The sequence below is a fragment of the Olleya sp. AS48 genome (genome assembly GCF_038900355.1).
Taxonomy (GTDB): domain Bacteria; phylum Bacteroidota; class Bacteroidia; order Flavobacteriales; family Flavobacteriaceae; genus Olleya.
This window is the reverse complement of record NZ_JBBMRD010000010.1, coordinates 1-57,671: the sequence shown is the minus strand read 5'-3', so window position 1 is coordinate 57,671 and position 57,671 is coordinate 1. Positions and strand designations below refer to the sequence as shown.

The 57,671-nt window shown below is 32.3% G+C and carries 51 protein-coding genes and 1 tRNA gene (1 of these 52 running past the window's edge); 30 read left to right on the top strand and 22 right to left on the bottom strand.

Annotated features, from left to right (window positions below):
- On the top strand, positions 1-405 hold the 3' portion of the coding sequence (coaD, locus tag WNY60_RS12420; protein ID WP_145000963.1) for a pantetheine-phosphate adenylyltransferase. The gene continues 51 nt to the left of window position 1, outside the view; the window shows 405 of its 456 coding nt (coding positions 52-456); the start codon falls outside the window, past its left edge; its stop codon occupies positions 403-405.
- A 46-nt stretch (positions 406-451) separates the two neighbouring features.
- On the opposite strand, the gene WNY60_RS12415 is transcribed toward coaD, so the two are convergent.
- Positions 452-2,113, bottom strand: coding sequence for a SulP family inorganic anion transporter (locus tag WNY60_RS12415; RefSeq protein ID WP_145000965.1), 1,662 nt, complete (start codon positions 2,111-2,113; stop codon positions 452-454).
- 96 nt (positions 2,114-2,209) lie between these two features.
- Here WNY60_RS12415 and WNY60_RS12410 point away from each other — a divergent pair, with 96 nt between their 5' ends.
- The 5 genes from WNY60_RS12410 to WNY60_RS12390 all read left to right on the top strand — a co-directional run bounded on the left by WNY60_RS12410 (position 2,210) and on the right by WNY60_RS12390 (position 9,010).
- Positions 2,210-3,940: a M14 family metallopeptidase gene (locus tag WNY60_RS12410; protein WP_342862558.1), complete on the top strand. Its 1,731-nt coding sequence runs from the start codon at positions 2,210-2,212 to the stop codon at positions 3,938-3,940.
- 79 nt (positions 3,941-4,019) lie between these two features.
- On the top strand, positions 4,020-5,546 hold the full coding sequence (locus WNY60_RS12405; RefSeq protein WP_145000968.1) for a bifunctional GNAT family N-acetyltransferase/carbon-nitrogen hydrolase family protein: 1,527 nt from the start codon (positions 4,020-4,022) through the stop codon (positions 5,544-5,546).
- Between the two features lie 107 nt (positions 5,547-5,653).
- Complete coding sequence (locus WNY60_RS12400; RefSeq protein ID WP_339808476.1) at positions 5,654-7,099, top strand: RimK family protein; 1,446 nt, start codon at positions 5,654-5,656, stop codon at positions 7,097-7,099.
- 2 nt (positions 7,100-7,101) lie between these two features.
- Positions 7,102-8,334, top strand: a complete 1,233-nt coding sequence (locus WNY60_RS12395) for a glutamate-cysteine ligase family protein (protein ID WP_342862557.1) — start codon at positions 7,102-7,104, stop codon at positions 8,332-8,334.
- Position 8,335: 1 nt separating this feature from the next.
- Positions 8,336-9,010: an N-formylglutamate amidohydrolase gene (locus WNY60_RS12390; RefSeq protein ID WP_339808479.1), complete on the top strand. Its 675-nt coding sequence runs from the start codon at positions 8,336-8,338 to the stop codon at positions 9,008-9,010.
- Between the two features lie 55 nt (positions 9,011-9,065).
- On the opposite strand, the gene WNY60_RS12385 is transcribed toward WNY60_RS12390, so the two are convergent.
- Together WNY60_RS12385 and WNY60_RS12380 are read right to left on the bottom strand one after the other, a co-directional pair.
- Complete coding sequence (locus WNY60_RS12385; RefSeq protein ID WP_342862556.1) at positions 9,066-11,237, bottom strand: T9SS type A sorting domain-containing protein; 2,172 nt, start codon at positions 11,235-11,237, stop codon at positions 9,066-9,068.
- 168 nt (positions 11,238-11,405) lie between these two features.
- Complete coding sequence (locus WNY60_RS12380) at positions 11,406-11,987, bottom strand: NUDIX domain-containing protein (protein WP_145000978.1); 582 nt, start codon at positions 11,985-11,987, stop codon at positions 11,406-11,408.
- A gap of 120 nt (positions 11,988-12,107) precedes the next feature.
- Here WNY60_RS12380 and pyrE point away from each other — a divergent pair, with 120 nt between their 5' ends.
- Together pyrE and WNY60_RS12370 are read left to right on the top strand one after the other, a co-directional pair.
- Positions 12,108-12,752, top strand: coding sequence for an orotate phosphoribosyltransferase (pyrE, locus tag WNY60_RS12375; RefSeq protein ID WP_145000980.1), 645 nt, complete (start codon positions 12,108-12,110; stop codon positions 12,750-12,752).
- Positions 12,753-12,811: 59 nt separating this feature from the next.
- A complete protein-coding gene (locus tag WNY60_RS12370; protein WP_145000982.1) occupies positions 12,812-13,219 on the top strand; it encodes an SRPBCC family protein in 408 nt (135 codons plus the stop codon).
- On the opposite strand, the gene WNY60_RS12365 is transcribed toward WNY60_RS12370, so the two are convergent.
- Positions 13,203-13,928 (bottom strand): biotin--[acetyl-CoA-carboxylase] ligase, encoded by a 726-nt coding sequence (locus tag WNY60_RS12365; RefSeq protein WP_342862555.1) that lies wholly within the window; start codon positions 13,926-13,928, stop codon positions 13,203-13,205. The two genes, WNY60_RS12370 and WNY60_RS12365, sit on opposite strands and share 17 nt — an antisense overlap.
- A gap of 95 nt (positions 13,929-14,023) precedes the next feature.
- Here WNY60_RS12365 and rsfS point away from each other — a divergent pair, with 95 nt between their 5' ends.
- The 7 genes from rsfS (at position 14,024) to WNY60_RS12330 (ending at position 19,181) form a co-directional block, all read left to right on the top strand.
- Positions 14,024-14,395: a ribosome silencing factor gene (gene rsfS, locus WNY60_RS12360; protein WP_028283834.1), complete on the top strand. Its 372-nt coding sequence runs from the start codon at positions 14,024-14,026 to the stop codon at positions 14,393-14,395.
- Positions 14,396-14,404: 9 nt separating this feature from the next.
- Entirely contained in the window at positions 14,405-16,369 is a 1,965-nt protein-coding gene (ftsH, locus tag WNY60_RS12355) for an ATP-dependent zinc metalloprotease FtsH (RefSeq protein ID WP_145000986.1), read from the top strand.
- Between the two features lie 111 nt (positions 16,370-16,480).
- A complete protein-coding gene (locus WNY60_RS12350; RefSeq protein WP_145000988.1) occupies positions 16,481-17,089 on the top strand; it encodes an LUD domain-containing protein in 609 nt (202 codons plus the stop codon).
- A gap of 4 nt (positions 17,090-17,093) precedes the next feature.
- Positions 17,094-17,915: a phosphatidate cytidylyltransferase gene (locus WNY60_RS12345; protein ID WP_145000989.1), complete on the top strand. Its 822-nt coding sequence runs from the start codon at positions 17,094-17,096 to the stop codon at positions 17,913-17,915.
- Positions 17,905-18,555: a phosphatidylserine decarboxylase family protein gene (locus tag WNY60_RS12340; protein ID WP_145000990.1), complete on the top strand. Its 651-nt coding sequence runs from the start codon at positions 17,905-17,907 to the stop codon at positions 18,553-18,555. Before WNY60_RS12345 ends, WNY60_RS12340 begins: the two co-directional genes overlap by 11 nt.
- 4 nt (positions 18,556-18,559) lie before the next feature.
- Complete coding sequence (locus tag WNY60_RS12335; protein ID WP_145000992.1) at positions 18,560-18,826, top strand: acyl-CoA-binding protein; 267 nt, start codon at positions 18,560-18,562, stop codon at positions 18,824-18,826.
- Positions 18,827-18,833: 7 nt separating this feature from the next.
- Entirely contained in the window at positions 18,834-19,181 is a 348-nt protein-coding gene (locus WNY60_RS12330; protein ID WP_145000994.1) for an SdpI family protein, read from the top strand.
- Here the strand turns inward: WNY60_RS12330 and pafA are convergent.
- Complete coding sequence (pafA, locus tag WNY60_RS12325) at positions 19,178-20,833, bottom strand: alkaline phosphatase PafA (RefSeq protein ID WP_342862553.1); 1,656 nt, start codon at positions 20,831-20,833, stop codon at positions 19,178-19,180. The genes WNY60_RS12330 and pafA overlap by 4 nt on opposite strands.
- A gap of 110 nt (positions 20,834-20,943) precedes the next feature.
- On the opposite strand from pafA, the gene WNY60_RS12320 reads away from it, so the two are divergent.
- Positions 20,944-21,684, top strand: a complete 741-nt coding sequence (locus tag WNY60_RS12320) for an ABC transporter permease (protein WP_028283826.1) — start codon at positions 20,944-20,946, stop codon at positions 21,682-21,684.
- Positions 21,681-22,448 carry an ATP-binding cassette domain-containing protein gene (locus WNY60_RS12315; RefSeq protein ID WP_292942382.1) on the top strand — a complete coding sequence of 256 codons (768 nt, stop codon included), beginning with the start codon at positions 21,681-21,683 and terminating at the stop codon, positions 22,446-22,448. Before WNY60_RS12320 ends, WNY60_RS12315 begins: the two co-directional genes overlap by 4 nt.
- 88 nt (positions 22,449-22,536) lie before the next feature.
- On the opposite strand, the gene WNY60_RS12310 is transcribed toward WNY60_RS12315, so the two are convergent.
- From WNY60_RS12310 to WNY60_RS12300, 3 genes are read right to left on the bottom strand one after another with little or no spacing between them, the layout of a single operon-like run.
- Complete coding sequence (locus WNY60_RS12310) at positions 22,537-24,018, bottom strand: DUF389 domain-containing protein (protein ID WP_145001000.1); 1,482 nt, start codon at positions 24,016-24,018, stop codon at positions 22,537-22,539.
- 9 nt (positions 24,019-24,027) lie between these two features.
- Positions 24,028-25,110 (bottom strand): mannose-1-phosphate guanylyltransferase, encoded by a 1,083-nt coding sequence (locus tag WNY60_RS12305; protein WP_339808484.1) that lies wholly within the window; start codon positions 25,108-25,110, stop codon positions 24,028-24,030.
- Between the two features lie 26 nt (positions 25,111-25,136).
- Positions 25,137-25,736: a SprT-like domain-containing protein gene (locus WNY60_RS12300; protein WP_145001004.1), complete on the bottom strand. Its 600-nt coding sequence runs from the start codon at positions 25,734-25,736 to the stop codon at positions 25,137-25,139.
- A gap of 125 nt (positions 25,737-25,861) precedes the next feature.
- Here WNY60_RS12300 and WNY60_RS12295 point away from each other — a divergent pair, with 125 nt between their 5' ends.
- Positions 25,862-26,407 carry a CIA30 family protein gene (locus WNY60_RS12295; protein WP_145001006.1) on the top strand — a complete coding sequence of 182 codons (546 nt, stop codon included), beginning with the start codon at positions 25,862-25,864 and terminating at the stop codon, positions 26,405-26,407.
- 109 nt (positions 26,408-26,516) lie between these two features.
- On the opposite strand, the gene WNY60_RS12290 is transcribed toward WNY60_RS12295, so the two are convergent.
- The 4 genes from WNY60_RS12290 to WNY60_RS12275 form a co-directional block, all read right to left on the bottom strand.
- Positions 26,517-27,116 carry a fasciclin domain-containing protein gene (locus WNY60_RS12290; RefSeq protein ID WP_342862552.1) on the bottom strand — a complete coding sequence of 200 codons (600 nt, stop codon included), beginning with the start codon at positions 27,114-27,116 and terminating at the stop codon, positions 26,517-26,519.
- Positions 27,117-27,277: 161 nt separating this feature from the next.
- A complete protein-coding gene (locus WNY60_RS12285) occupies positions 27,278-27,868 on the bottom strand; it encodes a porin family protein (RefSeq protein ID WP_342862551.1) in 591 nt (196 codons plus the stop codon).
- A 37-nt stretch (positions 27,869-27,905) separates the two neighbouring features.
- On the bottom strand, positions 27,906-28,664 hold the full coding sequence (locus WNY60_RS12280; protein ID WP_342862550.1) for a membrane metalloprotease: 759 nt from the start codon (positions 28,662-28,664) through the stop codon (positions 27,906-27,908).
- Positions 28,665-28,752: 88 nt separating this feature from the next.
- Entirely contained in the window at positions 28,753-29,811 is a 1,059-nt protein-coding gene (locus tag WNY60_RS12275) for a hypothetical protein (protein WP_342862549.1), read from the bottom strand.
- 333 nt (positions 29,812-30,144) lie between these two features.
- Between WNY60_RS12275 and WNY60_RS12270 the strand changes: the two genes are divergently transcribed.
- The 7 genes from WNY60_RS12270 to WNY60_RS12240 all read left to right on the top strand — a co-directional run bounded on the left by WNY60_RS12270 (position 30,145) and on the right by WNY60_RS12240 (position 37,364).
- Positions 30,145-30,660 carry a sigma-70 family RNA polymerase sigma factor gene (locus tag WNY60_RS12270; protein ID WP_342862548.1) on the top strand — a complete coding sequence of 172 codons (516 nt, stop codon included), beginning with the start codon at positions 30,145-30,147 and terminating at the stop codon, positions 30,658-30,660.
- A gap of 52 nt (positions 30,661-30,712) precedes the next feature.
- Positions 30,713-31,624 carry a FecR domain-containing protein gene (locus WNY60_RS12265; protein WP_342862547.1) on the top strand — a complete coding sequence of 304 codons (912 nt, stop codon included), beginning with the start codon at positions 30,713-30,715 and terminating at the stop codon, positions 31,622-31,624.
- Positions 31,584-34,151: a TonB-dependent receptor gene (locus WNY60_RS12260; protein ID WP_342862546.1), complete on the top strand. Its 2,568-nt coding sequence runs from the start codon at positions 31,584-31,586 to the stop codon at positions 34,149-34,151. Before WNY60_RS12265 ends, WNY60_RS12260 begins: the two co-directional genes overlap by 41 nt.
- Positions 34,152-34,228: 77 nt before the next feature.
- Positions 34,229-35,158, top strand: coding sequence for a hypothetical protein (locus tag WNY60_RS12255; protein WP_342862545.1), 930 nt, complete (start codon positions 34,229-34,231; stop codon positions 35,156-35,158).
- Between the two features lie 90 nt (positions 35,159-35,248).
- The gene (ribB, locus tag WNY60_RS12250) at positions 35,249-35,911 is read left to right on the top strand and encodes a 3,4-dihydroxy-2-butanone-4-phosphate synthase (protein WP_145001023.1); all 663 of its coding nucleotides are present in this window, start codon (positions 35,249-35,251) and stop codon (positions 35,909-35,911) included.
- Positions 35,912-36,487, top strand: coding sequence for a Crp/Fnr family transcriptional regulator (locus WNY60_RS12245; protein ID WP_145001025.1), 576 nt, complete (start codon positions 35,912-35,914; stop codon positions 36,485-36,487). It begins immediately after the preceding gene.
- Between the two features lie 109 nt (positions 36,488-36,596).
- Positions 36,597-37,364 (top strand): hypothetical protein, encoded by a 768-nt coding sequence (locus WNY60_RS12240; RefSeq protein ID WP_342862544.1) that lies wholly within the window; start codon positions 36,597-36,599, stop codon positions 37,362-37,364.
- A gap of 98 nt (positions 37,365-37,462) precedes the next feature.
- On the opposite strand, the gene argS is transcribed toward WNY60_RS12240, so the two are convergent.
- Entirely contained in the window at positions 37,463-39,247 is a 1,785-nt protein-coding gene (argS, locus tag WNY60_RS12235; protein ID WP_342862543.1) for an arginine--tRNA ligase, read from the bottom strand.
- Positions 39,248-39,603: 356 nt separating this feature from the next.
- Between argS and WNY60_RS12230 the strand changes: the two genes are divergently transcribed.
- Complete coding sequence (locus WNY60_RS12230) at positions 39,604-41,736, top strand: tetratricopeptide repeat-containing sensor histidine kinase (protein ID WP_342862542.1); 2,133 nt, start codon at positions 39,604-39,606, stop codon at positions 41,734-41,736.
- Here the strand turns inward: WNY60_RS12230 and WNY60_RS12225 are convergent.
- On the bottom strand, positions 41,669-42,601 hold the full coding sequence (locus WNY60_RS12225) for an arginine deiminase-related protein (protein WP_292942343.1): 933 nt from the start codon (positions 42,599-42,601) through the stop codon (positions 41,669-41,671). The genes WNY60_RS12230 and WNY60_RS12225 overlap by 68 nt on opposite strands.
- Positions 42,602-42,684: 83 nt before the next feature.
- On the opposite strand from WNY60_RS12225, the gene WNY60_RS12220 reads away from it, so the two are divergent.
- Both WNY60_RS12220 and WNY60_RS12215 read left to right on the top strand, forming a co-directional pair.
- Positions 42,685-43,179: a hypothetical protein gene (locus WNY60_RS12220; protein WP_342862541.1), complete on the top strand. Its 495-nt coding sequence runs from the start codon at positions 42,685-42,687 to the stop codon at positions 43,177-43,179.
- A 241-nt stretch (positions 43,180-43,420) separates the two neighbouring features.
- Positions 43,421-43,858, top strand: a complete 438-nt coding sequence (locus WNY60_RS12215) for a hypothetical protein (RefSeq protein ID WP_339808500.1) — start codon at positions 43,421-43,423, stop codon at positions 43,856-43,858.
- A gap of 69 nt (positions 43,859-43,927) precedes the next feature.
- Here WNY60_RS12215 and WNY60_RS12210 read toward each other — a convergent pair whose 3' ends face one another.
- From WNY60_RS12210 to porU, 7 genes are all read right to left on the bottom strand, one after another.
- The gene (locus WNY60_RS12210) at positions 43,928-44,614 is read right to left on the bottom strand and encodes an SDR family oxidoreductase (RefSeq protein ID WP_342862540.1); all 687 of its coding nucleotides are present in this window, start codon (positions 44,612-44,614) and stop codon (positions 43,928-43,930) included.
- Positions 44,604-45,566 (bottom strand): M28 family peptidase, encoded by a 963-nt coding sequence (locus tag WNY60_RS12205; protein ID WP_145001041.1) that lies wholly within the window; start codon positions 45,564-45,566, stop codon positions 44,604-44,606. Before WNY60_RS12205 ends, WNY60_RS12210 begins: the two co-directional genes overlap by 11 nt.
- Before the next feature lie 95 nt (positions 45,567-45,661).
- Complete coding sequence (locus WNY60_RS12200) at positions 45,662-47,305, bottom strand: pyruvate dehydrogenase complex dihydrolipoamide acetyltransferase (protein WP_145001043.1); 1,644 nt, start codon at positions 47,303-47,305, stop codon at positions 45,662-45,664.
- A 3-nt stretch (positions 47,306-47,308) separates the two neighbouring features.
- On the bottom strand, positions 47,309-48,310 hold the full coding sequence (gene pdhA / locus WNY60_RS12195; RefSeq protein WP_292942325.1) for a pyruvate dehydrogenase (acetyl-transferring) E1 component subunit alpha: 1,002 nt from the start codon (positions 48,308-48,310) through the stop codon (positions 47,309-47,311).
- 98 nt (positions 48,311-48,408) lie between these two features.
- Positions 48,409-48,891 carry a cytidine deaminase gene (gene cdd / locus WNY60_RS12190; RefSeq protein ID WP_342862539.1) on the bottom strand — a complete coding sequence of 161 codons (483 nt, stop codon included), beginning with the start codon at positions 48,889-48,891 and terminating at the stop codon, positions 48,409-48,411.
- Positions 48,892-48,971: 80 nt separating this feature from the next.
- Complete coding sequence (gene porV, locus WNY60_RS12185) at positions 48,972-50,171, bottom strand: type IX secretion system outer membrane channel protein PorV (RefSeq protein ID WP_292942320.1); 1,200 nt, start codon at positions 50,169-50,171, stop codon at positions 48,972-48,974.
- A 33-nt stretch (positions 50,172-50,204) separates the two neighbouring features.
- Positions 50,205-54,098, bottom strand: coding sequence for a type IX secretion system sortase PorU (porU, locus tag WNY60_RS12180; RefSeq protein WP_342862538.1), 3,894 nt, complete (start codon positions 54,096-54,098; stop codon positions 50,205-50,207).
- Positions 54,099-54,364: 266 nt separating this feature from the next.
- On the opposite strand from porU, the gene gldJ reads away from it, so the two are divergent.
- A complete protein-coding gene (gene gldJ, locus WNY60_RS12175; RefSeq protein WP_186439169.1) occupies positions 54,365-56,047 on the top strand; it encodes a gliding motility lipoprotein GldJ in 1,683 nt (560 codons plus the stop codon).
- Between the two features lie 66 nt (positions 56,048-56,113).
- Positions 56,114-57,391, top strand: a complete 1,278-nt coding sequence (murF, locus tag WNY60_RS12170; protein WP_342862537.1) for a UDP-N-acetylmuramoyl-tripeptide--D-alanyl-D-alanine ligase — start codon at positions 56,114-56,116, stop codon at positions 57,389-57,391.
- Between the two features lie 37 nt (positions 57,392-57,428).
- Here the strand turns inward: murF and WNY60_RS12165 are convergent.
- Positions 57,429-57,503 (bottom strand) — tRNA-Val (locus WNY60_RS12165).
- Positions 57,504-57,671: the final 168 nt, after the last annotated feature.

The following is a 57,671-nucleotide window of genomic DNA, read 5'->3' as shown; positions in this document are numbered from 1 at the left end:
TTGGATATAATAAAACGTGGCGTAAAACTTTTTGATGAAGTAGTTGTGGCTATAGGTGTTAACTCTGAAAAAAAATATATGTTTTCTTTAGAAGACCGAAAACGTTTTTTAGAAGACACCTTTAAAGATGAACCTAAAGTAAAAATAATGACCTATAAAGGTCTGACTATTGATTTTTGTAAAGAGATTAATGCTCAATTTATTTTACGTGGCTTACGTAATCCTGCTGATTTTGAGTTTGAAAAAGCAATTGCACATACTAACAGAAAACTATCAAAAATAGAAACTGTATTTTTATTAACTGCTGCCAGAACATCTTATATAAGTTCTAGCATTGTTAGAGAAGTAATAAGAAACAATGGTGATTACACTGTCTTAGTTCCAGATAGTGTTAGGGTTAAATAACCTCACAATAAAAAAAGGCGAGCATCAAATGCTCGCCTTTTTTTATTTAAAATTTATACTCTGATAGTGGTTTAGGGAAATCTTCTGGATTAGCTGCTAAATGATACCTAGGATCATCAATAGCCTCTACAACAACCTCTCTAAACTTAGGACTAGATTTATATAGTAATACTTTACAATCTTCGCTTAAATGCTTTAAACGTATCTGCTTTCCTTCTTTCTCATACTTTTCAACTAAATTAAAAATAGCCTCTAATGCAGAATGATCACTCACACGAGATTCAACAAAATCTATTTCTATTTTCTCGGGATCGTTTTTAGCGTCAAACTTATCATTAAACGCTTGAATGCTTCCAAAAAATAATGGTCCCCAAATTTCGTAAACTTTAGTACCATCTTCTTTAATACGCTTTCTAGCTCTAATTTTTGTTGCGTTTTCCCAAGCAAATACTAAAGCCGAAATTATTACACCAATAAACACTGCTACTGCTAAATCAACAAATACTGTAACTAAGGATACCGTTATTAGTACCACTGCATCAGACATTGGTATTTTCTTTAATATTCTAAAACTAGACCATGCAAAAGTTTCGATTACCATCATAAACATTACACCTACTAAAGCTGCAATTGGCACCATTTCTATTAACTTATCTGCAAACAAAATAAAGGACAATAAAGTCACAGCCATCATAATTCCTGATAATCTACCACGTCCACCTGCATTAATGTTAATAACCGTTTGACCAATCATACCACAGCCACCTGTACCACCAAACAATCCTGACACAATGTTTCCTGCACCTTGCGCAACACATTCTCGGTTTCCGTTTCCTCTGGTTTCTGTTAATTCATCAACTAAATTCATAGTCATTAAGGACTCAATTAATCCAACAGATGCTGCTAAAAATGCAGGTAAAGCAATAAATTTTAAAGTATCTAAATTAAATGGTAATTTTTCCCAAAGCTCCATATTTGGTGTTGGAAATTCTCCTTTTAATCCTGTTCCTCCTCCTTCAATAATATAAGATCCTACAGTAGACACGTCCATATTAAAGCCAATAACAATTAAGCTGGTTACTAAAATAGCAGTTAATGCTGCAGGCAACTTTTTGGTTATTTTAGGTAATCCCCAAATAATTCCCATAGTTAATAATACCAATCCAATCATGGTATATAACTCAGAGCCTTGCATGTAGGTACTAACATATTCGTTTACTCCTGCATCAGATACTTTTAAGGATTTATGAGAAAACATTTTTACTTGAGCCATAAAAATAACGATAGACAAACCGTTTACAAATCCCATCATTACAGGATGCGGAATCAATCTAACAAATCTTCCTAATTTAAAAACACCTGCAAAAATTTGTATAATTCCCATTAAGACCACACAAGCCATCAGATAGAAAAACCCCATGTTTTCAATAGGTGTATCCATTAACATCCCTTTGGTATGACCATCCGCAATCATAGTTACAAAAATAACTGCTACAGCTCCTGCTGCTCCAGATATCAAACCTGGTCTACCACCAAAAATAGCTGTTATCAATCCAATAATAAAGGCACCTGATAATGCCATTAAAGGATCTATTTGCGCTACAAAAGCAAAAGCCACTACTTCTGGGATCATTGCTAAAGACACGGTTATTCCTGCTAATACATCATCTTTTGCGTTCGGAACTATTTTTCTAATAAACTCTGTCATTTCTTCAATTTTTCAAGCTGCAAAAGTACGTTTAATTACAACAATCACAAGTCTATAGTATTATATTTGTGTAACCGTTATTTAAAATTACAATTGATGAAAAAAATATTAGTCTTATTAATTTTAGTGGTTTCGTGTAAATCTACAACTAAAAAGGATTTTGATTTTGAAACTGTTTTTGAAAAATCTCAAGGATTAGAAACTGCCACTTACCAACAAACGATTCAGTATTACAAAGATTTAGCAACAGCTTATAATTCAATATCTATCGACTCTATTGGCAGCACGGATTCCGGAAAACCATTGCATTTAATCACATTAAATCCTGATGGAAATTTTGATTTTAAAACGATTAGAAACGATAAGCGTATTTTACTAATTAATAACGGAATACATCCAGGAGAATCTGATGGCATTGATGCCACTATGATGCTATTTAGAGATATTGCTTCCGGTAAAATTGAAGCACCTAAACATACTGTATTAGTCACAATTCCTGTTTATAATGTTGGAGGTAGTTTAAATCGAAACACTTCTACAAGAACAAACCAAAATGGCCCTAAAGCTTATGGGTTTAGAGGTAACGCTAGAAACTTTGATTTAAACAGAGATTTTATTAAAAGTGATACCAAAAATGCTAAGACTTTTGCTCAAATTTTTCACTTGGTAAAGCCTGATGTTTTTATAGACAATCACGTAAGTAATGGCGCAGATTACCAATATACTTTAACGCATTTATTTACGCAACACAATAAGCTTGGTGGTACTTTAGGTAATTATTTACACACCAAAATGCAACCTAACTTAGAAGCTAAGTTAGCAACTAAACAATGGGACATTACTCCATATGTTAACGTATTTAATAAAGTTCCAGAAGCTGGATTTAGTCAATTTATGGATAGTCCAAGATATTCTACGGGTTACACTACTTTGTTTAACACCTTAGGTATGATGGTTGAAACACACATGCTTAAACCATACAAACAACGTGTAGAAGGCACCTTTGAGTTAATGAAATCCATGATTGAAATTATAGAAGAAGACCATGAACAAATTAAATCTTTACGTCAAAACTACAACCAACAACTTATTGCAAAAAAGACTTACCCATTGCAATGGGAAATAGATACCACACAAACCACATCCTTAAATTTTAAAGGTTTTGAAGGTAATATTGTACCTAGTAACATTACAGATGCAGACCGTTTAAAGTTTGACAGAAGCAAGCCTTTTACAAAGCAAATTACCTATCAAAATTATTTTAAACCTAGTTTAGAAATCAACATACCACAAGCCTATATCATTCCACAAGGATGGTGGAATGTCATTGAGCTTTTAAAATTAAATGAGGTGGAGATGACACCACTAACCGCAGACTCTACTTTAACGGTTCAATCTTATAAAATTGACAACTACCAAACAAGGTCTCAAGCTTATGAAGGACATTACCAGCATTTTAATACAAGTATAAAAGTTTCGGAAGACGCCATTACATTTAATAAAGGCGATTATATTATTAAAACTAATCAAGAGGCTTTTAGATACCTAATTGAAACTTTAGAACCGCAAGCTCCTGATTCATTTTTTAACTGGAATTTTTTCGATACAATACTGCAACAAAAGGAAGGATTCTCGCCTTATGTTTGGGAAGATAAAGCCGAATTAATTTTAAGACAAGACCCAAAATTAAGAATCAATTTTAACCTTAAAAAATCTTACGACAAAGACTTTGCCTCAAATTGGTATGCTCAGCTTGACTGGCTTCACAAACAGAGTGTTAATTACGAAAAATCACATTTACAATACCCTGTTTATAGACTAAAATAATGTCTGAAAAATAATTTTTATTGTTGATTATTGGATAAATTTTTATATTACATTTACTTAAAATTTCAAGTAAATAAAAATGAATCCACAAGACATTGAAAATATAGAATTAGCATATCTAACTTTAGATGATTATCAAGAGTTAAAAGAAGCAATGCAAGAAGCATATAAATCTATGCCTAATCTATATTGGAGAGAAAATCAAATTAAAACTTTAATTGACAAGTTTCCGGAAGGACAAGTTGTTATTAAAATTAACAATCAAATCGCTGGTTGTGCTTTGTCTATAATAGTTGATTATGACAGGATTGAAGCAGAGCATACCTACGAGGATATTACTGGTAACTATACTTTTAATACACACACAAAATCTGGTGATGTATTATATGGAATTGATGTATTTATTAAACCTAAATTTAGAGGTTTACGCTTAGGTAGACGTTTATATGATTACAGAAAAGAGTTATGTGAAAAACTTAACTTAAGAGGTATTGTTTTTGGCGGTCGTATTCCTAATTTTCATAATTACCAAAACGAAATGACACCTAAGGAGTACATGGATAAGGTAAAAAGAAAAGAAATTCATGACTCAGTTTTAAATTTTCAAATCTCAAACGACTTTCACCCATTAAGAGTTTTGAAAGGCTATTTAGAAGGTGACAAAGATTCTGGGGAGTTTGCTGTACTATTAGAGTGGGATAATATTTATTATCAAAAACCATCTAAAAAAGCTGCTACCAAGAAAAAAGTGGTACGATTAGGTCTTATACAGTGGCAAATGCGCTTGTATAAAGATTTAGAAGAATTAATGCAACAAGCCGAATACTTTGTTGACGCAGTATCTGGATATAGATCTGACTTTGCATTATTTCCAGAGTTTTTTAATGCGCCTTTAATGGCAGATAATAACCATTTACCAGAGTCTGAAGCAATTAGAGAACTAGCAAAACACACAGAAGAAATCGTTCAGAAATTTTCAGAATTAGCCATATCATACAACATCAACATCATTACAGGAAGTTTTCCAGAAATGAAAGGGGATTTACTATATAACGTAGGCTATTTATGTAGACGTGATGGTACTTTGGAGCGTTATGAAAAACTTCATGTCACTCCTGACGAAGCTAAAGTTTGGGGAATGCAAGGTGGTACTAAATTAGAGGCTTTTGATACCGACTGTGGTAAAATAGGAATTTTGATATGTTACGATTCTGAGTTTCCAGAGTTAAGTAGACTTTTAGCAGACGAAGGTATGGACATCCTATTTGTTCCGTTTTTAACAGACACACAAAATGGATACTCTAGAGTACGCAATTGTGCACAAGCAAGAGCGATTGAAAACGAATGCTATGTAGCTATCGCAGGAAGCGTAGGTAATTTACCTAAAGTGCATAACATGGACATCCAATATGCGCAATCCATGGTATTTACACCATGTGATTTTGCCTTTCCAGCAAATGGAATAAAAGCAGAAGCAACAACCAACACAGAGATGATATTAATCGCAGATGTTGACATAGATTTACTACGCGAACTTAACCAGTTTGGTAGCGTTAGAAACCTAAGAGACAGACGTAAAGACATCTTTAGCTTAACTAAAAAATAAGCCAAAATTATTTATTAAAAATTTAACTAAACTGGTTTTACATTTTGTAAAACCAGTTTAAAAATAATATAACTTTACATAAATTAATATCGCGATCTTCGCATAAAATGAACAAATACATTGTTGTCAATCAACCAGAAAAATGGCATTTTTCGATTGAGAATATTACGGTAATTTCATCGCAAGATTATCTTACCAATCCTAAATTTTCGCTTTTAAAAAAAGCAAGAATATTTAATCTTTGCAAAGATTATAGTTACCAATCCAAAGGTTACTACGTCTCGCTTTTAGCCGAAGCTAGAGGTCATTTAGCCATTCCAACAGTAAGAAACATTGTAGATTTAAAAACACTTAAACTAGTCAAAATAGTTTCCGACGAGTTTGACGATGTTATACAACAAAGCCTAAAAAGCATTAAGTCTAGAGAGTTTACTTTAAGTATATACTTTGGTCAAAATGTGGCACAAAAATATAAAGAGCTAAGCAGTTTGTTTTATAAACATTTTCAAGTTCCTTTTTTACGCGTAAATTTTCATCATAATAATAAGTGGAATATACAAAGTATTAAAGCTATTTCAGAATCAGAAATCCCTAGTGATCATCTTGAAAGTGTCAACCTTTTTGCTAATCAGTATTTTGCTAAAAAACGTTACGACACACCTAAACTAACAACATCAGATTTTGACTTAGCTATTTTGGTCAATCCAAACGATCCTGCTCCTCCTAGCAATACAAAAGCTTTAAAAAAGTTTATAGACATTGCTGAAAAGATGAATATTTATGCTGAAATTATAGAGCCTAAAGATTTAAGTCGTTTGTCCTCTTTTGACGCTTTATTTATAAGACAAAGTACTGAAGTTAATAATGAAGCCTATGCATTTGCGCGTAAAGCACAGCAAGAAGGTATCGCTATTATTGATTACCCAGAAGCAATTTTAAAATGCTGCAACAAAGTGTACATGGCAGAAGCGTTAAACAATGCTCATATTGCGACTCCAAAAACAGTAATTGTCCACAAGGAAAACAGAGCCTTAGTCTTAGAACAAGTTGGTTTACCTTGTGTATTAAAAGCACCAGATAGCACGTTCTCATTTGGAGTAAAAAAGGCTAAAACAGCTAAAGAATATGACACCTTGGTAACAGATATGCTAAAAGAGTCCGATTTAATTATTGCACAAGAGTTTTGTCCTTCAGATTATGATTGGCGCATTGGCATTATCGACGATGTCCCATTTTATGCTTGTAAATATTATATGGCTAAAGGACATTGGCAAATCTATAACTGGAATGCTGACAAAAAAAATGATCAAGATGGTGACGCTGATTGCCTGCCTATAGAAGACGTCCCAAAGGATGTAATTACTATGGCAATAAAATCTGCAAAACTAATGGGTAAAGGCTTGTATGGTATTGATATAAAAGTGGTCAATAACAAACCAATGGTTATTGAAATAAATGACAATCCAAATATAGACTATGGCGTGGAGGATGCCTATTATGGCGATTTAGTTTACACTAAAATACTACAGGCTTTAAAAACTAGGTTAGAATAATTATGTCTAAAAAATATCACTTATTTGAAGTTTACGGAATAGAGCTAGAATATATGTTAGTAAACACTAACAGCTTTAAAGTTGCTCCTATTGTGGATGTATTACTTACTAAAAAAAATGGTAAAATAACTTCTGATATCGAAAACGGATCTATCGCATGGAGCAATGAATTGGTTGGACATGTTGTTGAAATTAAAACGAATGGACCAACTAACGATTTAAATAATCTTGCAGAAGCATTTCATCAAAACATCATAGAAATAAATGATTTATTAAAACCTTTAAATACAAAACTACTACCTACAGCGTCTCATCCTACTATGAATCCCTTAAAGGACACACAACTATGGAAACACAGTTATAGTGAAGTTTACGAGTTGTACAACAGGATTTTTGATTGTAAAGGTCATGGTTGGAGTAATGTGCAAAGTACACACATTAACTTACCCTTTTATGATGATAAAGAGTTTGAAAAACTACATGCAGCCATCAGGATAATTTTACCACTAATCCCTGGTTTATGTGCAAGTTCGCCTATTTTAGATGGTAAAATTACAGGATTTAAAGACACTAGATTAGAATATTATAAAACCAATCAAAAAGAAATTCCAGAAATGACTGGATTGGTTATACCAGAGCGTGTTTTTACAAAAGCGGATTACTACGCTACCATTTTTGAACCCATAAAACAAGTCATTAAAAAGTATGACACAAATAATATTTTAGATCATCATTTTTTAAATAGTCGTGGTGCAATTGCAAGGTTTGATCGAAATGCTATAGAAATTAGACTAGTCGACATTCAAGAGTGTCCAAAAGCTGACATTGCTATTTGCGCATTAATAATTGAAGTCTTAAAGCTTTTAGCTAATGAAGATACAACAAGTCTTAAAAAGCAAAAAAAATGGTTAAAGCAGGATTTGTTTTCTATTTTAAACGCAGTAATTAAAGATGGTGAAGCATATAACATCTCTAACTTAGATTACCTTGAGTTATTTGGAATAAAGCAAGCCTCTAATGTTAAAAACGTGTGGCAACAACTATATATATTAGTAAAAGATAATATTTCGAAGGACTACCAAAACGCATTAGAAGTCATTTTTAATCATGGTACGCTTTCAACCAGAATTGTTAAAGCGTTGAATCATGATGTTTCGGTTAAAAATATTGAATTGGTTTATAAACAATTAGCAACATGTTTGGAGGAAAACAAAATGTTTATTCCTATAAATTAAAATGAAATTAGTCATTACTTGTGAACATGGTGGCAATGCTATTCCTTTAGAATATAAACCCTATTTTTTAGATACTTCAGTTTTAAAAACACACAAAGGTTATGACTTAGGTGCATTGGATGTATTTAATTATTTAAAGCCTATTGCTGATTATTCAAATTTTAGTACTACAAGTCGTTTATTAATAGAATTAAATAGGTCTACTAATAATAAAAATTTATTTTCAGCATACACAAAAACACTGACAACAAAACAGAAACAAAGTCTAATTAACACGTATTATAATGACTACAGGCAAGCTGTAACAAAGTATATAGCATCAATCATAAACAACAATTTAAGTGTCATACATCTGTCTATTCATTCTTTTACACCTGTTTTAAACAATGCTATAAGAGACTGTGACATTGGTCTTTTATACGACTCTAGAAGGATTCAAGAAAAGCAATATGCAATGTCATTCAAAAAAAATATTTTAGCTTTAAATCCGGAGTATCGTGTCAGATTTAATTATCCCTATTTAGGAAAAGCCGATGGCTTTACAACTGCATTAAGACAACAATTTAAAAACAATTATATAGGCATTGAGGTAGAAATAAATCAGTCTTTTGCTGTAAATAATAAAATGCCAGAAAAGCTAAAACATGTTTTAAAGCAAAGCATTATTAATTTTTAAACATAAAAAAACCGTTACAATTTGTAACGGTTTTTTTATTATTTAACGTAATTGGTTATTTTCTAACCATTATCTTTTTAGTAAGTTGTCTTACTTCTGAGTTTAACTTAAGGATATAAAAACCTGCTGCTAAATCTGAGGTATTAATAGTATTACTATTGTTAGATAACTTACCTGTAAGTATTAATTTACCATTAACATCAATCATAGCGTAGTTAAGAACTTCATTTTTAAGTAAATCTACGTTAATATTTAATTGTGTTACTACTGGATTAGGGAACAATCTAATATCTGCAGATAATTGTGCTTCAATAGCTTGATTGCCTTTAACCTGATCAACAGCTATACTACTATTTCTGTCTGTAGACCCAGTTACAATCACCATTAATGGGCTACCAACAGTATCCAGATCTGCGCATATTTGGTTGTTTTCTATTAAATCTAAAACATCAGAAGCAGTTGACGTACCCAATACTAAATCGTTTAAATCTAATGTCTCTGGATCAAAAGCTAAAGTATGTACTGTGTAAAAACCTCCCATTTCTGGAATATCTAATACTAAGCTTTCACTAAACCCAACAATTGTTAAATCATCTCCTTTAGTGATTACTGTAGCTAAACTATAACCATCAGGTAAAATAGCATCGTTATTTAAATTAACTGTTACAGTAGACGCAACACCAGGAATAACTATAGCTAATCCACTAGAGATCGTTGAAGTTCCTGCAAAGGTAGCTTGACAAGCTAATACATCAACTAAAGTAAAGTTAATGGATTGCGTATCACATTGTGTGCCTGAAGCATTATCCTCTGAAAATAATTGAGATACTATTTGGTAAGAACCTGCTTCTAAATCCCAAGCAGCTGCTGTAGGATAAGAATATGGTAATGTGTTATCTGTTACCACAACAGAAGCACCTGTGGTTACATTAGTAATTGTAGTAGAAACACTTTGTGAAGCTCCTGTAATTAAAGTTGCTATTGCAAATCCTGATGGTAAATCTGTAACATTATATGTTTGACCTTCAGTGATTGTTAAATCATCAGTTCCATTTGAGAAAGCAAACGCATCAATCGTACCACAAGGCTCTTCACAATTAATTGTAAATGTTACACAAGTGTTATCACATGCTGTTCCACTAGCATAGTTTTCTTGAAAAATACTAGCACATATTTTAAATGTACCGCAACCATGTGACCAAACTGAATTAGTTGCACCTGGATAAGTGTATGGAATTGCATTTTCTGTTTTAGTAAATACCTCTCCAGTATCTAAGTTAGTTAAAGTAAAAAATGCACTTTCTAAATTTCCTGAGGTTAATAAGTTGATATTAAAATCTGCTGGAAGATTATCTAAATCATAATTTGCTTCATCTACAATCGCTACAGTAGCGTCAGCAAAATTTGAAAACTCATATCCTACAATTTGACTACACGTTGTTTCATCAATTGTAAAATAGATAACCTCTTCATCACATAAAGTCCCTTGAAAATAATTGTTTTCAAATATTTTTCCTATTAATTTAAAGTCTCCTGTTCCGTAACACCATGCTGCATTTCCTCCTGGAATTGTATAAGGTGTATAGTTTTCACCAACATTAAATGTTTGACCAGTTGTTAAGTTTACTAATATTAAATTAGCACTTTCCGACGCTCCATCAACTAATAAGTCAACATAAAAGTTATTTGGTAGGGCATCTAATGCATAAGTTTCATTATTTGTTATTGTCACATCTTGAGATCCATTTGTAAACTGAAATCCAGAAATTTCTCCACATGTTTCCTCTGGCTGACAAGTAATAGTAAATCTAATAGTTTCACTATCGCAATATGTCCCACAGCTATCGTATTTGTACAATTTAGCTTTAACTTCAAAATTACCACAACCATAGTTCCATGCGCCATTTCCTCCTGGAAAAGTATAAGGCAAATGATTTTCGTTTACGTTATAACATTGTCCTGTGTCTAAATTTCTAACATAAAATTTAGCACTTTGTGAGTAACCACTAACTAATAAGTTAACGTAAAAGTTATTTGGAAGATCGTTAATGTAGTAAGATTGGTTATGGCTAATTGCTGTAGTCGTCGATCCGTTAGAGAATTCAAAGCCTGCAATAGAACCACAATAGGTGTCTTCTAAGGCAAATGATTGAAAAGAAAAAGTCATTGCTAACAAGACTAGCATTGCTTTAAAATTAACCAATCGGTTAAGTAATTTTGTATACATACTGTGAGGGTTTTAAATTAATTACATTTACAAGTGCGAAAATAATTAACTGAATTCTCCTACAATAAAATATTGGCTAAAGTGTATAAAATTAACCATTAAAAGATAAAATGCTAAATACCTAGGACAAAACACACTACTGTGTTTTTTTTATAAAAAAATATGGTTTTAAAATAATAATTTAATATTAGCATAAGATTTTTTTAAAGCTTCAGATGCAGCCTCCTGATCTAACCACTCTACTTTTGTTATTCCTTCGTTTAATTGCGGAAATAAATTACCTTCAAATGAAGAATGCATTTCAAACCAATACGTAATTTTAAGTTTAGACTTACCATTTCGTTTAAAAATGTGGTAAGTAATAGGTAACGGTTTTATAATTTTTAATTTGGATACACCAGTTTCTTCAGCGACTTCTCTAATCGCTGTTTCTTCTATAGTTTCTCTTTTTTCTGTTTTACCTTTTGGCAAATCCCATTTATCATTTCTGTATATAAAAAGTATTTCACCTTTATCATTAAAGACTTTACCACCTCCTGCAACTACATTTGGTAATTTTTTCTTGAAGGATTTTAATAATTTATCGTCACTATGTCCAATTAATCTAACAGAATTTATCGATTTTTTGGACAGCGTATGGAGTACTAAATCCAAATCCACATCCTTAAGTAAAAAGTTTTTAAAATCAGTTTCTTTTTCCACCTTAGTAGTCAAAAAGATAGGCTTATCGTTTACAAAAATGCATTGCATAAAAAATAGTAGCTAGTTATAAATAGGTAAAAATATTAAAATTAATGACATTGAGACTTTATGCTAATTTATTTTAAAATTAATTTTAAGTAAAATTAAATAAATCTGTACTTTTGCCATATGATTTTTAACAAGCAAACTGCCAGACAAACAGCACAAGTTTTATTACAAATAAATGCAATAAAACTACAACCTAGCAATCCATTTACTTGGGCTTCAGGTTGGAAATCGCCAATCTATTGTGACAATCGTGTTGTACTATCCTATCCTCCAATAAGAAATTATATTAGAGAGGAAATGAGTAAATTTATTGAAGAACATTACGGAAAACCAGATGTTATTGCAGGTGTTGCAACAGGAGCTATTGGGATTGGGATGTTAGTGGCTGAATATTTAGGGCTACCTTTTATATATGTTAGACCTGAAGCCAAAGGACATGGTCGTAAAAACCAAATAGAAGGTCATATAGAAAGTGGTCAAAATGTAGTCGTTGTTGAAGATTTAATTAGTACCGGAAAAAGCAGTCTTAATGCTGTCAAAGCGTTAAAAGAAGCTAATGTAAATGTAAAAGGAATGATTGCAATATTTTCCTATGGGTTTGACGTAGCAAAAGAAAATTTTGAAAAAGAAAATATCACTTTACACACCTTAAGTAATTACGAAAGTTTACTAACGGAAGCTGCATCTAGCAACTATATCTCTGAAAAAGAAATTGAGACATTAGGTCGCTGGAATGCCAATCCAAGCGTTTGGAACGTTAATTGATATTAAATTAATAGCAATACTATAAAACACTATTAATTTTAAATAACTTAAATACAAATATGAAACTAGAAAGCCCTAAAGTAACTTTAGATAAATCTCCAGAAGAGACCTTTATTTTTTTAAGCGATGTCAAAAACTTTAAAAACTTAATGCCTGAAAACATAAGTAAATTTGAAGTTTTAGGTGAAGACAAATTTTTATTTGCACTTAAAGGAATGCCAGAAATTGTCTTAAAAAAGAAAGAAATGACACCAAACAGCAAAATTGTTTTAGGTGCAGCTGGTGGAAAAATAGATTTTTCGTTAACAGGAAATATCACTGAAGTTGAAGCTAATAAAAGTGAAGTACAATTAACTTTTGAAGGCGAATTTAATGCCATGATGGCTATGATGATAAAAGGACCTATCAATAAATTTATCGAAACCTTAGCTACCAACATGCCTCAAGCAATTAATACAATAGCTTAATCGTTTTTAAATCATAGGTTTTTAAAACTTGATCTTCTATTAAGACCTCAAGTAAACCATGCTCAGAAACACCTTTTATAATACCAGAAAACAAACCTTCGGCAGTTTTAAATGTTGAAGGTTTTTCTTTTCTAAATAAATAAGATTCGTATTGCGATTTTATCCTATTAGTATCCTTACCTAAAAGGTCTAATTGTATTTCTAGCTGTTTTAGGATTATATGTAATATTTCATCTAAATCATAATTAACTCCTGTTACATTTTTTAAAGAGCTTGCTTGAGGTAAGCCATTAAAATCTAACTGATTTATATTAAGTCCAATACCAATTATTGAAGATTCAATAACGCTTTGTTTTATGACATTTTCAATCAAAACACCACACACTTTTTGATTAGCTGACAAAATGTCGTTAGGCCATTTTATGCTTAATTTAGGAATATTTAACTGCTCTAACGCTTTAATAATAGCCAAAGCTACTGACATGCTAATATAAAATTGAGACTCAAACGGAAACAAATTTAATTTTTTATAAACACTAAACGTAAGGTTTTTAAAGGGTTGAGATTGCCAAAGTGTACCCATTTGACCACGACCATTTGTTTGATGACTAGTCACAATTGTAGTAAAATCTTGCACTGGACTGTCCAAACTAAGATTGCGAAGAAACCTATTTGTAGAATCGGTGGCATTAAGTTTGATTATACGCATATTAAATAATTATCTTCGTATTGTAAAATCTTATGATTTTTTTAGAGTATAAAGAACTTAAAAATAATAACTTTGCACAAATTTAAATTAAATTAATGGCGAAACAACAACCAAATATTGATGCCCTAATCGCTACAGTGATAGAAGGTATTGAAGATGTAAAAGGAAAAGAAATAAATATTCTTGATTTAAGAGAAATTGAAAATACGGTTTGTGACTACTTCGTAATTTGCGAAGGTACTTCTAACACTCAAGTAAACGCTATTGTTAATTCCATACAAAAAAAAGTTAGTAAAACACTTAAGGATAAGCCTTGGCACATAGAAGGAGAAGATAATGCTGAGTGGATACTTATGGATTATGTTAACGTTGTGGTACACGTTTTTCAAAAACATATCAGAGAATATTACGATATAGAAAGTCTTTGGGGTGATGCTAAAGTTACTGTTATCGAAACAAACTATTAAACACATTACATGGCAGATAAAAATAAAAAAGCAGCACCTAAAAAACCTAAATTTAGTCCATACTGGATTTATGGAGGAATTATAATTTTCTTTATTGCTCTTCAAATTTTTGGAAGTAGTGCTAGTACAGAAAATAAAACCTCGCCTTCACAGTTTTTTGAATTTTTAAAAGAAGGTGATGTAGAAAAGGTAGATATTGTAAATGAAACAACAGCTAAAATCTATTTAAGAAAAGAAGCTGAAAGTAAGGAAGTGCACAAAAAATCTAAACCTACTTCTATTTTTCCATCAACAACAAAAATGCCAAATTACTCATTTCAATTTGGAGACTTAGCGTTGTTTCAGGAATCAATCGAGAATATCAACAAGGATTTAGACCAAGATAAAAAAGCACAAGTAACCTTTACAATAGAGAGCAATCCTTGGGGAGAATTACTTTTTAGCTTACTTCCATTTATACTATTAATTGGTGTATGGATTTTTATAATGCGTCGTATGTCTTCTGGAGGTGGTGGAGGTGCTGGTGGACAGATTTTTAATATTGGAAAATCTAAAGCTAAGCTATTTGACGAAAACTCTGAAGTTAAGACAACATTTAAAGATGTAGCTGGATTAGAAGGTGCAAAAGAAGAAGTTCAAGAAATTGTAGACTTCCTTAAAAACCCTTCAAAATACACAAACTTAGGTGGTAAAATACCAAAAGGAGCCTTATTAGTAGGACCTCCAGGAACAGGTAAAACATTATTAGCAAAAGCAGTTGCAGGAGAAGCAAAAGTACCTTTCTTCTCATTATCTGGATCTGACTTTGTCGAAATGTTTGTTGGTGTTGGTGCTTCTAGAGTAAGAGACCTTTTTAAACAAGCTAAAGAAAAATCTCCAGCAATAATATTTATTGACGAGATTGATGCTATTGGTAGAGCTAGAGGTAAAAACGCAATGTCAGGAAGTAACGACGAGCGTGAAAACACACTTAACCAACTATTAACTGAAATGGATGGTTTTGGTACTAATACAAATGTAATTGTATTAGCTGCCACTAACAGAGCAGATATATTAGACAACGCATTAATGCGTGCAGGTAGATTTGACAGACAAATACATGTTGATTTACCTAACCTAACAGAGCGTAAAGCAATATTTGAAGTTCACCTTAAGCCACTTAAGAAGGCAGAAGGATTAGATATTGAATTTCTATCAAAACAAACACCTGGATTTTCTGGTGCTGACATAGCTAATTTATGTAATGAAGCTGCTTTAATCGCTGCAAGAAAAGATAAAAAAGCAGTTGAAAAACAAGACTTTTTAGACGCAGTTGACCGTATTGTAGGAGGTTTAGAAAAACGAAGCAATTTATTCTCTGTAGAAGAGAAAAAGACCATTGCTTATCACGAAGCTGGACACGCAACAGTTAGTTGGTTTTTAGAACACGCAGATCCATTAGTAAAAGTAACTATAGTACCTAGAGGTCGTAGTTTAGGAGCTGCTTGGTACCTTCCTCAAGAAGCATACATTACAAGAACAAGCAAGTTTTTAGACGAGATTTGTGTTACAATGGGTGGACGTGCTGCCGAGAAAATAATCTTTGATCAAATTTCTACTGGAGCTTTAAGTGACCTAGAAAACGTAACCAAAAAAGCTAAAGCTATGGTTATGATATATGGATTAAATGAAAAGGTTGGTAACATTACATTTTATGATCCAGCAGGAGAAAATGGCTTTGTTAAACCATATAGTGAAAAGACTGCAGAGTTAATAGATAACGAAATTAAAAATATCGTTGAAACTGAATTCCAAAGAGCTTTAACACTATTAGAATCTAAAAAAGATGTTCTTAAAAAATTAGCAGAAAGACTAATTGAAAGAGAAGTTATTTTTAAAGATGACCTTGAAGAAATCCTTGGTAAACGCCCATTTGATAACCATGAAACTAAACTTGTTATTGAAGAAGCAGCAACCAACAACGAAGAGGAATAGTATATAAAACACAAATAAGTATTAAAAATCTTAGATTATCTCGTTTGATAGTCTAAGATTTTTTATATTTGATATTCCCATTAACGTAATTCTGATTATAGCAAAGTGTAAATGAGCCTTTTTAGAAAATTATTTAGTTCTAAATCTCAAGTAGAAAAGGAGGATCTAAAGTCCGACGACAGAGGCAAATATATGCCTAAAGAAGAGCTACCTATTGACGAAAGTTTTACTATAAACTTTAAAGAAAATGGTGGCAAATTCCTGTATTGTGACTCTTTAGACGAAGTTTACGACAACCTAAACAATATAATACTAGAAAATAACTGGGAAGATCATTCTGCTTATTTTTATGACAATAACTTGAAAGATAAATTTAAATCTTCTCAACTTAAAATCAGTGACAAACTATCAGAATGCACTTATTTTATAACCACTTGCGAAAACCTAATAGCTAATGATGGCTCTTTATTGGTTAGCTCTAACCAGCTAGCTGAAAAAAAACTTAACGAATTCCCTAATAACGTTATAGTATTTGCAACTACAAGTCAAATAATATCAAACATAGGCGAAGGATTAAGAGAAATAAAGCATAAGAATAGTGTAAAAATACCTACTAACATCACAACTATTAAACATTTTAAGCTACAAGAGGAAAAAGACTTTTTATCTTACGGAAGCAGTACAAAAAACTTATATTTGCTGCTTTTAGAAGACCTTTAGTTTTATGAACGAAACCCTTACAAGAGCGCTATCAGGATTCTTATACGTAAGTTTACTTGTTGCATCATTATTAAACCAGCACGCATTTATCGTGTTGTTTTTTGTGTTTGGGCTAATTTGTTTAATAGAGTTTTGTAAACTTATACAGCTTAAAAGCGTCGCACCTTATATAATATTCACAATTCTATATTTTGTATTTGGCTATTGGCAATTTGTAATGAACTCTAACAAAGGACTAGATGAAGCCACGCAAATATTACAGGTACTTACCATTTTTGTGCAGTTAATTTTAATAAAGGATTTATTTTCCGAAAAGAAAATTCCGCTATTTAGCTCAAAACGTTTTATAATCACCACCTTTTATTTAACTAGTGGCTTTGTGTTTTTAGTACTAATAGCTAACCACAAAGGATCGTTTACACCAGAGTACATTTTAGGATCCTTTATATTGGTTTGGATTAACGATACCTTTGCTTATTTGGTTGGTAAAAATTTTGGAAAACAAAAACTGTTTCCAAGTATATCACCTAAAAAAACGGTTGAAGGCTTTTTAGGCGGACTATTTTTCGCTTCAATTGCCAGCTATTTTATTCATATATTTACAGAAACTTTAACCTTTACTAATTGGTTAATTCTAAGCATTATAATTAGTGTATTTGGCACACTTGGAGACTTAATTGAATCCAAATTTAAACGTCAAGCAAACGTAAAGGACAGTGGTGTAATCATGCCAGGACATGGAGGTTTAATGGACCGTTTTGACAGTATGATTTTTGCAGCTCCTTTTATTTATTTATTTCTAAGAATTTTAAAATATGTTTCATAAAGAAGGCTTTAAAATAATTGCAATCACTTTCCTATTAGTGGCAATTTTAGCGGTTGTTGTTGATAAATTTGTAGCATTACAATGGTTACAATATTTACTATTTTTCACACTTTTTGTTTTTCTATTCCTTATTCTACAGTTTTTTAGAAACCCAAAAAGATTAACCGTATTAAATGACAACACAGTCGTTTCTCCTGTTGATGGAAAAGTAGTTGTTATTGAAGAAGTATATGAACCTGAATATTTTAAAGAAAAACGCTTACAAGTAAGTGTATTTATGTCTCCAATTAACGTGCATGTTACACGCTACCCTATTGGTGGACAAGTAGCTTATAGTAAGTATCATCCAGGAAAATACCTTGTAGCTTGGCATCCAAAAGCAAGCACAGAAAACGAACGTACAACAGTGGTAGTAGATAACCCATTATACGGTAAAGTTTTATATAGACAAATTGCTGGAGCATTAGCTAAGCGAATTGTAAATTATGCTAAAGAAGGAGACGCTGCTAACCAAGGAGAAGACTCTGGGTTTATTAAATTTGGTTCGAGAGTAGATTTATTTTTACCTTTGGACACTAACATTAAGGTTGCCTTAAACCAAAAAGTAAAAGGAGGCGAAAGTATTATTGCCGAAATTTAATAGTATGACTACAGAGGAATTAAATAAAACTTTTGAAGATGCTGTGGACCGCATTAACGCACATACAGAACCTTTCCCTGCAGATTTCTTGCTTCGATTGTACGCTTATTACAAAAAAGCTACTAATAACTACGAAAGACCTAGTAGCAAAAAGCCTATAATTAACGCTTTTAAAACAAATGCTCTTTTTCAAATTAAAGACATTACTACTGACGAAGCTAAAGAAACCTATATAGAGTTAGTCAACAATTACTTTTTATACCGAAAATAAAATAGGTATGCCTTCTTCCTTTGAGAGCATATTACTCCCTAGTTTTATATCTGGAATAGTTTTTATTATTGCCAGTGTGATTACACTTACTTATCCTCCTAAAAAAATTAATTGGTATTATGGTTATCGCACAGATTTATCCATGAAAAATCAAAATAGTTGGGATTTTGCACAAAAGTATTCCTCTGTACAATTAATTATTGCTGGCTGTTTAATTATGATATTCAGCTGTATTGGTTTAGTCATACAGTTTAGTAAAATGGCACGTATTAGTATTAGTTTAATACTAATTTTTAGTGCCATTCTATTTATGTGGTTAAAAACCGAACGTGCTTTAAAAGCTAAGTTTAATTAATTTTCTAAAACAAACTCAAGCGGTTTACCTGTGGCTCCATTTGGAAAGCTAATCCCTAACAACGCAGACATTGTTGGTGCTATGTCAGGAATATTAGTATGTTGCATTGTGCTTCCTGTTTTTATTCCTTTTCCAAAAAACAGTAATGGAATATGCGTATCATAGTTTAAAGCAGATCCATGCGTAGATCCTGTTTTACTGTAACTTATTACTGCTGGATCTAGCACAAATAAAACATCTCCAGAACGCTTTTGATTAAATCCATTTTGCAACAAGCTTTCAACACCTCCAGAAAACTCGGTAGTAGTCATGCTAGTTGCTGTATAAGCTTTTGAAATATGAGGATAGTCTATTATTGTATTTACAATTTCTTGTTGCACACTAGCTAAATTTAAACCATAGCTTTTAATCAATGCTCTATCCAAAAATATCTGGTTATTACTTATGTTTTTAATTAAATTTTCCGCTTTATAATTTAAAATGGTAGTTTCATTTAAGTTAGTTTTAAACCCATCTGTATCAAAATATCCTGAAGGAATTTTCACTGATTCTAGATAAGCAGGTACCTCAACAGCTCCATGATCTGACGATAAAAACAAGGTGTAGTTACCTTCTCCAACTTTTGCATCTAATGCTTCTAAGATGCGTTGTATATCTTTATCTAACCTAATGTAAGTATCTTCTACTTCTTTACTATTAACACCAAAATTATGTCCTACGTAATCTGTACTAGAAAAACTAACGGTTAGCACATCTGTAATATTATCTTGACCTAACTGCTCACCATCAATAGCTGCAATTGCAAAATCTGCTACAATACTGTTTCCGTAAGGTGTTGCTTTAATAATGTCATAACCTCTATTCTCTTTACTTAAAGCCTTTAAATCATAAGGAAACGTTGCAGTGTCTTTTCCTTTAAAACCGCCTTCAAAAGCATTTAAATCGCTTCCACTTTCAGTATACGTGTTTATATCATATAATGTATTCCACTCCTTTAAATAACTTTCAGCAGCAGCTGTATTATTAAAATCTTGTACCCAACTAGGTAACGTATTTAAATAAAAAGTACTGGTTATAAAACGACCTTCATCTGCACCATGAAACCAATAAGCAGCATTTGCTGTATGTCCTGCTGGTAAAATGGCACCTCTATCCTTTACCGAAATCCCAATAGTCTTACCTTTCATTTGCGTAAATAATCTGTTTTCGTCCGCAAAAGTTGTAGTTTTAAGTCTATGTGGAGACATTTGACCTGCATTATTTAAAGTCCCTACAGGCTGTACCAAAGTATCTCCTGCACAGTAAACATAACTATCAGATACTTTGTCATACCAATTATTAGAAATAATACCGTGAGTTTTTGGTGTAGTACCTGTAAATATTGAAGCATGTCCTGGTCCAGTATAAGTTGGTACGTAATTAAAGTGATTATTTTTACAATTAAAACCGTCGTTTATTAATCGTTTAAATCCACCATCTCCATACTTATTATAAAATCTAGTTAAATAATCGTATCTCATCTGGTCTACTACAATTCCAACCACTAACTTTGGTTGCGAATTTAACTTAGTACTGTTTGATGTTATAGTGCTTTTTTGTGATTGGCAACTAAGAAGAAAACAAATAATAAATAACGATAGAATAGCTCTCATTGTGACAAATTTAATTTTGAACCCCAAAAATACAGCTTTTAAAACATCTAATTTGAAATTAACATTAAATACGTGCTATAATTTTATATTTTAGCAGTAACAAATAACTAATGAATTACCTACACTATATTGGAACCTACTTTTTAATGGTTGTCGAAATGTTTCGAAAGCCCACAAAGTGGTCTGTAATGAAAAAATTAATACTTAAAGATATAGACGATTTAATTATCGGATCTTTAGGTATCGTTGCCTTTATATCATTTTTTGTTGGTGGTGTTGTTACCATACAAACCGCTTTAAATATTGACAACCCATTAATCCCAAAAAACTTAGTTGGATTTGCAACTAGACAATCTATTATTTTAGAGTTTGCACCAACTTTTATGTCCATAATTATGGCTGGTAAAGTAGGCTCTTTTATTACTTCTAGCATTGGTACAATGCGTGTGACAGAGCAAATTGACGCTTTAGAAGTTATGGGAATAAACAGTTTAAATTATTTAGTGTTTCCTAAATTTATAGCATTAACACTGTATCCTTTTGTAATTTCAATATCTATGTTTTTAGGAATCATGGGTGGATTAGCTGCTTGTGTTTATGGTGGTTATGCTACTATGCCAGATTATATTGAAGGAATACAACTTGACTTTAAGCCTTTTCATATGGCTTATGCCTTTATTAAAACATTACTATTTGCCTTTATATTAGCTACGGTACCATCATACCATGGATATTACATGAAAGGTGGCGCATTGGAAGTTGGTAAAGCTAGTACAACCTCTTTTGTTTGGACCAGTGTCATGATTATCCTTTTAAACTATATTTTAACTCAACTCCTGCTAAGTCAATGATAGAAGTAAAAAATCTACACAAATCGTTTGGAGATGCGCACATTTTAAAAGGTGTTACTACCACTTTTGAAAAAGGAAAAACTAACCTTATTATTGGGCAAAGTGGTTCTGGTAAAACCGTATTTTTAAAATGTCTTTTAGGTCTTTTTGATTACGAAGAAGGTAGTATTGCATACGATGGTAAAATCTTTGCTAAATTAAGTGAAGACGAAAAACGTGATATTAGAGCTGATATTGGTATGGTGTTTCAAGGAAGCGCGTTGTTTGACTCGATGACTATTGCCGAAAACGTTATGTTTCCTCTAAAAATGTTTACCAAACAAAGTAAAAGCGAAATGGAAGATCGTGTAAACTTTGTTTTAAAAAGGGTTAATCTTGGAGATGCACATAATAAAAAACCAAGTGAAGCCTCTGGAGGTATGCAAAAACGTGTTGCAATTGCACGTGCGATTGTTAATAAGCCAAAATATTTATTTTGTGACGAACCTAATTCTGGATTAGATCCCAAAACATCGATTGTTATTGACGACTTAATTAAAGAAATTACTGAAGAATATCAGATTACAACTGTAATTAACTCACATGATATGAACTCAGTTATGCAAATTGGAGAAAAAATTATTTTTCTTAAAAATGGTTTAAAAGAATGGGAAGGGTCTCGCTACGACATTTTTAAAACAGATAATGAAGCGGTTACAGACTTTGTATACTCTTCAGAATTGTTTAAAAAAGTACGTCAAATGTACCTAGAGGAACGCAGTTAAACACTCTATTATTTAAAGTCAAACTTAACTTCTCCAAAAATATATTTTCAACTAAATTAATAGCTAAACTTATTGCTATACGTGATTTTTAGTTATTAGTTTGCTTAACAACCAAGGTGTCTAGTTTCAGCTTTAGCTTTAACCAACGATATAACTTATCTTTCTCTTTAGACAATTGATTAGCGTCTACTATAGTATCATTCCATTTAACAGTAAAAACAGCTAGCGTGTCAATGCTTTTAAAATTAGAGTTTACAACACTAGCATAAGATAAGGATTCAATATTTTCATAATTAATATTAACCTCTTTAGATAATTCTTCAAAAGGAATATAACCACGCTCTAGCTTAGATAACTCTTTTACTTTTTCTTCTAAAAATGTGATTTTTTGTTGCTGAGTCATTAAGTCTAAAGAGTCTCTTGTACGTAACTCTTCCATATATTCTAGATTATTGATCTCTCTGTTTTTAGTTTGATTAATTAATAATTTAGAATTTTTTAAGTACGTATACTCTTGTAATCTATTTTCTAAAAAATGCTTCATGTCATCTGAAATTACATCTGTTCCAAATGTTGTTAACTCAATGTTAGAGTCACCATTTGGCGTGTAATTAGGCGTCGCATATTTTTGGATATAACTTGCATTAGGTAAAGACTTAAGCTCATTAGTAATAAAGTCTTTAGCATCTACTTTAAATTGACTCTCTCTTAATACGCTTAAAAAAGTAAACATAGCAGGAATCATTACAATAATAGCAACTAAAGAGGCAATTCTTGCAGTACGTTTACGCTTAGCAGAATTAGCATATTTAAGCATTGGAAAACGTAAAATTTTAAGTACTAAAAAAGTTGCTAAAGCAATAAATATTGTATTAATGGTAAACAAATACATGGCTTGACCAAAGTAAGTCCAATTACCTTTGGCTAATCCATAACCTGCGGTACATAAAGGAGGCATTAAAGCAGTCGCGATAGCTACACCAAAAATTACAGAAGCAATAGTCCCACGTTTAGTACGTGCAATAATTAAAGCTAAACCTCCAAAAAAGGCTATTAAAACATCACGTATATCTGGTTGTACACGACCTAGTAATTCTGAAGTATCTTCGCTTAATGGAAAAAATCTAAAAAACAAAAAGGCTGTTAACAAACTTAATACGATCATAATCGCTAAATTTATTAGCGATCGCTTAAGCGTATCAATATCATTAATTGCAATAGATAGACCTACACCTAAGATTGGTCCCATTAATGGCGAAATTAACATGGCTCCAATTACAACAGCAGTACTATTAGCATTTAAACCAATAGAGGCTACAAATATTGAGCAAATTAAAATCCATGCAGTAGCACCTTTAAAAGGTATATCTGCTTTAATAGCTTCGATAGTGGCATCTCTATCAGTATCGTCTCTAAAATCAAGTAATTCTTGAAGAAAGGTTTTTATACTTTTAAATAGGCCTTCAGCATCCTTTTTTACTGCTTCCTTTTTTTGATTAACCGCTTCGTTTTGTTTCTCTTCATTAGAGAAATTAAACTTATTCTCTTTAGGCTCGTTGTTTTGTTCCATAGTTAAAACCTATCCGTAATGCTCTCCAAAATTGTCTTTTACTTTTTGAAGTACTTTTTTAATATCTTGTTCTTTTGACTTGGGAAAGATAAGTAAAACTTCATCCTTATCTACAATAATATAATCATTCAATCCATCGACTACAACAACTTTATCCGCTTTAGTTCGTATCATATTTCCAGAAGCATCTTCCGTTAAGGTTTTTGCATTGACTACAGCATTATTGTTCTGGTCTTTATCTAATTTATCGTATAAACTTCCCCAAGTTCCTAAATCATTCCAATCAAAAGTTGCTGGAATTACGTATACATTGGTAGAGGATTCCATGATGGCATAATCCACAGAAATATTTTCAGCTTTAGGATAATTATCTCTTATAAAATCATCTTCAAATTCCGTATTATAAGTAGCCATACCTGTTTTAAACAAGTCAAATAATTCTGGCTGATTACTCTCAAAAGCTTTTATTACACTTGTTGCAGACCACATAAATATACCTGCATTCCATAGAAAGTTACCTTTTGACAAAAATTGCTTTGCAGTTTCATAATTAGGTTTTTCTCTAAACTGCAATACAGGACTTATATTATCCTGAGATACAGTTCCTGTTTCAATATAACCATATCCTGTGTTAGGAAATGTAGGCGTAACACCTAACGTCATTAAAACATCGTTATCCTGACAATAGGTAAATGCTTGTTTAACATTTGTAGTAAAAGCTACTTCGTCTTCAATCCAATGATCACTTGGTGCTACAATCATTATTGCATCAGGATTTTCCTTTTGTATTTTTAAACTTGCATACAAAATACAAGGTGCTGTATTACGCATAGCTGGCTCCAACACAACTTGACGTTGGGTTACTTCCGGAAGTTGCTCTAAGACTAAGTCATTATATTTTTCGTTAGTTAAAATGAAAATATTTTCTTTAGGTATTAGTTTACTTAATCGGCTAAATGTTTTTTGGATCAGCGTATCTCCTGTACCTAACATGTCATGAAACTGCTTAGGAAACTCCTCTGTACTTACTGGCCAAAAACGTGAACCAACTCCACCTGCCATTAATATTGCGTAATAATTTTTATTCTGCATGTCCTTGATATTGTATTAAGTTTAACTTAATTATTTAAAATTTCTACCTCAGCATTGGCATTAAACAAATAGGTTTTACCTGTTTTTACCTCGACACACTCATGTCTAGTGCGTCTTTTTGCTCCTTTTTTAAACACACGTCCATTGTGTATTTTAAAAGTCTGATGTAAAGGTACTTCAAATATAAAGCTTTTATTATTTGGAGCGTCCAATAGCTTTAAAGCTAAGGCGAGTTGCACATCTGTGTCGCTAGACGCTTTTGGATTTATAAAATGTTTTGCAACTACAGGCAAAATGGACTCCGGAAACACCTGAGGATTAATAAAAGGCAACATTAAATGCTGGAAGGTACGCTTCCACTCTGCTCCATGTGGTTTTATATGTCTGCCAAATTTAGAAAACGCTTCTAAATGGGCTATCTCATGTATTAACGTTATTAAAAATCGATATTTATTTAAACTGCCATTAACCGTAATTTGATGTTTTCCATTTGGTAATCTACGGTAATCACCATGCCTTGTTTTTCTTTCTTTTTTTACCATTACAACCAAATGATCGTGCTCTAAAAGTTGTAAAACTCTAGAGACTGATGCTTCTGGAATGTAATGAGAAATGGTGTTTTGCATGACTACAAAAATAATAGTTAATTAATATTATTAACTGAATTGATAAAATAAATTTAAATTGATTAAATATCACAAATTAACAGTCTATAAAAAGTTAACACTACTTTGTTTTTGTATCTTTAAATATGAAACAATTATTTTTTATAGTAACCTTATTTATGAGTACAACCCTAGGATTAACAATAGATTTTGGAACAGAAAAAGCAGGTGATGATTGGCGTATAGTTAACGATGGTGTCATGGGTGGATTATCCACGTCCAAAACAACTATATTAGAAGACAGCATTGTATTTAATGGCGAAGTTAGTCTAGAAAACAATGGTGGATTTGCAAGTATCCGCACGTTAATTACTGCAGGTGCATTAAGTGATTGCAAAACGATGACTATGCGATTTAAAAGTAATAGTACAGACCGTACCTTTGGAGTATCTCTTAAAAATAGTCAACAATACTACATACCTTATTATAAATACACCTTTACACCTAAAACTACAGAATGGACTACCATTACTGTAAATCTATCAGATTTTAAACATTACCGAATAAGTGAAGTTATAGGAAATACAATGCCAATAAAAGCTTTGGATGATGTCTATAATATTGCATTAATTATTAGCGACAAAAAAGCTGGAAATTTTAATATTGTAATAGATTATATCAAGTTTGAATAACACAATAGCCTTTTACCTGTAGACCATTAAATTTTTAATTATGTTACAAAAAGAAACCGCTTCCAATTTCTTGAAAGCGATTTCCCATCATTAAACAACCTAAAAAAAATTACTTAGGCATCACTACTGCATCTATTGCGTGAATTACTCCATTTGAAGCTGCAACATCTGCCATAATAACTTTAGATGTGTTTCCTTTTTCATCCATTAATACAACATCTCCATCTTCTAAAGACGCTGTTAATGATCCACCTTGTACTGTAGCAACAATAAATTTTCCGTTGTTTGCTTTAATAGCCTCAACTACTGCTGATGCATTAAATTTTCCTGGTACAACATGATACGTTAAAACTGCAGTTAACATTTTTTTATTCTCAGGCTTCAATAATGTTTCTACTGTGCCTTCTGGCAATTTGTTAAAAGCGTCATTTGTAGGTGCAAATACTGTAAATGGACCTTTACCACTTAACGTTTCTACTAAATCTGCTGCTTTTACTGCTGCAACAAGGGTTGTAAAGTTTTCATTTCCAACAGCTACTCCAACAATATTATCATTGTCTTGTGTTTGCGCTACTATTGGCGAACTGTCTGCTGTGTTAAGCGCTATTTCTTTTGACTGAGTTTCTACATTTTGTGGTGCTTCTTTACAAGCATTTAATCCAATTAGCCCTACTACCGTAAAAGCCATTAATACATTTTTAGTTTTCATAGTTTTGTTTTTTTTGTTTACCCAAAGATAAAACCAGACAATAAATAAAACTATTATTTTTGTTTAAAGTTTAGTTAAAATTATTAAACAAAATGAATTCGGTCTAAAAAAAACCGAAACTGAATATTCCAATTTCGGTTAAACACTACAACACTAAACCACTAAAAACCAAAGCCTAACGAAAACTGCCATACTCTGTTTTTTGGTGATCCATCATCGTAAATATCTCCAAGACCTAAATGATAGCGCACACCTAAGCTAACATTAGCGTCGGATTTAAATCCTACTCCAAAATTTACACCATAGTCAAAGCTATTAGGCTCAAACTCTTGCGATGTATCAAATAAATCAAAATTAGCATCATACGTTTCTTTGTGTGAAATAGCATAACCTATTTGTGGTCCAGCCTCCAAGTAAAAGGTACTTACAGGATATAGTTTTAAAGATAATGGCACATTAATATAATTCAGTTTTTGTGTAAACGTCCCACCATTAGTTTCTAGTTTATAACCTTGCTGCGAGTACATCACTTCAATTTGAATAGCTGCAAAATTGCTTAAATAAGATTCGCCATATAATCCTACATGAAAACCGCTTCTTTGACCAGTTTCTTCATTACCATCGTATTGTACTGATGCTAGATTATAACCGCCTTTAATTCCTCCATTTGACTTAGACTTTATATCGTCTTGTGCATTTACTATAAATAACGCTCCAAAACTTAGTGCTAGTGTTAAACATAGTTTTTTCATAATTAATAATTTAAGTAAGTGTTAAGTTGTTTAAAAATTATTTTCTTCCATTAGCCTGAAGGTCCGCAATACATTGCGCATCCAATTGTGGTATGGATCCTCCAGAAATCATAGACATTGCTCCATTACCATTTTCTGCTTTCCAATACATTAAGCAAGACTCAATATTACAATGCTTTGGATGCTCTAAATCTTCATGATTAGTTTGTAAAGGCGTACCTAAGTTGGTTAATCCTAAAATGTGTCCAAACTCATGAGTTATGACCGTAGATTCTAATATAGGCGTTGTATTTGTTATTGTGCCAGAAGTTAATTGTTGAATTGTTTCTTGATAAATCACAAACGATGTATTTCTATAAGCAGTGCCCAAAACAACTCCTGAATCTGTATTGTTAGCAGAAGCACCATCCGCAAAAAAAGCCCAAACTGCTATTTGATTACTATTATTAAACAATAATCTATTAGCATCTTCAATGTCTACTATCTCTTGATTTGTATATGGTGTTAAACCAGGAGACGAGATTGCTCGTTTTTGTACCGAAATTCCATCTGGTTTAAAGGTCCTGTTCTCCAAAAAAGAAACAAAATTAGATATTGCAGTTTGAGAAGGCTCAAATCCTTCAACATATACTACCTCAACAACAAGACTAGAAAACGTAGTATCAGATAATAAATCATTGGCAGATGCACCAACATTTAACTTATTTGCTTGTGTGTTGTCTAGTGGATCATTTTGCGAATCGTTTCTACTACATGACATTAATACCAACATTAATACTATGATTAAATACTTCATTTTTCTTATCTTTTTTCAATTATACAAAACAGCTATTGTATTAAAATAGCTGTTTTTCAGAAGGTATACATCACTACGCTGTAGTAACTTATATTTGTGTTAACACTAATGTTAACGCTGCGTTTGTCGTGCTTTGTAATGATATGGTCGTGTTGCTAAAACTTGTAACAGCCCAATTTTGATTTAATAAATTAAATGTGATATTCCCTGTAAAGGTTAAATCTAAAAACACTTCTGTTTGAGAAGCTACCTGATAAGTCCCTTGTACATCTTGCACAGCAACATTAACTGTATTCTCTGCTACTACAGACAAATCGTTAGCAAAATCTATGGTAAACTCAGCAAAATCTGATGCAGTATCAACGCCTGCGTTAATAACCGACTCTACCTGAAACAATCCATCCACCAAAATAGTCTCTAAAGCTTCAGCATCTTCAGCTGCTTGCTCCTCAATTCCTTGCTCATTTAAACAATCTGAAATTGCTGCTTGCAATTCTGCGTCGCTATTAAATGTTACTACTTGATTACCACTAGCATCAACATTAGCTGTAATTGGATAATTTATAGCAAATAATTGGTCATCGCCAAAGTCACTTATATACGCATATAACTGCTGTTCGGTTTCTAATACAACACTACCAGTTTGTTCTAAACTTAAACTATAGGTTAATAAGGTTATTGGAAAATCAATATCTATACAAGTAACCGCTTCCTCTCCTGATGCTGTTAAAGTTTGACATACATCAATAAAACCGTCATATATTGATTGGTTTTCAACAACAACTTCAGTATAATTACTTAGTCTAATTGTTACTGGAAATTGCAGTTCTACTATATCTTCATCTGTGTTAAATTGTGCCAAAATATCAATCACTTGTTGATAATCTGCCTGATTAACAATAGTAACTTCTGTTCCGTTTACCGTTGCTGTGACTGGCAAAAGTATTGATGAACATGAGTTACCATCTAAAAAATCATCAAACGATCCATCATACATTGAGGTACGCTCTAAATTACTAGCAGTTTGAGAATTTGAAGTATTTGTGTTTGGACTGTCTCCACTTTCTTCGTCAATTTCATCTTGACAAGATGTTAGCGTCATTAATGATGTTAGAAATAAGACTGCAATAAATTTTAAGTTTTTCATAATTTTAAATGTTTGTAAAGTTAATTTTTCTTTTTTTAATGAAATTATTTTCTTTTTGAAAGCTATTTTTTCGCCATTCTATTGGTAAGACAACTGGATTTTATTTTACCCTACCTTAAAATTTCAAATAAGTGATTAATTATATAAATTGAAGCGGTAAAGCTTGTTAACAAGATGATTATTAAGATTGTTTCAATGATGGTTATTAGTTTTTCGGTGTTCATGTTTACTATTTTAGATTGTTCTGCCAATAAGACAACACAAAATATTTTTACCCTACTTTTACGCGAACATTATATTTAGCCTAACCTATTTAAAAGCTAAAATTGGTTTATGATTGAGAATACAAACAACCTCTGTGAGGAAAAAAACTTTAGTGATTTTTATGTCAAGCATTTGCAATCTGCGAGTAATTTTGCATTTTATAAATGTGGCGATTCTGCAAAAAGCCTAGACTTAGTACAAGATGCCTTTTCAAAAATTTGGGAAAATTGTGCTAAAATAAATTTTACTAAAGCCAAGACGTATTTATTTACATCTATTAATAATATGTTTTTAAACACCATAAAACATAATAAAGTGGTTATGGAGTATGCTAAAGCTGCACCTTATTTAGATATGGACAATCAAAGTCCAGAATATTTATTAGAAGAAGAAGAGTTTAAAACAAAATTGCAAAATGCAATTGCATTATTAACAGATGGACAGCGTGAAGTGTTTTTATTAAATAGAATTGAAGGTAAAAAGTATCGTGAGATTGCTACCTTATTAAACCTCTCGCAAAAAGCAGTCGAAAAACGCATGTCAATTGCTTTAAAAACTTTGAAGCAACATATACAGAATATTTAATCAAGTAGGGTAAACAAGACATTAGTTGTCTTAATATTGAAGGACGTTTACAATGAAAAAAGAAAAAAACATATTACAATGGTTTAATAACGAGTTGTCTAATCAAGAATTAGATGATTTAAAAAAATCTGAAGACTTTAAGACTTTAGAAAAAATAAAGCATTACAGCTCACAATTAGAAGCACCTAAAGTTGATGCCCAACAAGCGTTGCAACAATTTAAACAAAGACAATTAACAAAAACAAAACCTAAGGTTATTGCTTTAAACTATAAATCATTTTTAAAGATAGCAGCACTATTAGTTGTTATGCTTGGAGGTTCTTATTTTCTGTTTTTTAATAATACAGAATCGTTTAGCACACAAATAGCGCAAAACAAAACGATTACATTACCTGACAACTCTCAAGTTATTTTAAATGCAAAATCTAAACTGTCCTACAACAAAAAAACGTGGGACAAGCAACGTGATTTAAAATTAGATGGTGAAGCCTTTTTTAAAGTAGAAAAAGGTCAAAAATTTACAGTTAACACTACTGCTGGACTAGTACAAGTATTAGGTACACAATTTAACGTAAAAGAACGTGACAATTATTTTGAAGTGATTTGCTACGAAGGATTGGTTAGCGTAACACACAATAATAAAACCATAAAACTACCTAAAGGCAATGGGTTTAAGGTTACTAACGGAACCATTGATCTTATAACAAACAACACGACCACAAAACCAGATTGGATGCAAGCAGAAAGCAGCTTTACAAACATAGCGTTACAAGAGGTTATTGCAGAGCTAGAGCGCCAATATAACATCACTATAAAAGCAACAGCTGTAGACACAACCCAACTGTTTTCTGGCTCTTTTACACACAATAATTTAAACACTGCTTTACAATCCATAACCATACCTTTAAAAATTAGTTTTAAAATTGAAGGACAAACCGTTACATTTTATAACTATGGAGGTTAGACATTGGCTTGTTGGCTTATATCTATTAATGGTATCTACTGGTTTTAGTCAAAACCAACAGATACCATTAGCTGATTATTTGACAACTATCGAAACCACTTTTAATGTCAAATTTAGTTATGCTGTAAAGGACGTGACTAATATTAATATTACACGACCTGCTAACACTTTAGACTTAAAAAGCACATTAGACTATCTAAATGCTAATACACTTTTAAATTTTAAAACACTAGACAACCGTTACATTACCGTTTCAGTGTTAGAAAAAACTATTTCTATTTGCGGTACTGTACTTTCTGCAGAAACAAACCAAGGTCTTTTAGGTGCTTCAATTGCTGTAAACAATACTTACTTAGGCACAACTAGTGATAATAATGGTCAATTTAGTTTAAAGGACATTCCGCTTCAAGCAACAATAACCATTTCGTATCTAGGATTTAAAGACCAAATTATTACTGCAAGAGCTTTTTTTGATAGTCAACAAGACTGCAAACCCATTACGCTATTAGTAGATAACCTGATGTTAAATGAAGTTTTAATCACCAAATATTTAACCACAGGATTACAAAAATTAATAGACGGAAACATCGTGTTAAACACAGAACAATTTGGAATTTTACCAGGTTTAATAGCACCTGATATTTTACAATCCATTCAAGTACTTCCTGGCGTAGAAAGCGTTAACGAGAGTGTTGCTAATATAAATGTTAGAGGCGGAACCAATGACCAAAACCTAATACTTTGGGATGGCATTAAAATGTACCATTCTGGACATTTTTTTGGGTTAATATCTGCTTATAATCCAAATTTAACCAACAAAGTTATTGTTACTAAAAACGGAACAAGTAGTCAATATAGCGATGGTGTATCTAGTACCATTAATATGTTTACTAAGGATAAAATTACAAACACTTTTTCTGGAGGAGCTGGTGTTAATTTAATTAGTGCAGATGCCTTTTTAGAAATTCCGATATCCAAAAAATTAGCGCTACACATTTCTGGACGACGCTCTATTACAGATGCATTTAGCACACCAACATATGACAATTATTTTGAAAGAAGTTTTCAGGATAGCGACATTAACATCAATCCAAATCTAGACAATAGCACAACACAATCCGATTTTGTGTTTTATGATTATACCGCAAAAGTCCTTTTTGATTTAAACGATAAACACCAATTTAGAGCCAATATTATTGGTATAAATAATAATTTAGATTATACCGAAAGCAGTACAGATAGCAACACTACGACCTCTACAAAAACCAGCAATTTAACTCAAGATAACTTAGGTTATGGCGGAAACTGGAATGCACAATGGAACGATGCTTTTAGCACAACACTGTCAGGAAGCTACTCGCAATACAACGTAGACGCTTCGGATTTGCGTGTGCAAACCAATCAGCGTTTAACACAAGCTAATGAGGTTTCAGAAACTAGCTTACAATTAAAAACAGAATACAAACCTAGCGGTAATCTTTCTTTTATTAATGGCTATCAGTTTAACGAGATTGGTGTTTTAAACCAAACCACAGTCACTGTTCCATCCTACTCTAAAACAAAAAAAGACGTCTTGCTAAACCATGCTTTTTTTACAGAGGTACAATACCATAAAAACAACACGTACGTAAAATTAGGTGCACGTGCCAATTACTTCCAGAAATTTGACCAATTACTTATTGAACCTAGATTAAATGTGCGACAAAAACTATCCAACCAATTTGCTATAAAACTGAAAGGCGAATTTAAAAATCAAACTGCCACGCAAATTGTAGATTTTCAGGATGATTTTTTAGGTGTAGAAAACAGACGTTGGATACTGGCAGACAACCAAAGCATACCAATTTCAAAAAGTAAACAAGCCTCTTTTGGTTTAGACTTTAAACAACATAATTTTAATCTAGATTTGACTAGCTTTTATAAAGTAGTCCATGGTATTACTGCCAGAAATCAAGGATTTTATAATAACTTTCAATATTTAAACGCGATTGGAAATTACCATTCTAAAGGTGTCGAGTTTTTAGCTAATAAAACAGCAGACCGTTTTAGCACATGGTTAAGTTATACGTACAGTATTAACGACTATCAATTTGACAGTTTTACACCATCTGTATTCCCAAATAATGTGGATATTAGACACTCGATTTCATTAGGTTTTAATTATACTGTATTACAAAATTTACAACTTTCAGTAGGTAGTGTTTGGCATTCTGGTCAGCCGTATACCAATCCACTTGCCAGTAGTCCAACCGTCCAAATCAATAATAATTATTACGTTAATTACGACCAACCAAACAGTCAAAATGTGGATCCGTTTTTTAGATTGGACGCATCTATTAATTATGACTTTAATTTTACTAAGGACTCAAAACTTAGTTTTAGAGCTGGTGTAATAAATGCAACCAACCACCACAATACCATAAATCGTTATTTTGAAGTCGATCCAGAAGACAACAATAAAACCATCCAAATCGATAATAAATCCCTAGGATTAACACCAAACGCTAGTTTGCGTTACAGCTTTTAATAGCTTATCTTTCTTAACATTAAAGGTTTTTAAAAGACCCTTTTAGATGCACAATTGATAAGCAACACCATTTTAAGATGAAACAAACTATCATAATACTTTTTCTATTGTTAGCAATAACCGCTTGCAAGAACAACATCAACCAACCACAGTCACCAACCGAAACACCTTCCGACTACCAAGACACTATAACAACCCATTACCAATTATATAAACCTACCAAAAAAGCAAAAGCAGTATTAATCCTTTTTGGCGGTTTTCCGGAACAAGCAGACGACATTAAAAAAGAATTTAAAATTCTGGAACTCGCTAAAAAAAACAATATTGCTGTCCTACTATCTAACTACAATCAAAAACTATGGTTAGACACACAAGACAAACAACAACTAGCTACTTTATTACAAAACGCTATTACTGATAACCAATTACCAACAGATGCCATTTATATTGGTGGTTTTTCCAGTGGAGGCGTTATAAGTCTACTGCTAAGCGATTTTATAACAGCTTCAAAACAGTATAACATTACTCCAAAAGGCGTCTTTATTGTGGACTCACCTATTGACCTAGAAGCCTTGTACAAAGCGTCTCAAAAAAATCTAGCTCGACAATTTTCTGAGGTGTCCGTAGAAGAAAGCACATGGATACAAAACACATTAACTGAAGCTTTTGGACCACCAGAAACCAATCTGGACAACTACCAAAACAATAGTGTGTACACGTACAGTAGTAACTACACAAAAAACCTACAACATTTAAAGGATACAAAAATACGACTGTACACAGAGCCTGATACACTATGGTGGAAAACCAACCGAAAGGCAGATTATGACCAAATGAATGCGTATTACATTAAAAAATTAGCCGAACAATTACAAGCACAACAGTTTAAAAACGTGCAATACATACCAACCAAAAATAAAGGTTACCGATCCAATGGAGACAGACATCCACACAGTTGGTCTATCATAGATGTGGAAGATTTGGTAGCTTGGATTTTAAACGACTAACTATTTAAAATAAATTAATTATTTGACATACATCAAATAATATGGTTTACTACAACTTTAGTTTTGCATCTTAATAATTATAAAAAAATTATGATACTTACAGAACTAAATTCAAAAGAATTATCTGGCTATACAAGTCAAGATCGTGTTGAAAACGCATTGCAACAACTTCGAGAAGGAAAAGGAATTATTTTAACAGATGATGAAAATCGAGAAAATGAAGGCGATTTAATATACTCTGCACAACACATGACCTTAAAGGATATGGCACTTATGATAAGACATTGTAGTGGTATAGTTTGCTTATGTTTAACTAATCAAAAGGCCGATATATTAAAACTTCCTTATATGGTAAAAGAAAACACCAGTAGTTATCAAACCCCTTTTACCATTTCTATCGAAGCAAAAAAAGGGGTAACCACTGGTGTATCAGCTAGTGATAGACTAAAAACTATACAAGTGGCTTGTAACAGTAATGCCACAAGTAAAGACCTTGCAAAACCTGGTCATATTTTTCCTTTAAGAGCCAATAAAAACGGTGTCCTAGAAAGACCAGGACACACAGAAGGTAGTATTGATTTAATGAAGTTGGGAGGCTTAAAACCAGAGGCTGTATTGTGCGAATTAATGAATGAAGATGGAACGATGGCTAATACAAATACAATTATATCATTTGCAAAACAACATGATTTAATAGTCCTATCTATACAGGATATTATTGATTATCGTAAATTTATAAGAGACTACAAATAAATGACAAACTACATTGAACTCACCAATTTTATAAAGAAGAATATTGACATTGAAGATAAAGACCTAGAAGTGATACTATCTTATTTTAAAATGATTAAAAAAAGTAAAAATGCTATTTTACTATCTAATGGAAAAAATAGTCAGGTTAGTTATTTTGTGAAAAAAGGTTGTTTACGCCTGTATTACATAGACGAGGAAGGTAAAGAAATTACACGTTACATTGCTTTTGAAAATCAATTTGCCACAGAGCTTGTCAGTTTTATAACCAATGAACCTGCTCAGGAAACCATTCAGGTTATAGAAAACAGTGAGTTACTATATATCACACATGATGATTTTAGACACTTAATGACTATCATACCTATATGGAAAGATTTTTACAGAATCTATTTAGAAAAAGCTTACGTAAATAATTCACGACGCTTGTTATCGTTTACAGCTTTAGATGCATCAGAAAGGTATAAACAATTGTTTAAAATAAATCCAAATATTGTCAAGCGACTACCAAATAAAATAGTGGCATCTTATATTAACATATCACAAGAAACCTTAAGTCGAATAAAATCTAAAATCTAATTTCATATTATATTAACTACTCTATTCATTAAAAAAACTTCAAACATATAAATCATGATAAATAGGTTACCTTTCCAAAAAACAACTTAATACATAATAAACCTAATAAATGAAAAAAGTAATTTACACCTTTGCACTTTTAGCAGTCTCATTAATGTCTTGTGAAAGTAGTTCTGATGACGAAACAACTCCTCTTGACGCCACACCTGCTAACGAGACAATATTACCGACTCAATTAGATATTGTTTATTCTGATGGAGAAACCGAAACGATTACATACTGTTATGATGGAATGAAACTTATAAAAGAAGAATCATCTGATGGTTACTATACAGATTATGTTTATACAGATAATATATTAAGCGCTATTAATTACTACGAGGATACTGATCCTGAAATCCTAGAATCCTACACGTACGATGCTCAAGGACGTGTTGAAACAATTTCAACCAATATTATTGGCGTAGGTATATATGAGTATAGCCAAACTTACAATTCAGACAACTCTGTAATTACACAAACCTCAACAACTTCTGCTGGCGCAACACCTTCTACCACTACAGTTAGCAATGGTAATGTAGTAAACTCTACAGATGGAACATATTACACGACTACTTTCAATTATGACTCTAAAAATGGCGTGTTTAAAAATATAGATGTAAGAGATGTATTGGTAACCATTGAATCTGAAAATGGTTATGCTACTAATTTCACATTAAATAATCGCACTAGCGAACAGGTAGTAGATAATCAAACTTTAGATAGTGAAAACTATACGTATACTATGACTTACACTAGTTTTGATTACCCAAGAACGGTTCAAGAAAGCGAAGAAGGAGATATCACATTATATACTTACACGTATAATAACGATTAAAGTCTACAGCGTATTACTTTAAAATAAGCAAAAAAAATCATAAAAAAAACGCTTTCAAATACTTGAAAGCGTTTTTTTTATATAGTAAAGTATTACGCTTACATGCGCTCTGGCACTGCAACACCTAATAAGCTAAATGCATTTTTTATAGTATTTGCTACGGTTTTGGATAACTGTACTCTAAACACAATTTCGTTTTGTGTATCTGCACCAAGTATAGATACGTTTTGATAAAAACTATTAAAGGCTTTTACCAAGTCGTAAGTATAATTAGCAATTAACGCAGGACTGTGGTTTGTTGCTGCTTGCTGTATTACCTCTGGAAACAATTGTAATTGCTTGATTAACTCGCGCTCCTTGTCGTCCAAAGTCACTTGGTCTGCACTTAGCGTGATAGCCTCAGTGATATTAGCCTTACGCAGTATAGATTGGATTCTTGCATACGTATATTGTATAAAAGGTCCTGTATTACCCTGAAAATCGATAGACTCTTTTGGGTCAAATAAAATACGTTTTTTAGGATCTACTTTTAAAATGTAATATTTTAACGCACCTAAACCAATGGTTTTATAAAGGTCTGCTTTTTCTTGATCTGTATAACCGTCTAGCTTACCTAAATCTTCAGAGATGGTTTGTGCTGTGTCAGCCATTTCGACAATTAAATCGTCAGCATCTACAACTGTACCTTCTCTACTTTTCATTTTTCCAGAAGGTAAATCTACCATTCCGTAACTTAAATGAAACAGGTTTTTAGCCCAATCAAAGCCTAGTTTTTTAATAATTAAAAATAGGACTTGAAAGTGGTATTCTTGCTCATTACCAACAGTATACACCATACCACCAACATCTGGATAATCCTTAACACGTTGGATAGCTGTCCCAATATCTTGGGTCATGTAAACTGCTGTTCCGTCAGAACGTAATACAATTTTTTCGTCTAAACCATCTGCTGTTAAATCGCACCAAACCGAACCATCTTCTTTTTTAAAGAATACCCCAGATTTTAAACCTTCGGCAACAAACTCTTTTCCTAAAAGGTAGGTTTGACTTTCATAATATAAATTATCAAAATCTACACCTAAGTTAGTATACGTTTGTTCAAAACCTTTATATACCCAACCATTCATGGTTTGCCATAAAGCAACAACATCCTTATCTCCTGCTTCCCATTGTTGTAACATTTGTTGTGCTGCTACTAAAATTGGTGCTTCTTTTTTGGCGTCGTCTTCGGTTTTACCTTCTGCTATTAACGCTGCAATTTCTTTTTTATATTCTTGGTCAAACTTAACGTAATAGTTACCTACTAACTTATCGCCTTTTAAACCAGTAGATTCTGGTGTTTCTCCATGACCAAAACGTTGCCAAGCTAACATACTTTTACAAATATGTATTCCTCTGTCGTTTATAATTTGTGTTTTGTATACTTTTTTACCAGACGCCTTTAATATTTCGGCTACGCTATATCCTAATAAGTTGTTTCGGATGTGACCAAGGTGTAATGGTTTGTTTGTATTTGGCGAAGAATACTCTACCATTACGGCTTTATTTTCCGCGGAAGCGTTAACAAAACCAAACCTGTCTTGATCCTTAATAGTATTAAAATAATTTACAAAATACGATGCCTGAATCTCTAGATTTAAAAAACCTTTTACAACGTTAAATCCCTCTACTTCTGCGACATTGTCCACCAAATAATTACCAATAGCCTCACCTATTTGCACAGGATTACCTTTTACAACCCTTAACATTGGAAACACAACTACTGTAATATCTCCTGCAAATTCTTTACGTGTTGCTTGGAATTCTACAGTTTCTAAATCTGCGCTATAAACGGATTTAAAGGCTTGTTTAACGTGTTGCTCTAAGATGTTATGAAGGCTCATTGATTATATTTTTTGAAAGGGCAAATATAGCATTTATTGAGCATAAACTAAGGCTTTTTGTTATCCTTATTAGCTTGGCGTATTGGATTAAAAAAAGTAAAATACAACTTTAACATAATTGTTATTATATATGCTAAGTAAGTCTAAAAATAATAAAAATACCGTTAGTCTAATTTTTTGGCATTACCACTTAAAAATTATGATATCAGCATTTTAATAATCATTTTTAACCCTCGAAGAAAAATCCCTCCAGTTTCTTCTGTAATCAAACTAACTATTAAGTCATTACCCTAATTACGGTTAGATTGCTTTTATGTGCAATTTATCTTACATTTGTTGTAATGCTGTATATTTAAATGAAGCGACTGATTGTCCTTTTATGCCTACTAAATTTAGCTTTTGGCTTTTCGCAAGAAGAAGAGCTGGAAAGCTTGACTATTCAATTAGCTTATCAGGATCCTGATATCTCTAAAGTTGATACGTCGGTTAGCATTATTAAATTACTTTTTAAAACCGAAGATTACAGCAAAGCATTAAAGTTTATTAAGCAAAGTGAAAAACTAGCTAAAGACTTAGACTATAAAAAAGGACTGGCTGAAATTACATACTACAAAGCTAAAATCCACCATCAAGAAGGACAATACCAAATGGCTGTTGGCGAATTTAAAAACGCTAAAACGTTATTTACCACTATTAAAGACACCATTACTGTTGCTAAAATAAATAGTGATCTTGGCTTTATAGAAATTGAAAATGGTAATTACAAAGTTGGTTTAAACTATGCGTTGTCTGCGATACAAGAGTTAGAAAAACGATCGCTTTTTAATGATTTATCTACCAATTATGAAAGTCTTGCTAATGCCTACCAAAACGCCAATGTTTTAGACAAAGCAATTACCTACAACATAAAAAAGATAGAGGTCGATAATAAAATTAATAATATTAAAGGACTTATTGCTACCAATAAAAAACTAGGAGATATTTATACTTCTAATAAAAATTATAACCAAGCCATTAGTTATTACGAAAGCGCTTTGGGTTATGCTGGCAATAATGACGAAACCACTAGAGCAAACATTTTACCTTATTTAGGTAATGCATATTTAATGGATAAGGATTATAAAACGTCTGCAAGATATTTATTAGAATCCATTAACCTGAACAGACGTTTTGAAAACCAAGAAGGTGTGTTGATTGCTTTAAATAGTTTAGGCGAATTATACCTAAAACAAAACCGTTTAAATACTGCACAGGAACAATTATTGGAGGCTTCCAATTTAAGTCGCTTATTAAACAATGATGAGCAATTACTTAAAAATTACAGATTAATGAACACGTTAGACAGTATTAAAGGCGACTTTGATAATGCTTATGTGTGGCAAAGCCAGTATTATAATTTAAAGGAAAAAATAGATGCTGAAAACAATAAAAAATCGGCAATTATAAAAATTGACACCATAGATGACACTACTGCTGAAGTGGATAATATTATTTTACCTGTTACCACCAATGATACGGTTGTTAGCAAGAAAAAATATGACAAATTTAAACTAATCTTTTACGCACTACTAGCTGCTTTTGCTGTGGTCTTAACCTTTTTTGTACTGTTTTATTTAAAACGAAATAATAGATTAAAATATACCAGAGAGCTAGAGGCTAAGAATAAAAAAATAGAGTTGCAAAACGAAGCTATTTTAGAGCAAAGTAAGCATCTAGAAAACATTAATAAGGTTAAAGACAAATTGTTTTCCATAGTCTCTCATGATTTAAAAGACTCGTTAACCTCTACTAAAGGGTTTATTGATTTATTAAAAGAAGGACAGCTTACGCAAGACGAATTTCATAGTTTATTACCAGAACTAAGCGAAAATGCTAATAACGCATCACTACTACTATTTAATTTATTAAACTGGTCTAAGTCTCAAATGCAGTCTTTAGAGCCAAAACCAACCTTATTTGATATTCAAGAAGTATTTGCAGAGAAGGTAAAACTTATGGATCAAAAATTTGATGCTAAAGGTGTCAAACTAATTGATAAAACGTTACGCGATTTTGTTTATGCAGATCGAAGCATGATAGAAATTGTAATACAAAACCTATTAGCTAATGCTGTTAAGTTTTGCAACAGAGGCGACCTTATAACTATTACCAATCAGATTAGTAATGGTAAGTCTATTATTAGCATTGAAGATACAGGTGTTGGTATTACTAAAGAAAACCAAAGCAAACTTTTTGGCAACAATACTTTTACCACTAGAGGTACCAATAAAGAAAAAGGTACTGGATTAGGACTAACTATATGCCGAGAGTTAGTAGACTTAAACAATGGAAAAATTTGGGTGGAAAGCGAACTAAATATAGGGAGCACTTTTTATATAGAACTCCCTAAAAGTAGAATTGACAATTTAAGTGATACTGAAACTACACCTTTGGTAGAAACACCTCAGCCATCATACAGCGAGCGCTACCACCTCCACAAGTCTCAATAGTTTCTAAACTACTTGATAATATTGGACAGTGTGCTTCAATTAATTGTATTTGAGTTGGCGTTAAACTGTCATGAGCAGCTTGACTCATGACTAAATAAAGTTTATCATCCTTACCTTTAACTTGCAACATGTTACCAGCAAATTGGTGCATTTGTGCTTCAGTAATTTTAATAACTTTTTTGTTGTTTTTCTCTAAGTTACTCACCACATTTTTGCGTTCTTTTTTATCATCAATAGTGTCTAAACATATGACAGCAAAAGTCTCTGCTAAACACATCATTACGTTAGTATGATAAATTGGTAAGCGCTTACCATCAACCGTTTGATTTGCAGTAAAAACGACTGGTGTGTATTCAAAATCTTCGCAAAATTCGATAAATAAATCCTCATCAGCTCTTGGTGATAATGCACAATAAGCAATCTCGTTTACACGATCTAACAATAAACTTCCGGTACCTTCTAAAAATAGCCCTTCGTCCTCTGCAGATGTGTAATCTATAATATTATTAATTTTAAAACCTTCTTGTTCTAATCTTAAAAACACATCTTCGCGTCTTTCTCTTCTTCTGTTTTCAGCAAACATAGGATACATAGCGATGTCACCATTTTCATGAAAACTCACCCAATTGTTTGGAAAAATAGAGTCTGGAGTATCCAAAGATGCCTTATCATCTATCACAATTACATTTACACCTACAGCTCTAAGTTTGTCTACATAAGCATCAAACTCGTCTTGAGCTTTTTTATTTATTTCGACATTTTTAAGATCTAAATCCTCTTGAAAATAGTTATTTACTGCTGTTTGTTCATTCATCCTAAAATTTACAGGACGAATCATTAATATTGTATTTGTTGTTTGATGCATATTAAAATTTTTCACAAAAGTAAATTAATTTAAAAAGAAAAGCATTTAAAAAATAAGTAAATTGAAATCTTAAAAATCACCTTATGGAATTTGTACAACAGTATTTACAAAGTGAGCGTTTACTTGGCTTAAGCGCAGGAATTATAGGCTTATTATCTATTACTACTGGTATAATTTTTTACGTTAACAAACCACAATTTAAAGTCTTTGCGATTACCATGTTAATCATTGGATTAATAGAAGCTGGATTATTTATAACTGGTTACTTTTTAGTAAACAATCAAAATAACGTAAATAAAAAAATAGAACAATTTGAAAGTAATAAAGACAACTATTTAAAGACTGACAAAATAGTTGTGGATAAAAACCTGAAAGCCTTTTTTATCCTTAAATTAATTTATGCCATAACGTTTATAACCTTAGCTATTGTGTTATCTAAGATTAACCTTAAACCCATCTATTTTGGCATATTTACAGCTTTAATGATCCATCTAGCTGCTGCTATTGTAATTGATACATTTGGAGAACGTTATACTAAAATATATAAGACCAATATTGAAACTACATTAAAATTATAATCACTTAATAATTAGTTTTTATAGCGATGGGCTTAATAATTAATCCCTGATAATAAGGATTCAATAAAAGGATAAAAACATCGATATCCAACATAAACCAACTAAAGACTATTAATAATTTAGATTAAATGTTAAAAATATACGATTAAACAATAGAAAAATTTGTTTTATAATTAAAAATATCTTTTCTTAGTATTATATTAATAGCATTCCCTTTACACCTAACTGATTAATAGCAACTATGAGATTTTCCCTTATTCTCTTGTTTGTGCTTTCACTAAGTACATTACAAGCTCAACAAAATAACGTTGAAACAGCAAATTCTACCGACTATCTGCAAGTCACTAGATATAGATTACAACCAAAAGATTTAAATCTAGACCAAGTTATTGACACTGAAAAAGTCTATATAAAAATATATTATAATGAAACCGCTAGTATTGTGGATGATTATAATTTTTTTAAACCTAAAAAAAACGAAATCTTATTTTTTTACGGAACCAATGCTGAGAACCAAAAATCAGAAATGTTTTTTAAAGTTCATGACAGCTTAAAAGACGTCTATAAAAAGAAAGATTTTAATCAATTAATGCAAGTCATTAAGGTTTTAGAATACAATGTCTTTTCTGAAGATAAGTTTTCAAGTGCTGAAGCCTACGCTGCATTAGAACGTGTGTAATACAAGTATTATATTAAAAAAAATGGCTGACTTTTAATTAAGTCAGCCATTTTTATTTGGTGTAGTTTTTTATGGTGTGGAGTTAGAAACCTGTAACAGTTTACCGTTGTATAATTTATGTCCAGTCAATGCAAAATTAGCCATATAATCTGCCATTTGCTTAGCTGTAGTTGGTGCTTGATAACCTGGAAATGCTTCTTCTAACATTTCAGTCTGCACAGCCCCTAACGCTAACACGTTAAATGAAGGTCCATTTTCTTTATACTCCTCTGCTAAAAGCTCAGTAAGCGTAATAACAGCACCTTTACTTGAGCTATATGCAGACAGTCCTGCAAACTTCATACTACCCTGTACGCCTCCCATTGAGCTAACTGTAATAACATGACTATCTTTATTCATATAAGGTAAAACAGTCCTTGTCATTTCGGCAACACCAAACACGTTTGTTTTATAAATGTTTTCAAATTCGTGCATACTTGTTTCTGCAAAAGGTTTATTTAAAACAGCTCCTGCATTATTGATTAAAATATCTACTTGTTTCCAATTATCATTAATAAAAGCATTCACTTTTTTATAATCTTCAGTATTACCTAAATCAAACGAAAAGGAGGTTATATTATCAAAATGAAGGTTATTTACAGGTTGTGCATTTCTTGACAATGCTAAAACGTTATGGCCTTGATTAGCAAAAATGTGCACTAATTCAAACCCAATACCACGACTAGTTCCTGTTATAATTATATTTTTAATTTTCATTTAATGTAATTTCTTTTGTTGGTGTATTACTCATTTTTTCAATACCTGGAATAATACTATTAATTAATTGTACCATATGATTGTAATCTAACTTATCTGCTTCATCATCTACGTGGTGATAATAGTCGTAATTAGATAAATCGCATGAAGAGATCGTATGACATGGTAAGTTGAACTCTTTGTAAAAAGCATAATTATCTGACTGTCTAAATAGATTATACTTGGCAGCAACCTCTGAATAACCTACTACTTTAGTACCAGAATATTCATTAATTTTTTGTGCTATATTAGACTTATCAAAACCTGTAACAAATGCAATGTAATCTCTGTCTTTAAAAGGCACACCAATCATTTCAAGATTAATCATTGTGTACATATTAAAATTATCTTGTTTTAATCGTTTTGCTAAATGCGCAGAACCTAATAAGCCTTTTTCTTCCGCAGAAAAAGTTACAAAAAGTAAGCTTCTTTTATTAGTCTTTTTAGCACCAAAATATTTTGCTAAGGCTAAAACACCACTAGTTCCAGCTGCATTATCATTAGCTCCATTAGCTATACTATCATTTGCAACCGTTTTACTTTGACCTATATGGTCATAATGTGCACCAATTACAATAAATTCATTTTTTAAAGTAGCATCATTACCTTCTAAATAGCCAACCACATTGTAAGCGTCCAAATCACCTACTTTAAAATTGTCACGATAGGTGTCAAAAAATGGCTTAATACCATAAGCATTAAACTTAGACTCAACATAGTTTGCTGCTTCACCAATACCTTCTGTTCCTGTATTTCTTCCTTTAAGATCGTCAGATGCCAAAAAAGTTACAATATCTTCAATTTCTTGGGTAGTAACAGTATAATCTTTTGGATCTAAAGAGGTCGTATCAACTTTTGTTTTACAAGCATTAACCATTACTGCTAATGCGCATACTAATAATATTTTTTTCATATTTAGTTTGATTTGACTTTAAAGATAAAAAAATCCCAAATCAAATATATTGAAATGGGATTTTATATAATTTAAATTTTAGCTATTGCAAAACCTTATACTAACATCGTCACTGGATTTTCAATATACCCTTTTAATGTTTGTAAGAATTGTGCTCCTGTTGCTCCATCTACAGTTCTGTGATCACAAGCCAACGTTAACTTCATAGTATTTCCTGGTACCACTTGACCATTTTTTACTACTGGTTTTTGAACTATTGCTCCTACTGAAAGTATTGCTGAGTTAGGTTGATTGATGATAGACGTAAAACTCTCTATACCAAACATCCCTAAATTAGAAATAGTAAAAGTACTACCTTCCATCTCATCTAATGATAGTTTTTTATTTCTAGCACGACCTGCATAGTCTTTAACTGCTGCTCCAATTTGTGGTAAAGACTGCTCATTTGCAAACTTAACAACTGGTACTAACAATCCATCTTCAACAGCTACTGCTACTCCAATATGAACGTGATTATTTAATCTCATTTTATCGTCAAACCATTGTGAGTTGACTTGTGGATGCTGACGTAATGCTAAAGCACATGCTTTAACAATCATATCATTAAAAGAAATTTTAACGTCTGGAATTGAATTATACTGAGTTCTAAACGCCATAGCATTGTCCATATCAAACTCTACATTTAAATAGTAATGTGGCGCAGAAAACTTAGATTTAGCTAAGTTTTTAGCAATTGCTTTACGCATTTGAGAGTTTGGTTTCTCATCAAAATCTTCCTGTCCTGATGCTACAAATTTAGCAACTGGTGCAGATGATTGTGCTGCTGCAGCTGGTGTAAAGTTTTCGATATCGCGTTTAACAATACGTCCATTTTCTCCAGATCCTTTTACAAGAGATAAAGTAATCCCTTTTTCTTCAGCCATTTTTTTAGCTAAAGGCGATACAAATATACGACCTGTAGACGTGTTAGATGTTTCTGCTTGAGCAGTTGCTTCTGGTTTATTATCTTGTTTAGCCTCTTGCTTAGGTGCATCCTTTTTAGGTGCTTCTTTTGGCTTATCGCCTGTTTTAGTATCACTACCTGATACTTTAAAGTTTTTAGCTATACCAGAAACATCAGTCCCTTCAGGTCCAATAATTGCTAATAATGCATCTACTTTAGCCGAGTCACCTTCCTCTAATCCGATATATAATAATGTACCAGACTGGAACGATTCAAACTCCATAGTAGCTTTATCGGTTTCAATTTCTGCAAGGATATCTCCTTCTTCTACTACATCACCTACTTTTTTTAACCATGTTGCTACAGTACCTTCTTCCATGGTATCACTTAACCTTGGCATTGTAACTACTGTTACACCTTCTGGAATATCTTGTGTACCTGAGCTAGATTGATCTTCTTCAGTTACTGTATCTTCTGTACTCTCTTCAGATTTGTCTTCAGTCGTTTCTGGAGAAGACGTTTCATTACTACCGTTTAGCAACTCAGAGATATCTTCACCTTCTTCACCAATAATAGCTAAAAGTTGATCAACTTTAGTTGTTTCGCCTTCCTGTACACCAATGTGTAATAAAACACCTTCATGAAAAGACTCAAACTCCATCGTTGCCTTATCGGTTTCGATTTCTGCTAAAATATCTCCTTCTTCTATTTTATCTCCTACCTTTTTTAACCAAGCAGCGACAGTCCCTTCTTCCATGGTGTCACTTAAACGTGGCATGTTTATAATTTCTGCCATAGCTTATTTTATTTTATGGTCTATAAATGGATAATCTTCTTGATCATAAACAGCGTCGTACATCACATTTTTTTCTGGATATGGAGACTCTTCTGCAAATTTCTCACACTCAGCAACCTGTTGTTTAACACGCTTATCAATTACTTTGATATCTGCTTCTGTAGCATAATCGTTATCAAGTATGATTTGTTTAACCTGAGTTATAGGATCTAATTTTTTGTATTCTTCTACTTCGTCTTTTGTTCTGTAGTGTTGTGCATCAGACATAGAGTGACCTCTATAACGATACGTTTTAACCTCTAAAAATGTTGGTCCATCACCACGACGTGCACGTTGTATAGCTTCGTCAAATGCTTCTGCCACTTTAATTGGATTCATTCCGTCAACAGGTCCACAAGGCATTTCATAACCTAAACCTAATTTCCAGATATCTGTATGGTTAGCTGTACGCTCTACAGATGTACCCATTGCGTAACCGTTGTTTTCACATACAAAAACTACTGGCAACTTCCATAACATTGCTAAGTTAAAAGACTCATGCAAAGACCCTTGTCTAGCTGCACCATCACCAAAACAACATATGGTTACACCATCAACACCATGATATTTGTCTCCAAAAGCAATACCTGCTCCTAAAGGAATTTGTCCTCCAACAATACCATGACCTCCATAAAAACGGTGTTCTTTAGAAAATATATGCATAGAACCACCTAAACCTTGAGAGGTTCCAGTTGCTTTACCAAATAATTCTGCCATAACACGCTTAGGATCCACACCCATACCAATTGGCTGTACGTGGTTACGGTAAGCAGTTATCATTTTATCTTTGGTTAAATCCATTGCATGTAAAGCTCCTGCTAACACAGCTTCTTGCCCATTATACAAGTGTAGAAAACCTCTAACTTTTTGTTGAATGTAGACTGCTGCAAGCTTGTCTTCAAACTTTCTCCAAAACAGCATGTCTTCATACCATTTTATATACGTTTCTTTTGTTACTTTTTGCATTGGTGACGTTTGTATTTTTTTAACGAATAACAAAAGTAACACTTTAGTTATTAATGAAAAAACTGAAAATAGTTATTTTTGTTACGAAAACGATATAGTTACAGTGCTGATTTATCAAAAATAAGCGGAAGCAGGTTTGCTAATGAATTTGAGCGTACTACTTTACCTGTTTCTCCCATAAAAAACAGCTCGATTGGAATGTCTTGTTTCACCTCGTATTCTGCAATTGCCTGTCTACAAGCTCCACATGGTGGAATTGGTGTTAGCGTTGGATGCACTTGAGATCCAGCTATTATAGCCATTTTTACAAATTTTGCTTTTGGGTATTTTGCACCAGCATAATAAATCGCTGTACGCTCTGCACATAATCCTGATGGATAAGAGGCGTTTTCTTGATTACTTCCGGTAACAATTTCTCCGTTATCTAGTAATAAGGCTGCTCCTACACTAAACTTTGAGTAAGGTGCATAGGCATTGTTTCTAGCTTCTGAAGCTTTACTCATTAATGACTGTACATCTTCTGAGAGGTCACTAATATTATCAAATACCTGTAATGTTGTTTCAATTTTTACTTCCTTCATAATTTAAATATACGCAACTATTTTAGACAAAAAAACTATTGTTTTCACAATAGTTTTTAAGTTGTTTTATTTATTACTGATTAATACTCATCATACGTTCCTGCTCCTAAATTAAAGGTTAAAGAAAAACGTAGTGTACTTTCCAGTGGACTTTGCACTTGAGAGGCTGAGAATAAATATGATAAATCTACATTTATAACATTATATTTAAATCCTGCTCCTAATGCAAAAAACTTACGTGCACCTTTTGTTTCGTGCTCATTAAAATATCCTGCTCTAAATGCAAATGAATCTTGATAAGTATACTCTGCACCTAAGGCATAGGTAAATTCTTGTAATTCTTCTTTAAAACCTCCTGGAGCATCTCCAAAAGATTGAAATACACCAGATAAAAATGGCACATCTGGATCTTCACCTGATACTATATAAGTAGGCTCATCCGCATTCTGAACACCATCTTCATTAGTATCATCAAAACCTAAAAGAGGAGGTGTTGGCACTAATAACTTAGAAAACTCTGCAGTTACACCAACAGTATTGTATTGATCTAATATAAAATCAAAACCTGCTCCTAATCTTAAATTAGTTGGTTGGAAATTATCTTGACCAGCTTCATCATACTTAAATTTTGGACCTAAATTCTGGATGGCAAATCCACCTCTCCAACGACCATTAAAATCGTTATAGGCTTGCTCTTCACTTTGATAATATCCTGAAATATCCACACCAAAAGTACTTGCTGCTTTAGTATCATTATCTCCAATATTAAGTTTCAAATCAGATTGCAAGTAACGCATAGCTACAGACATCCCGAATTGATCGCTTAATCGTAAGGCATAAGATACATCTACTGTAAACTCGTTTGGTCTTTGCACCAAAGCTTCAGAAAACTCGTCCTGAACAAACTCGATATCACCTAAAGAGAAATATTTAAAACTAGCTGCAAATGCACTATTATCATTTAGTCTATTAAAATAAGTTACGTTACCTAAAAAGATATCGTTTACTAACTTACTTAAATAAGGTGTGTAACTTATAGCAACACCAGATTTTGTTTCTGAAAACACATATTTTGCAGAATTCCATTGCTGAGAGAATGCGTCTGGAGAAGTTGCAACACCCATGTCACCCATTGCTGCTGCTCTAGCATCTGGAGCTATTAATAAAAACGGTACTCCTGTAGTAATTACTCTAGTATCGTTTGGGTTAGTAATAGTCGTTTGCGAAATACCCTTAAGAGATAAAAAGAAAGCTATCGCTATTAAAATTTTATTTTTCATGAATCAATTTTAGTTAACAAATATAATTTTTTATTAGAGGATTACAAGTTTCTCTATTTTTTCTACTGATTTATTGGTGCTTTTTGAATGGACTTTTAATTTATAAACATAGGTTCCTTTTCCTATTTTGTCTCCAAAATCGTCACGACCATCCCAAATAATGTCTCTAGAAGTAGATTTTACTGTTTTACCACCTACTAATGATGTTTGACCATTTAGCGTTTTTACTAATTTACCAGATATAGTAAATATTTGTACAGAGATATCTAAAACCTCTGAGCTGTTATGACTAAACCAAAACTCGGTGTAATTAACAAATGGATTTGGATAGTTTAGTACGTTATTAATAACTAAACTTTCGTTTTCATTGTACACTACAAATTGGATTTCAGCTGTAGCTGAATTATTATATACGTCCCAAGCTTTAAGGGATAATGTATGTAAACCTGGCTCTAAATCCCTAAAAGGAAACCCTAAAGACCCTCTTGTATAATCGTCAACATCTGTTAAGTAATAGTCATTTAAAACGTATGGATTAACCTCGTCACCATCCAATAAAGCCACAATATCGTGACCAATTCCACTTGCGGTATTTATTCCGTTTTCATCCTGAAATTTAGCTATAAGTGTTGGCGACTCGTTGGTAATTCCTCCAGAAACAAAAGCCTCATCATTCATAAACAACGTAATAACTGGTCCAATATTATCCTCTGCAGCATCAGGATTAATACCACCGATTTTAACGGTTTCGATACTAGCACCTGACTTATCGTTTAACGTATTATCTTGGGTTGCATAAAAACTAACTTTACCAGTTCCGACAGGGATACCAATATCTTTAGGAACTATAAAATCAAATTCAAATTGTCCATTAGTAATAGTGGCTTGACCTCTAAAAACAATAGATCCCAATGTTTTATAATTTAGCTTAATTAGCGATGTGCTATTGTAAGTATTATCATTCGCTAATGTTTCTCTTTCAATTTCTTTATCAAAAATGGTCGTTGTTAAGATACCATTATAATTAGTTAACACATTACCATTTACATCTGTTACTTCTCCTGCTAATTTAGCATAACTTAATGCTTGTAATACATCTGTATCCTGAGTAATTGGCACATCGTTAATTTTAGTAAGTCTAATGTTTGGATCTGGAAATGCTAATTTTAGCGCTGGATCACCAATACAAAATGCTAAGTTTTTTTGAGAGTTAGAAAAATTGGGGTCATTTTTAGCTAATCTTAGTGCTTCTGCAACAGATGGATATTCGTAATCACTATATGTATCTAATGTACTATATGAAAATAAATACTCTTTTAAAATCTTATTAAAGTCTTTTCCTACCGTTACAAAAATCTGTCTTGTAGTGGTTACTAACGCAATTGCTCCAGCGGATTTATTCCAATAAATTAACTCTCCAGCAGTTACCCTTAAAGGGTTATCAAACCTTGTAAACTCACAAGTTACTGTTACAAATAGATTTAGCTTACAATCGTTATTTAAAGCTTCAGCATCATCTTTTTGAAAAATACGTTCAAAAGCCAAACCGTCTTCTCCTCCATGCCCAAAATAATTAACCATGATGGCTCCTTTTTCGATAGCATTAGTAATAGCTTCTGTTACTTCTGGATATCTATCCCCTCCAGCAGATGCTTCTTGTTGGTAGGAGTCCGTGTGTATTTTAGTTACATTTATAAAAGGTTTAAATTGTGCAACTTCATCTGCAATCTCGTCTGTTGTTTCTTGTAATGTTGCTTCCCAAGCCTCATCAACATCATCAGATATTACTACAAAATTATTACGCCAACTACCTAAGGCTCCTTTTGAATAATAGACTTCAATTTTATCTACCATTTCTTTAGCTCTTTGCGGTGTATCTGCCACTATTCTACCAACTGCTACATCTAATTTATGGGAATTATTGTAGGCATCAATATTACCTTCATTTGCATCTAAATAAGCATAAAAGTCATCCGATATAAATGAATTTGACAAGTTAAAACTGCTGTAAGCATTCCAAGTTGGAAAATTATACGTGTTATCGGATATTCTACCTTTATAGTCAAATGAGGAATCTCCAAAAATGCATAAATACTTTACGCGATTATTTGGCGTACTAGCATTATCATAAACATATTTTACAAAATTCCTGATACCTGCTATATCTGGATTTCCGTTTGAAAACTCATTATAAATTTGGTCTAATGTTACAACCTTTACATTAAGATTATTTTTATCTCTGTTAATTTGCGCCAATCGTTGTGCTTGAGACAAATGAGAACTGGTGGTCAGCATTAAATAGTCAACATCCTGAAAGCTACCTTGATTATTTAAAAATATAGTTCCTTTTAAATTTTGATTATTTACTCTACTGTTACTTGCCAAATTTGGTTCAAAATAATCCTGAGAACTAACAGTCACAAACTTTTTTAAACTACCCATTGGTGCATTAAAACTAATTGTACCTGCTGCTGCAGAATTACTTATTGAAGAAACATCATATAAATTAGTTACATCCCAAACCTCTTGTACCTGAGCTGCATTAGAAACCACATAATTGGCTACACCTGCAGTTGACGCTGTTTGATTATTTTTAAATACAAATTGTTTTCCGCTAAAAGTTAAAGCTCTTGTGGCTTCTACAGCAACATAATCTAAATAAGAGGTCGCACTCGGGTTTCCTTGATTATTAAAATCCAAAGCAACGTTTACACTATTGCTAGCCACAGATGTTGTCCCTTGATAAGAGCCTCCTGTTACATAAACACCATCTATTGGACTAGTCGCATTCATAGATATATTACCAACAGCATTACTATTTACACTCAAAGCAAAACCACTAGCACTAGATGAAGTAGACACTGTAACCACTTTTAAACTCACAGGAACAGAGGTTACTAAATTAGGAAAATCAAAATTAAAGGATTGCGAGTTTTCTACTCCAAAACGCTCACCAAACCATCGTCTTCCAACAAAAATTATATTCGTTTCATCTATTTCATGAAACTTATAATCTTGAAAGGTATTAACCACCAAATCCGGAGTACCTGTTGCCTGGCTAAAATTTTGGATCCTTTTACCTTGTCCAGAACTAATATTAAGATAGTAAACCGCTTTATTGCTGTACGGATTAATATTGGTATTAATATTACTATCCGACACATTTGCAGAAGGTCCGACAGCATAAAACAACACATAATCGTTATCATTAAAAACACCATCTTCCTCACCTACCACTTTAATAGCATTTTCAGTGGGATCAAAAGGAAAATTAGCACTATTTGCAAAAGGCATCATCATACCTCCATTTCCATAGATTTTTAAATTTCTTGGATCAAAACTAGAAACGTTAATTCCCATTTGATTTAAAAACGACTTTGAAAGCTTAAAAACACCAGTTTTAGGTATTTCAAACTTATACCATTCACCACTATTCAAAACAGAATTTGTGATAACTTGAGAATTATTTAATCTGCTACTATTATTAGTTGCAGAGTTATTATACTTAATAGTAAAGCTAGTTACCTTCTTATAATTATTACCTTCTTTTACAATAGGACTTAAAGTAAAAACAGCATAATTAGTGGTTCTAGCAGCTCCATTTTTTAAAGAAAATTGTAATGTTGTTGGTATTGTCGATAGGTTAACATCCTTTAAATCTTCTCTAGCAATAGGAAGATAATTAACGTTGGTTACTTCAATAGAGTTTTCGGCAACAAAACCATTTACAATCCATTGCTCCACAAACTGCAAACCTTCTGACAAATCAAAAGAGAAGTTTTTAGAAGGTGAAAACGTAGGTATATTTAAAGAATAACTATCTGTAGCATAAGTTTGGGTATTATCCCATGCTAAATTAAACTTTTTTTCTTGTGAAAATATTGGCGTTAGGTAGAGTACTAGTAGTACTAATAAAATCTTTTTCATTGCATTAATAACGTCTTATTTTAAATGATATTACTTAAATCTTAATAATTTCATAAAAACAAGTCAAAATTACGATAATAATTTTTAATAACCTGCGTTATACAGTTCCAAAACATCGATTAAAAGCAAATTTAATATCGATGTAACGTAAAAAAATAGGATGAAATGCATTTAAATTTTACTCAAAAATAACATTTTATGTTGTTTTGTTGGGTTTAATTATTATATTGCGACTCCAAAAAAACATTATTAGCTTACATAAACGCATGAATATGAAAAAAGTAATTGTATCAAGGTTGTTATTCGTTTTAGCGATTTCTTTGACCTTGGTTGGTTGTAAAAGATCTGGTAGCGGTAGTAATACCTCAAGAGCTACTGGATGGCAGATTAACTCTAAAGATGGTGGTTTTCAATACAATACCAAATTTAAAGAACAAGAGACTGCTCCAGGATTAGTTTTTGTAGAAGGTGGAACTTTTACAATGGGTAGAGTCCAAGACGACGTTATGCATGATTGGAATAATACTCCTAATCAACAACACGTTCAGTCTTTTTATATGGACGAAACTGAAGTAACTAATAAAATGTATTTAGAATATTTAGATTGGATTAAAAGAACATATCCACCTGAAGAAGAAAATTTCAGAGCTATCTACAATGGTGTTTTACCTGACACGTTAGTTTGGAGAAACCGTTTAGGTTACAACGAAGTTATGACAGAAAACTACTTACGTCATCCAGGTTACGGAGAATACCCTGTGGTTGGAGTAAGTTGGATTCAAGCTGTTGAGTTTGCTAACTGGAGAACTGATCGTGTAAATGAGCTTTACTTACAACAAGATGGTTACTTAAAGCAAGGAAGCCAATTAGAAGCTACTGCAGATGCTAATTTTAGTACAGATACTTACATCAATGCTCCAACACAAACGTTTGGTGGTAATGAAGACATTATAAAAGGAGGAAAACTTAGACCTCAAACTAATGCTGCAGGTGACGAAATTAATGTTTTTGCATCAAGAGAAACAGGTATTATATCTCCTAAATACAGACTACCTACTGAAACTGAATGGGAATATGCTGCTTTAGGATTATCAGAAATAAGAAGCTACAACGTCTACAGAGGTCGTAAAAAATATCCATGGGATGGACAGTACACACGTTCTGGAAGTCGTAAAATAAAAGGAGACCAATTAGCTAACTTTAAACAAGGTAAAGGTGATTATGGTGGAATTGCAGGATGGTCTGACGATGGTGCAGATATTACTGCTCAAGTTAAATCTTACGCTCCTAATGATTACGGTTTATATGATATGGCAGGAAATGTTGCAGAATGGGTTGCCGATGTTTACAGACCAATAGTAGATGATGAGTTTAACGATTTTAACTACTATAGAGGTAACGTTTATACTAAAAATGCAATCAACGATGATGGTACAGTTAAAATTGTAACTACAGACGAAATTGTTTTTGATACTCTTCCAAACGGAAAAGTAGTACCTAGAGATTTACCAGGAGAAATTGCTACACAACCAATAGACGAAGAAGAAACTTACTTAAGAACAAACTTTGATAGAAGTGACAACCGTAACTTTAGAGATGGTGACTCACAATCTTCAAGATACTACGCTGATAGATTTGGAGATGACGAAGGAGAAGCTAACGAAGATGCTTCTACACGTAAAATGTACAATGCACCTAAGCATAACATAGAAATGGATTCTTCAGGAAATATGATCAGAGAGTATGACAAATCCAACAAACGTACCTCTTTAATAAACGATGAGGTAAGAGTTTACAAAGGAGGATCTTGGAAAGATAGAGAGTACTGGTTAGATCCTGCACAAAGACGTTATTACCCACAAAATATGGCAACAGACTATATTGGGTTTAGATGTGCAATGTCTAGAGTTGGTTCAAAATCTAAAGGAACACGTAAGTCTAAAAACTAAAAATATTATTTTTAATATATTAAAAAGTCCTAACATTTGTTAGGACTTTTTTTATACTTTTATTTCATGAAAATAGACGCATTACACCAACTTTTTTTATCCTGTACATCCATAAGTACAGACACTAGAAAAGTAAAAGATAATTGTATGTTTTTCGCTTTAAGCGGAGAAAATTTTAATGGTAATACCTTTGCAACCGAAGCTTTAAATAAAGGCGCCAAATACGCTATTATAGACGACCCTAAGTATAAGACTACAGATAATACTATTTTAGTAAAAAATAGTCTAAAGACACTGCAAGAGTTAGCCACATATCATAGAGACTACCTAGGTTTAAAAATCATTGCCTTAACTGGAAGTAACGGAAAAACAACAACCAAAGAGCTTATTAATGCTGTAATATCTCAAAAATATAATACTACAGCAACCATAGGTAACTTGAATAATCACATTGGTGTACCTTTAACATTACTATCTATGGATAAAAATACTGAAATTGGTATTGTTGAAATGGGAGCAAATCATAAAAAAGAAATTGCTTTTTTATGTAACATAGCTAAACCTGATTATGGATACATTACTAATTTTGGTAAAGCCCACTTAGAAGGCTTTGGAGGAATTGAAGGCGTTATTGAAGGTAAAAGTGAAATGTATGAGTACTTGATAAGCAATAATAAACAAGTATTTTTTAACGCTGAGGATCCTATTCAAAAAGATAAACTGAGTACTTATAATAATAAGATAGGTTTCAACGATAGTATAACAAACAATTACAATTACACCTTATTAGACACCAATCCATTTGTTTCGTTTAAAACAGAAGACAAGGTTATCAACTCTAATTTAATAGGCACATACAATTACACCAATTTATGTGCAGCTTGTACAATTGGTAGACATTTTAAATTGACAATACATCAAATACAAAATGCAATTAAAAACTATGTACCAACAAATAATAGGTCTCAAATAATTGACAAAGATAGTAACACTATTATTCTAGATGCCTATAATGCTAATCCATCTAGTATGGACGTGGCATTAAATAACTTTAGCATCCATAAGGCTAAAAACAAAATAGCAATATTAGGAGACATGTTTGAATTAGGGATTTCTGCTGCTGCAGAACATCAAAATATAGTAAACCTATTAGCTGATTTAGATATTAATAAAGTAATTTTAATTGGTGAAAATTTTTACAAAACTAAATTACACCATACCAATTTAGAACAATATAAATCCTTTGAAGATTTTAAAAACAATTACAAAACAATTAAAGACAGTGCGTTATTAATAAAAGGCTCTAGAGGAATGGCTTTGGAACGCGTATTAGAATTATTATAAATAAAAAAATCCGAAACATTTGTTTCGGATTTTTTTGTGGGCGACAAGGGATTCGAACCCCTGACCCCTTGGGTGTAAACCAAGTGCTCTGAACCAACTGAGCTAGTCGCCCTAATAATAGGTTTGCAAATATATGTTAGATTTTGATTAAAAACAAAATTCCATATCAAATAATAACATAAAAAAATCCAAAACTAAGTTCTGGATTTTTTTGTGGGCGACAAGGGATTCGAACCCCTGACCCCTTGGGTGTAAACCAAGTGCTCTGAACCAACTGAGC

Bases quoted from the DNA above. Each gene is read 5' to 3' on its own strand.
- WNY60_RS12415 (WP_145000965.1), bottom strand. From the start codon at position 2,113: ATGACAGAGTTTATTAGAAAAATAGTTCCGAACGCAAAAGATGATGTA.
- WNY60_RS12410 (WP_342862558.1), top strand. From the start codon at position 2,210: ATGAAAAAAATATTAGTCTTATTAATTTTAGTGGTTTCGTGTAAATCT.
- WNY60_RS12405 (WP_145000968.1), top strand. From the start codon at position 4,020: ATGAATCCACAAGACATTGAAAATATAGAATTAGCATATCTAACTTTA.
- WNY60_RS12400 (WP_339808476.1), top strand. From the start codon at position 5,654: ATGAACAAATACATTGTTGTCAATCAACCAGAAAAATGGCATTTTTCG.
- WNY60_RS12395 (WP_342862557.1), top strand. From the start codon at position 7,102: ATGTCTAAAAAATATCACTTATTTGAAGTTTACGGAATAGAGCTAGAA.
- WNY60_RS12390 (WP_339808479.1), top strand. From the start codon at position 8,336: ATGAAATTAGTCATTACTTGTGAACATGGTGGCAATGCTATTCCTTTA.
- WNY60_RS12385 (WP_342862556.1), bottom strand. From the start codon at position 11,237: ATGTATACAAAATTACTTAACCGATTGGTTAATTTTAAAGCAATGCTA.
- WNY60_RS12380 (WP_145000978.1), bottom strand. From the start codon at position 11,987: ATGCAATGCATTTTTGTAAACGATAAGCCTATCTTTTTGACTACTAAG.
- pyrE (WP_145000980.1), top strand. From the start codon at position 12,108: ATGATTTTTAACAAGCAAACTGCCAGACAAACAGCACAAGTTTTATTA.
- WNY60_RS12370 (WP_145000982.1), top strand. From the start codon at position 12,812: ATGAAACTAGAAAGCCCTAAAGTAACTTTAGATAAATCTCCAGAAGAG.
- WNY60_RS12365 (WP_342862555.1), bottom strand. From the start codon at position 13,928: ATGCGTATAATCAAACTTAATGCCACCGATTCTACAAATAGGTTTCTT.
- rsfS (WP_028283834.1), top strand. From the start codon at position 14,024: ATGGCGAAACAACAACCAAATATTGATGCCCTAATCGCTACAGTGATA.
- ftsH (WP_145000986.1), top strand. From the start codon at position 14,405: ATGGCAGATAAAAATAAAAAAGCAGCACCTAAAAAACCTAAATTTAGT.
- WNY60_RS12350 (WP_145000988.1), top strand. From the start codon at position 16,481: ATGAGCCTTTTTAGAAAATTATTTAGTTCTAAATCTCAAGTAGAAAAG.
- WNY60_RS12345 (WP_145000989.1), top strand. From the start codon at position 17,094: ATGAACGAAACCCTTACAAGAGCGCTATCAGGATTCTTATACGTAAGT.
- WNY60_RS12340 (WP_145000990.1), top strand. From the start codon at position 17,905: ATGTTTCATAAAGAAGGCTTTAAAATAATTGCAATCACTTTCCTATTA.
- WNY60_RS12335 (WP_145000992.1), top strand. From the start codon at position 18,560: ATGACTACAGAGGAATTAAATAAAACTTTTGAAGATGCTGTGGACCGC.
- WNY60_RS12330 (WP_145000994.1), top strand. From the start codon at position 18,834: ATGCCTTCTTCCTTTGAGAGCATATTACTCCCTAGTTTTATATCTGGA.
- pafA (WP_342862553.1), bottom strand. From the start codon at position 20,833: ATGAGAGCTATTCTATCGTTATTTATTATTTGTTTTCTTCTTAGTTGC.
- WNY60_RS12320 (WP_028283826.1), top strand. From the start codon at position 20,944: ATGAATTACCTACACTATATTGGAACCTACTTTTTAATGGTTGTCGAA.
- WNY60_RS12315 (WP_292942382.1), top strand. From the start codon at position 21,681: ATGATAGAAGTAAAAAATCTACACAAATCGTTTGGAGATGCGCACATT.
- WNY60_RS12310 (WP_145001000.1), bottom strand. From the start codon at position 24,018: ATGGAACAAAACAACGAGCCTAAAGAGAATAAGTTTAATTTCTCTAAT.
- WNY60_RS12305 (WP_339808484.1), bottom strand. From the start codon at position 25,110: ATGCAGAATAAAAATTATTACGCAATATTAATGGCAGGTGGAGTTGGT.
- WNY60_RS12300 (WP_145001004.1), bottom strand. From the start codon at position 25,736: ATGCAAAACACCATTTCTCATTACATTCCAGAAGCATCAGTCTCTAGA.
- WNY60_RS12295 (WP_145001006.1), top strand. From the start codon at position 25,862: ATGAAACAATTATTTTTTATAGTAACCTTATTTATGAGTACAACCCTA.
- WNY60_RS12290 (WP_342862552.1), bottom strand. From the start codon at position 27,116: ATGAAAACTAAAAATGTATTAATGGCTTTTACGGTAGTAGGGCTAATT.
- WNY60_RS12285 (WP_342862551.1), bottom strand. From the start codon at position 27,868: ATGAAAAAACTATGTTTAACACTAGCACTAAGTTTTGGAGCGTTATTT.
- WNY60_RS12280 (WP_342862550.1), bottom strand. From the start codon at position 28,664: ATGAAGTATTTAATCATAGTATTAATGTTGGTATTAATGTCATGTAGT.
- WNY60_RS12275 (WP_342862549.1), bottom strand. From the start codon at position 29,811: ATGAAAAACTTAAAATTTATTGCAGTCTTATTTCTAACATCATTAATG.
- WNY60_RS12270 (WP_342862548.1), top strand. From the start codon at position 30,145: ATGATTGAGAATACAAACAACCTCTGTGAGGAAAAAAACTTTAGTGAT.
- WNY60_RS12265 (WP_342862547.1), top strand. From the start codon at position 30,713: ATGAAAAAAGAAAAAAACATATTACAATGGTTTAATAACGAGTTGTCT.
- WNY60_RS12255 (WP_342862545.1), top strand. From the start codon at position 34,229: ATGAAACAAACTATCATAATACTTTTTCTATTGTTAGCAATAACCGCT.
- ribB (WP_145001023.1), top strand. From the start codon at position 35,249: ATGATACTTACAGAACTAAATTCAAAAGAATTATCTGGCTATACAAGT.
- WNY60_RS12245 (WP_145001025.1), top strand. From the start codon at position 35,912: ATGACAAACTACATTGAACTCACCAATTTTATAAAGAAGAATATTGAC.
- WNY60_RS12240 (WP_342862544.1), top strand. From the start codon at position 36,597: ATGAAAAAAGTAATTTACACCTTTGCACTTTTAGCAGTCTCATTAATG.
- argS (WP_342862543.1), bottom strand. From the start codon at position 39,247: ATGAGCCTTCATAACATCTTAGAGCAACACGTTAAACAAGCCTTTAAA.
- WNY60_RS12230 (WP_342862542.1), top strand. From the start codon at position 39,604: ATGAAGCGACTGATTGTCCTTTTATGCCTACTAAATTTAGCTTTTGGC.
- WNY60_RS12225 (WP_292942343.1), bottom strand. From the start codon at position 42,601: ATGCATCAAACAACAAATACAATATTAATGATTCGTCCTGTAAATTTT.
- WNY60_RS12220 (WP_342862541.1), top strand. From the start codon at position 42,685: ATGGAATTTGTACAACAGTATTTACAAAGTGAGCGTTTACTTGGCTTA.
- WNY60_RS12215 (WP_339808500.1), top strand. From the start codon at position 43,421: ATGAGATTTTCCCTTATTCTCTTGTTTGTGCTTTCACTAAGTACATTA.
- WNY60_RS12210 (WP_342862540.1), bottom strand. From the start codon at position 44,614: ATGAAAATTAAAAATATAATTATAACAGGAACTAGTCGTGGTATTGGG.
- WNY60_RS12205 (WP_145001041.1), bottom strand. From the start codon at position 45,566: ATGAAAAAAATATTATTAGTATGCGCATTAGCAGTAATGGTTAATGCT.
- WNY60_RS12200 (WP_145001043.1), bottom strand. From the start codon at position 47,305: ATGGCAGAAATTATAAACATGCCACGTTTAAGTGACACCATGGAAGAA.
- pdhA (WP_292942325.1), bottom strand. From the start codon at position 48,310: ATGCAAAAAGTAACAAAAGAAACGTATATAAAATGGTATGAAGACATG.
- cdd (WP_342862539.1), bottom strand. From the start codon at position 48,891: ATGAAGGAAGTAAAAATTGAAACAACATTACAGGTATTTGATAATATT.
- porV (WP_292942320.1), bottom strand. From the start codon at position 50,171: ATGAAAAATAAAATTTTAATAGCGATAGCTTTCTTTTTATCTCTTAAG.
- porU (WP_342862538.1), bottom strand. From the start codon at position 54,098: ATGAAAAAGATTTTATTAGTACTACTAGTACTCTACCTAACGCCAATA.
- gldJ (WP_186439169.1), top strand. From the start codon at position 54,365: ATGAATATGAAAAAAGTAATTGTATCAAGGTTGTTATTCGTTTTAGCG.
- murF (WP_342862537.1), top strand. From the start codon at position 56,114: ATGAAAATAGACGCATTACACCAACTTTTTTTATCCTGTACATCCATA.